Annotated in this window: 56 protein-coding genes, 1 tRNA gene and 2 pseudogenes (1 of these 59 running past the window's edge); 19 read left to right on the top strand and 40 right to left on the bottom strand. The window is 43.6% G+C overall.

Going from position 1 to position 57,671, the window contains the following annotated elements; translation table 11 throughout:
* Together J2Z20_RS08655 and J2Z20_RS08660 are read right to left on the bottom strand one after the other, a co-directional pair.
* The coding region (locus tag J2Z20_RS08655; RefSeq protein ID WP_245252176.1) for a Rid family hydrolase at positions 1-105 on the bottom strand (105 nt) is incomplete at its 3' end.
* Between the two features lie 86 nt (positions 106-191).
* Positions 192-1,364 carry an MFS transporter gene (locus J2Z20_RS08660; RefSeq protein ID WP_209848266.1) on the bottom strand — a complete coding sequence of 391 codons (1,173 nt, stop codon included), beginning with the start codon at positions 1,362-1,364 and terminating at the stop codon, positions 192-194.
* A gap of 292 nt (positions 1,365-1,656) precedes the next feature.
* Here J2Z20_RS08660 and J2Z20_RS08665 point away from each other — a divergent pair, with 292 nt between their 5' ends.
* Positions 1,657-3,135 carry a potassium/proton antiporter gene (locus tag J2Z20_RS08665; RefSeq protein ID WP_245252178.1) on the top strand — a complete coding sequence of 493 codons (1,479 nt, stop codon included), beginning with the start codon at positions 1,657-1,659 and terminating at the stop codon, positions 3,133-3,135.
* Positions 3,136-3,755: 620 nt separating this feature from the next.
* On the opposite strand, the gene J2Z20_RS08670 is transcribed toward J2Z20_RS08665, so the two are convergent.
* Together J2Z20_RS08670 and J2Z20_RS08675 are read right to left on the bottom strand one after the other, a co-directional pair.
* Positions 3,756-3,827: transfer RNA gene (locus J2Z20_RS08670), tRNA-Thr, on the bottom strand.
* A 70-nt stretch (positions 3,828-3,897) separates the two neighbouring features.
* Complete coding sequence (locus J2Z20_RS08675) at positions 3,898-4,200, bottom strand: MTH1187 family thiamine-binding protein (RefSeq protein ID WP_209848271.1); 303 nt, start codon at positions 4,198-4,200, stop codon at positions 3,898-3,900.
* A 428-nt stretch (positions 4,201-4,628) separates the two neighbouring features.
* Here J2Z20_RS08675 and J2Z20_RS08680 point away from each other — a divergent pair, with 428 nt between their 5' ends.
* Positions 4,629-6,962 (top strand): ribonucleoside-diphosphate reductase subunit alpha, encoded by a 2,334-nt coding sequence (locus tag J2Z20_RS08680; RefSeq protein WP_209848274.1) that lies wholly within the window; start codon positions 4,629-4,631, stop codon positions 6,960-6,962.
* A 22-nt stretch (positions 6,963-6,984) separates the two neighbouring features.
* The gene (locus J2Z20_RS08685) at positions 6,985-8,016 is read left to right on the top strand and encodes a ribonucleotide-diphosphate reductase subunit beta (protein ID WP_209848277.1); all 1,032 of its coding nucleotides are present in this window, start codon (positions 6,985-6,987) and stop codon (positions 8,014-8,016) included.
* A 149-nt stretch (positions 8,017-8,165) separates the two neighbouring features.
* Here J2Z20_RS08685 and J2Z20_RS08690 read toward each other — a convergent pair whose 3' ends face one another.
* Both J2Z20_RS08690 and ssuE read right to left on the bottom strand, forming a co-directional pair.
* Positions 8,166-9,137, bottom strand: coding sequence for an FTR1 family iron permease (locus J2Z20_RS08690; RefSeq protein ID WP_342454289.1), 972 nt, complete (start codon positions 9,135-9,137; stop codon positions 8,166-8,168).
* Positions 9,138-9,308: 171 nt separating this feature from the next.
* Positions 9,309-9,872, bottom strand: a complete 564-nt coding sequence (gene ssuE / locus J2Z20_RS08695) for an NADPH-dependent FMN reductase (protein ID WP_209848280.1) — start codon at positions 9,870-9,872, stop codon at positions 9,309-9,311.
* A 406-nt stretch (positions 9,873-10,278) separates the two neighbouring features.
* Between ssuE and serS the strand changes: the two genes are divergently transcribed.
* Positions 10,279-11,553: a serine--tRNA ligase gene (gene serS / locus J2Z20_RS08700; RefSeq protein WP_209848283.1), complete on the top strand. Its 1,275-nt coding sequence runs from the start codon at positions 10,279-10,281 to the stop codon at positions 11,551-11,553.
* Positions 11,554-11,647: 94 nt separating this feature from the next.
* Here the strand turns inward: serS and J2Z20_RS08705 are convergent, their stop codons facing one another.
* From J2Z20_RS08705 to J2Z20_RS08725, 5 genes are all read right to left on the bottom strand, one after another.
* Positions 11,648-12,211, bottom strand: coding sequence for a GNAT family N-acetyltransferase (locus tag J2Z20_RS08705; RefSeq protein ID WP_209848286.1), 564 nt, complete (start codon positions 12,209-12,211; stop codon positions 11,648-11,650).
* A gap of 103 nt (positions 12,212-12,314) precedes the next feature.
* A complete protein-coding gene (locus tag J2Z20_RS08710) occupies positions 12,315-13,406 on the bottom strand; it encodes a carbohydrate ABC transporter permease (protein WP_209848290.1) in 1,092 nt (363 codons plus the stop codon).
* Positions 13,406-14,491, bottom strand: coding sequence for a carbohydrate ABC transporter permease (locus tag J2Z20_RS08715; RefSeq protein WP_209848292.1), 1,086 nt, complete (start codon positions 14,489-14,491; stop codon positions 13,406-13,408). The genes J2Z20_RS08710 and J2Z20_RS08715 overlap by 1 nt, the downstream gene beginning before the upstream one ends.
* 95 nt (positions 14,492-14,586) lie before the next feature.
* Positions 14,587-15,999: an ABC transporter substrate-binding protein gene (locus J2Z20_RS08720; protein WP_209848296.1), complete on the bottom strand. Its 1,413-nt coding sequence runs from the start codon at positions 15,997-15,999 to the stop codon at positions 14,587-14,589.
* Positions 16,000-16,143: 144 nt separating this feature from the next.
* The gene (locus J2Z20_RS08725; RefSeq protein ID WP_209848299.1) at positions 16,144-17,169 is read right to left on the bottom strand and encodes a LacI family DNA-binding transcriptional regulator; all 1,026 of its coding nucleotides are present in this window, start codon (positions 17,167-17,169) and stop codon (positions 16,144-16,146) included.
* A gap of 320 nt (positions 17,170-17,489) precedes the next feature.
* Here J2Z20_RS08725 and J2Z20_RS08730 point away from each other — a divergent pair, with 320 nt between their 5' ends.
* Positions 17,490-17,957 carry a hypothetical protein gene (locus tag J2Z20_RS08730; protein WP_209848302.1) on the top strand — a complete coding sequence of 156 codons (468 nt, stop codon included), beginning with the start codon at positions 17,490-17,492 and terminating at the stop codon, positions 17,955-17,957.
* 7 nt (positions 17,958-17,964) lie between these two features.
* Here the strand turns inward: J2Z20_RS08730 and J2Z20_RS08735 are convergent, their stop codons facing one another.
* Positions 17,965-19,092 (bottom strand): phosphodiester glycosidase family protein, encoded by a 1,128-nt coding sequence (locus J2Z20_RS08735; RefSeq protein WP_209848305.1) that lies wholly within the window; start codon positions 19,090-19,092, stop codon positions 17,965-17,967.
* A gap of 213 nt (positions 19,093-19,305) precedes the next feature.
* On the opposite strand from J2Z20_RS08735, the gene J2Z20_RS08740 reads away from it, so the two are divergent.
* Both J2Z20_RS08740 and J2Z20_RS08745 read left to right on the top strand, forming a co-directional pair.
* Positions 19,306-19,620 (top strand): hypothetical protein, encoded by a 315-nt coding sequence (locus J2Z20_RS08740; RefSeq protein ID WP_209848308.1) that lies wholly within the window; start codon positions 19,306-19,308, stop codon positions 19,618-19,620.
* 79 nt (positions 19,621-19,699) lie between these two features.
* Entirely contained in the window at positions 19,700-20,530 is an 831-nt protein-coding gene (locus J2Z20_RS08745) for a hypothetical protein (protein WP_209848311.1), read from the top strand.
* Between the two features lie 109 nt (positions 20,531-20,639).
* On the opposite strand, the gene J2Z20_RS08750 is transcribed toward J2Z20_RS08745, so the two are convergent.
* The 4 genes from J2Z20_RS08750 to J2Z20_RS08765 all read right to left on the bottom strand — a co-directional run bounded on the left by J2Z20_RS08750 (position 20,640) and on the right by J2Z20_RS08765 (position 23,792).
* On the bottom strand, positions 20,640-20,864 hold the full coding sequence (locus J2Z20_RS08750; protein ID WP_209848314.1) for a DUF2292 domain-containing protein: 225 nt from the start codon (positions 20,862-20,864) through the stop codon (positions 20,640-20,642).
* Between the two features lie 104 nt (positions 20,865-20,968).
* Positions 20,969-21,829, bottom strand: a complete 861-nt coding sequence (gene cysW, locus J2Z20_RS08755; protein ID WP_209848317.1) for a sulfate ABC transporter permease subunit CysW — start codon at positions 21,827-21,829, stop codon at positions 20,969-20,971.
* A gap of 13 nt (positions 21,830-21,842) precedes the next feature.
* Positions 21,843-22,673, bottom strand: coding sequence for a sulfate ABC transporter permease subunit CysT (gene cysT, locus J2Z20_RS08760; RefSeq protein WP_209848321.1), 831 nt, complete (start codon positions 22,671-22,673; stop codon positions 21,843-21,845).
* A 48-nt stretch (positions 22,674-22,721) separates the two neighbouring features.
* Positions 22,722-23,792, bottom strand: a complete 1,071-nt coding sequence (locus J2Z20_RS08765) for a sulfate ABC transporter substrate-binding protein (RefSeq protein ID WP_209848324.1) — start codon at positions 23,790-23,792, stop codon at positions 22,722-22,724.
* A 328-nt stretch (positions 23,793-24,120) separates the two neighbouring features.
* Here J2Z20_RS08765 and J2Z20_RS08770 point away from each other — a divergent pair, with 328 nt between their 5' ends.
* Entirely contained in the window at positions 24,121-24,843 is a 723-nt protein-coding gene (locus tag J2Z20_RS08770) for an MBL fold metallo-hydrolase (RefSeq protein WP_209848327.1), read from the top strand.
* Positions 24,840-25,418 (top strand): TetR/AcrR family transcriptional regulator, encoded by a 579-nt coding sequence (locus J2Z20_RS08775; RefSeq protein ID WP_209848330.1) that lies wholly within the window; start codon positions 24,840-24,842, stop codon positions 25,416-25,418. Before J2Z20_RS08770 ends, J2Z20_RS08775 begins: the two co-directional genes overlap by 4 nt.
* Positions 25,419-25,486: 68 nt before the next feature.
* Here J2Z20_RS08775 and J2Z20_RS08780 read toward each other — a convergent pair whose 3' ends face one another.
* Both J2Z20_RS08780 and J2Z20_RS08785 read right to left on the bottom strand, forming a co-directional pair.
* Complete coding sequence (locus J2Z20_RS08780; RefSeq protein WP_209848333.1) at positions 25,487-26,113, bottom strand: nitroreductase family protein; 627 nt, start codon at positions 26,111-26,113, stop codon at positions 25,487-25,489.
* A gap of 317 nt (positions 26,114-26,430) precedes the next feature.
* Positions 26,431-26,868 (bottom strand): Rrf2 family transcriptional regulator, encoded by a 438-nt coding sequence (locus J2Z20_RS08785; protein WP_209848336.1) that lies wholly within the window; start codon positions 26,866-26,868, stop codon positions 26,431-26,433.
* A gap of 291 nt (positions 26,869-27,159) precedes the next feature.
* Here J2Z20_RS08785 and J2Z20_RS08790 point away from each other — a divergent pair, with 291 nt between their 5' ends.
* The 5 genes and pseudogenes from J2Z20_RS08790 to J2Z20_RS08810 all read left to right on the top strand — a co-directional run.
* Positions 27,160-27,468 (top strand): ArsR/SmtB family transcription factor, encoded by a 309-nt coding sequence (locus J2Z20_RS08790; RefSeq protein WP_209848339.1) that lies wholly within the window; start codon positions 27,160-27,162, stop codon positions 27,466-27,468.
* A gap of 13 nt (positions 27,469-27,481) precedes the next feature.
* Complete coding sequence (locus J2Z20_RS08795) at positions 27,482-28,441, top strand: cation diffusion facilitator family transporter (protein WP_209848342.1); 960 nt, start codon at positions 27,482-27,484, stop codon at positions 28,439-28,441.
* 175 nt (positions 28,442-28,616) lie between these two features.
* Positions 28,617-28,802, top strand: a pseudogene (locus tag J2Z20_RS08800) (nitroreductase family protein); the annotation flags it as partial.
* A 141-nt stretch (positions 28,803-28,943) separates the two neighbouring features.
* Complete coding sequence (locus J2Z20_RS08805; protein WP_209848348.1) at positions 28,944-29,420, top strand: CcdC family protein; 477 nt, start codon at positions 28,944-28,946, stop codon at positions 29,418-29,420.
* A 130-nt stretch (positions 29,421-29,550) separates the two neighbouring features.
* Positions 29,551-29,805, top strand: a pseudogene (locus tag J2Z20_RS08810) (VOC family protein); the annotation flags it as partial.
* Positions 29,806-29,969: 164 nt separating this feature from the next.
* Here J2Z20_RS08810 and J2Z20_RS08815 read toward each other — a convergent pair.
* From J2Z20_RS08815 to J2Z20_RS08825, 3 genes are read right to left on the bottom strand one after another with little or no spacing between them, the layout of a single operon-like run.
* Positions 29,970-31,127: an ABC transporter permease gene (locus tag J2Z20_RS08815; RefSeq protein ID WP_209848351.1), complete on the bottom strand. Its 1,158-nt coding sequence runs from the start codon at positions 31,125-31,127 to the stop codon at positions 29,970-29,972.
* On the bottom strand, positions 31,120-32,307 hold the full coding sequence (locus J2Z20_RS08820) for an ABC transporter permease (protein WP_209848354.1): 1,188 nt from the start codon (positions 32,305-32,307) through the stop codon (positions 31,120-31,122). The genes J2Z20_RS08815 and J2Z20_RS08820 overlap by 8 nt, the downstream gene beginning before the upstream one ends.
* 13 nt (positions 32,308-32,320) lie before the next feature.
* Positions 32,321-33,256 carry an ABC transporter ATP-binding protein gene (locus J2Z20_RS08825; protein WP_209848357.1) on the bottom strand — a complete coding sequence of 312 codons (936 nt, stop codon included), beginning with the start codon at positions 33,254-33,256 and terminating at the stop codon, positions 32,321-32,323.
* 180 nt (positions 33,257-33,436) lie between these two features.
* Between J2Z20_RS08825 and J2Z20_RS08830 the strand changes: the two genes are divergently transcribed.
* Both J2Z20_RS08830 and J2Z20_RS08835 read left to right on the top strand, forming a co-directional pair.
* Positions 33,437-34,588: a sensor histidine kinase gene (locus J2Z20_RS08830; RefSeq protein ID WP_209848360.1), complete on the top strand. Its 1,152-nt coding sequence runs from the start codon at positions 33,437-33,439 to the stop codon at positions 34,586-34,588.
* Between the two features lie 29 nt (positions 34,589-34,617).
* Entirely contained in the window at positions 34,618-35,259 is a 642-nt protein-coding gene (locus J2Z20_RS08835) for a response regulator (RefSeq protein WP_209848363.1), read from the top strand.
* Positions 35,260-35,270: 11 nt separating this feature from the next.
* Here J2Z20_RS08835 and J2Z20_RS08840 read toward each other — a convergent pair whose 3' ends face one another.
* Positions 35,271-37,181 (bottom strand): heavy metal translocating P-type ATPase, encoded by a 1,911-nt coding sequence (locus tag J2Z20_RS08840; protein ID WP_209848878.1) that lies wholly within the window; start codon positions 37,179-37,181, stop codon positions 35,271-35,273.
* Between the two features lie 386 nt (positions 37,182-37,567).
* On the opposite strand from J2Z20_RS08840, the gene J2Z20_RS08845 reads away from it, so the two are divergent.
* The gene (locus tag J2Z20_RS08845) at positions 37,568-38,926 is read left to right on the top strand and encodes an Nramp family divalent metal transporter (RefSeq protein ID WP_209848365.1); all 1,359 of its coding nucleotides are present in this window, start codon (positions 37,568-37,570) and stop codon (positions 38,924-38,926) included.
* Positions 38,927-39,132: 206 nt separating this feature from the next.
* Here the strand turns inward: J2Z20_RS08845 and J2Z20_RS08850 are convergent, their stop codons facing one another.
* The 18 genes from J2Z20_RS08850 to J2Z20_RS08935 all read right to left on the bottom strand — a co-directional run bounded on the left by J2Z20_RS08850 (position 39,133) and on the right by J2Z20_RS08935 (position 54,574).
* Positions 39,133-39,312 carry a hypothetical protein gene (locus J2Z20_RS08850; protein ID WP_209848368.1) on the bottom strand — a complete coding sequence of 60 codons (180 nt, stop codon included), beginning with the start codon at positions 39,310-39,312 and terminating at the stop codon, positions 39,133-39,135.
* A 284-nt stretch (positions 39,313-39,596) separates the two neighbouring features.
* Positions 39,597-40,286 (bottom strand): HAD family hydrolase, encoded by a 690-nt coding sequence (locus J2Z20_RS08855; protein ID WP_209848371.1) that lies wholly within the window; start codon positions 40,284-40,286, stop codon positions 39,597-39,599.
* A gap of 145 nt (positions 40,287-40,431) precedes the next feature.
* Complete coding sequence (locus J2Z20_RS08860) at positions 40,432-40,800, bottom strand: P-loop NTPase family protein (protein ID WP_245252158.1); 369 nt, start codon at positions 40,798-40,800, stop codon at positions 40,432-40,434.
* Complete coding sequence (locus tag J2Z20_RS08865; RefSeq protein ID WP_209848374.1) at positions 40,797-41,342, bottom strand: putative glycolipid-binding domain-containing protein; 546 nt, start codon at positions 41,340-41,342, stop codon at positions 40,797-40,799. Before J2Z20_RS08865 ends, J2Z20_RS08860 begins: the two co-directional genes overlap by 4 nt.
* A 17-nt stretch (positions 41,343-41,359) precedes the next feature.
* Positions 41,360-41,935, bottom strand: a complete 576-nt coding sequence (locus J2Z20_RS08870; protein WP_209848377.1) for a GNAT family N-acetyltransferase — start codon at positions 41,933-41,935, stop codon at positions 41,360-41,362.
* A 40-nt stretch (positions 41,936-41,975) separates the two neighbouring features.
* Positions 41,976-42,125 carry a GNAT family N-acetyltransferase gene (locus J2Z20_RS08875; protein ID WP_209848380.1) on the bottom strand — a complete coding sequence of 50 codons (150 nt, stop codon included), beginning with the start codon at positions 42,123-42,125 and terminating at the stop codon, positions 41,976-41,978.
* 133 nt (positions 42,126-42,258) lie between these two features.
* On the bottom strand, positions 42,259-43,440 hold the full coding sequence (locus J2Z20_RS08880; RefSeq protein WP_209848383.1) for an alanyl-tRNA editing protein: 1,182 nt from the start codon (positions 43,438-43,440) through the stop codon (positions 42,259-42,261).
* A 50-nt stretch (positions 43,441-43,490) separates the two neighbouring features.
* Complete coding sequence (locus tag J2Z20_RS08885; protein WP_342454290.1) at positions 43,491-44,927, bottom strand: FAD-dependent oxidoreductase; 1,437 nt, start codon at positions 44,925-44,927, stop codon at positions 43,491-43,493.
* Positions 44,928-45,543: 616 nt separating this feature from the next.
* Positions 45,544-46,107, bottom strand: coding sequence for a chloramphenicol phosphotransferase CPT family protein (locus J2Z20_RS08890; RefSeq protein WP_209848387.1), 564 nt, complete (start codon positions 46,105-46,107; stop codon positions 45,544-45,546).
* Positions 46,108-46,390: 283 nt separating this feature from the next.
* Entirely contained in the window at positions 46,391-46,978 is a 588-nt protein-coding gene (locus J2Z20_RS08895) for a hypothetical protein (protein WP_245252160.1), read from the bottom strand.
* Positions 46,979-47,246: 268 nt separating this feature from the next.
* Positions 47,247-48,503, bottom strand: coding sequence for a DUF6161 domain-containing protein (locus J2Z20_RS08900; RefSeq protein WP_209848390.1), 1,257 nt, complete (start codon positions 48,501-48,503; stop codon positions 47,247-47,249).
* A 460-nt stretch (positions 48,504-48,963) separates the two neighbouring features.
* Positions 48,964-49,155, bottom strand: coding sequence for a hypothetical protein (locus tag J2Z20_RS08905; protein WP_209848393.1), 192 nt, complete (start codon positions 49,153-49,155; stop codon positions 48,964-48,966).
* Between the two features lie 299 nt (positions 49,156-49,454).
* On the bottom strand, positions 49,455-49,745 hold the full coding sequence (locus tag J2Z20_RS08910) for an antibiotic biosynthesis monooxygenase family protein (RefSeq protein WP_209848408.1): 291 nt from the start codon (positions 49,743-49,745) through the stop codon (positions 49,455-49,457).
* A gap of 319 nt (positions 49,746-50,064) precedes the next feature.
* A complete protein-coding gene (locus tag J2Z20_RS08915) occupies positions 50,065-50,799 on the bottom strand; it encodes an ABC transporter permease (RefSeq protein WP_209848412.1) in 735 nt (244 codons plus the stop codon).
* 1 nt (position 50,800) lies between these two features.
* Complete coding sequence (locus tag J2Z20_RS08920) at positions 50,801-51,514, bottom strand: ABC transporter permease (RefSeq protein WP_209848415.1); 714 nt, start codon at positions 51,512-51,514, stop codon at positions 50,801-50,803.
* Positions 51,511-52,425 (bottom strand): ABC transporter ATP-binding protein, encoded by a 915-nt coding sequence (locus J2Z20_RS08925; RefSeq protein ID WP_209848418.1) that lies wholly within the window; start codon positions 52,423-52,425, stop codon positions 51,511-51,513. The genes J2Z20_RS08920 and J2Z20_RS08925 overlap by 4 nt, the downstream gene beginning before the upstream one ends.
* Positions 52,426-52,484: 59 nt before the next feature.
* Positions 52,485-53,900, bottom strand: coding sequence for a HAMP domain-containing sensor histidine kinase (locus tag J2Z20_RS08930; protein ID WP_209848421.1), 1,416 nt, complete (start codon positions 53,898-53,900; stop codon positions 52,485-52,487).
* The gene (locus J2Z20_RS08935) at positions 53,897-54,574 is read right to left on the bottom strand and encodes a response regulator transcription factor (RefSeq protein ID WP_209848424.1); all 678 of its coding nucleotides are present in this window, start codon (positions 54,572-54,574) and stop codon (positions 53,897-53,899) included. Before J2Z20_RS08935 ends, J2Z20_RS08930 begins: the two co-directional genes overlap by 4 nt.
* Before the next feature lie 233 nt (positions 54,575-54,807).
* On the opposite strand from J2Z20_RS08935, the gene J2Z20_RS08940 reads away from it, so the two are divergent.
* Together J2Z20_RS08940 and J2Z20_RS08945 are read left to right on the top strand one after the other, a co-directional pair.
* Positions 54,808-56,553, top strand: coding sequence for an alpha-glycosidase (locus tag J2Z20_RS08940; protein ID WP_209848427.1), 1,746 nt, complete (start codon positions 54,808-54,810; stop codon positions 56,551-56,553).
* A gap of 190 nt (positions 56,554-56,743) precedes the next feature.
* Positions 56,744-57,671, top strand: the 5' portion of a protein-coding gene (locus tag J2Z20_RS08945) for a methionine ABC transporter ATP-binding protein (protein WP_209848430.1). The gene runs 89 nt beyond the window's last position; only the first 928 of its 1,017 coding nucleotides appear in the window; it begins with the start codon at positions 56,744-56,746; its stop codon lies beyond the right edge, outside the window.

The raw sequence follows: 57,671 nt of genomic DNA on the forward strand, positions 1-57,671 counted from the left end.
CCCGAGCTGCCCTGAAGTATATACCAAATTGCCAATGCTTATGCCTTGCGAATACGGCCCAAGAGCGCCAGGAGCAGCAGATGTCGAAATCGCTTGTTTACTCATATGTATAACCCTTCCTTCTCCCTGTTTTTTCTTATTTTAAAACTGAATGTTTCAATTTGGCAAATGGCGGTTCACAAACCATTCTCTTAATCGCTAAGAACTCGTCGTCCCAAAGTGAATGCCATTACTAACATAATAACCCCTGCACTCGCCTGCAAGCCATAAATCTGCATCCATAGCGGCAAGTCTGTAATCCACTCATATACTTTACCGCCAATCATCGGTCCAATAAACGAAGCAAACCCGGTAACGGCTGAATAGACAGCGAAGAACATCGCACGTTCTGTCTTCGGTGTGTCTCCGATTACAAAATTGAAAGACAACTGGTTGAACCCGCCCACACCGACACCAAGCAGCGTATGTACAATGATAAGAACAAGCAGTGTTGGGAAGATTGACAGGAGACCCCACGATAAGCATGACACAGCGATGATCGGCAACGTCCAGTAGAGCAGCTTCTTGTTGCTGTACTTCGCGTTTAGATTGCCCCATATGTAGAAGCTGATCATCATCATTACCGTTTGAAGCACGGTAAGACCGGATACCGTCTGATAGTTAATTTTCAATAAATTAAGCATGACATAAGAGTACATAGGAACAACGAGCGTCTGCACGAGCAGCCACATCGCTAAGAAGAAAGCGGCTCTAATAAAAGATTTATCGCGAAGCGGCCTTGTGAACATCGGGAGAAACTTACTTTCCGTGGAACGCTCAAATGGTACTTCCGGATAAAATAAGAAAATCAATATATTTAATAAAGCACATGTCCAAATCATAAAATATAGAACAAGAAACCCTTCCCCGCCTGGAACGCGATCAAGAACAGTGCCCCCAGCGAACATCGCAATACTGCCAAGCGCATTCAAAATTGTGTTGCGAATGCCAAAATAGCGACCGCGAACACGGGCAGGCACAATATCACTAATGACTGAGGTCCAAAGCACACTGCCGGCAGTATTCGCTATAAAAGCAGCAGTATACATCACAATAAATGCGCTGACCCAATACTCTTTACTGAATATAAAAGGAATCAATCCCGTTGAACTCCATAAAATACGATGTAAGGCAACGAACAGGACGAGCATCCATTTGCGCCGCTTTAGCTTTTGCATCCAATAAGCAATTCCAATTTGCAGCACGTTTACAAATGTCGTAATCGCAAGTACGAATCCGATTTGCCCGGATGTCGCTCCTAAATAAAGTAAATATCCTGTAAGGAAGGGCTGTCCGAGCAGCACTCCGAATATCGTTGACGGCATTCCTTCTATTGTGCCGATCCACAGGTTTCTACGCTGTGCAGTAATTTTTCTTCTGAACGCTCTTTGTCTCCCCTTGGCTGTAACAAAAATGAGGGTTCACTCCTTCAATGTAAAAAATACTGACTGTTACCCATCATATTACGCTCAAGGGAAGTGCAGTCAATACAAAATAAAGGAGCAGGTGACATTGAAATACGGAACAAAATAAGCGCCTTTTCCTCTCGTTTGTGTCTGTTTTCTTTAATTCGTTATAATAAAAGAAATGCTAAATAATGGAGGTGACGCCGTGCATTTGACTTCGCTGAGCGATTCAATTATTTTCTTGCTTGCAATTCTTCTTCTTATCGGAGTATTAACGACTAAATTTTCAACTCGCTTCGGTCTCCCTGCACTTGTATTTTTTATTGCCGCAGGGATGATCTTGAACCGTTTTGTATTTTTTGACAATGCGTTTCTAACGCAGCTCGTAGGTATGCTGGCACTCATTGTTATTTTGTTTGAAGGCGGGATGCAAACTAAATTTAAAACGATCAAGCCGGTCATCCCGGCAGCTCTGTCGCTTGCAACTGTGGGCGTTCTGCTCACAACAATAATTGTAGGGGTATGTGCCAAATATATTTTACACGTGACATGGCCTGAAGCGTTTTTGTTTGGAAGTATAGTAGGCTCAACCGATGCAGCAGCTGTGTTCTCTGTCCTAGGCGGCAAAAATATTAAAGAACGCATCACTTCTACTCTTGAGGCAGAATCGGGAAGCAATGACCCGATGGCGGTCTTCTTGACAGTATCGTTAATCGAATGGATCAAACAACCCGAAGCGCATATATGGCATTTAATATTGTCTTTTTTCTGGGAAATGGGCTTCGGTCTCATCTTAGGACTTGTTTTCGGCTGGATTGGCGTACGAACGATTAACCGAATTAATTTCGATTCCTCTGGACTCTATCCTGTGATGGCAATCGGCTTTGCTATTCTTACATATAGCTCGGCGTCACTTATCGGCGTCAGCGGTTTGCTTGCAGTGTACATTATGGCAATGGTGCTCGGTAATTCGGATTTAACTTACAGCCGCTCTATTTTATCATTCAATTCGGGTTTTGCTTGGATGATGCAAATTGGGATGTTCGTCTTGCTCGGTCTGCTCGTCTTCCCTGATCAGCTGCCCAGTATTATATGGGAAGGCATTCTCCTCTCCCTCCTGCTTATGCTTGTGGCAAGACCAATCGGCGTGTTTATTAGCACGATGTTCATGAAATTTAGCTTTAACGAGAAGATATTGATCTCTTGGGCAGGACTACGCGGTGCGGTTCCCATTGTTCTGGCAACGTACCCGCTCATGGCTGGACTTGAGATTGGGCATCTATTCTTCAACGTTGTCTTTTTCGTCGTACTGACTTCAGCTGTCATTCAGGGATCAACCATCTCCCCTCTAGCCACTAAGCTTGGACTTGTAGGTGAGCAAGTAGCTCTGCCGCCTACGCTGTTAGAGCTTGTCGCCCTAGGCAAAACGAAATCGGAAATTAATCATTGCGAAGTTCGCGAAGGCATGGTGATTGCCGGCAAGGAGATTCAGCAGCTTAACCTGCCTGACGATGTACTGTTCACTGCCATTATCCGCGGCGAGCAAATTGTTACCCCGCGCGGCAACACGGTTATTGAGCCTGGCGATACGATCTACATACTGGCACCAAAGACGAAGAGAGATCAGATCAAGCGGCTTCTCTTCTCACAAAATAAGGTTCAGCAAGATACAGTAAGTAGCACTTCGTAATCACTAATCACTTGGCAACTTCAATTCTAAAATGTGAAGGGCTTATGGATCCATCTCTTAAGCCCTTCTTTTATGCTTTATTTGCAAAACACATCCAAATGCTGTATAATATTAACTTGTTGATTAACCCTCAATACGTTTCCTCTTTAAGAAATTCCTCTATAAGTACCATCTCATTTTTAAATTCCTATTTGATCAACCCTAAGAGTAAGAATTATTGAGCATTTCTGATTCACACTGGCGCGGTCACTGGAGCCGCAAGGACAAAAGAGAGGTAGGGCTTTTGTTGTTTTAGAAAATAGAATGTTGGTGTTACACACATCTGGAAGGAACCGTTCGCCTTGCTTCACCGCTGAAGGCATGGGTTAATAATATATATAGCTTAGATAAGCTTACTACAAAGAGGCATCTGCTATGGATCTTATCCATACAGGTGCCTCGCCTAATTTCAGCAGAAAATGCCCTCATTCTAACTGACTTTTTTTATAAGCTCCATTCATAGATGCGAAATCCGGACAACATTTTACTTCGATTATTTTAAAATTATAAACTTACGTTAATATGCAAAAACGCGGTCTCCGAAATAATCGGATTCCGCGCTTTATTTGTGCTTACAGCAATGCTGGTGAAGGGAATTGAACCCCCGACCTACGCATTACGAGTGCGTTGCTCTACCCCTGAGCTACACCAGCAAGTATTTCAAACAAAAAATATTATACCGCAGTTACACGTTTTTTCAACCCAATCTCGCCCTTTTGGATATTATTTCAATTTCTCTCTAACCGAATTCAGCTTCTGTTCACTAGAGGACGGTTTGTCGCGGCGGTCATCCATTTTCACCGATGTCGACACACGGCCTGCTCCTGATTGAAACGGCACTTCATGCAGCGCCGTAATGGCACGCCATACATCGTCAAGCGGTCCTTCAATAATCGTACTCATGGACGTCAATTGATACTTTACACCCTTCTGCCTTGCCAATACCTTCTGCATATCCGCTACGTAGCTGCTCAGACTCGTTGTAGCTGTCCCAACTGGAATGATCGTAACTTCTGCAATAGCCACTTTTTCACCTCCTCTTTTCTCCATATATATTGTAAGCAATAACGAGGTTCTGATGCAAAAAATAGTCCTTTTTGGATCTACAAACAGGAATTTATTTTCTATGAATTTCGACCTATTTTATTTTTTTCCACTACCAATTACCCTAGTGTTTTTCTCGAAATTTTGTTATACTGCTCCTTGCTGTCTATTAAATTTTCTGGTTTACAAACACTATATATTGATGTAAATTAAGATAACAACAACGAAATATAGTGTGAACGGCCATTTTCGTCATTTTACAAGCTGCAACTTAATAGGGAAGCACAGAGAGATTCTGTCAAAGTCCCGCCACAGTAACCGGCATCCGGTTAAACGACAAAAAACGAGCATTTCTGACTCGGTTAGAACATGCTTTTTTCAATCTGCTTCGAAAGTGAGGAGTTATCATCGTGCCACAAACTGTCATCAAACCAAACAACCGTCAACTTGCTTTTGACCCATCGAGAATTGAAGCATATGCTGATCGAATACTCGAAGGACTTGAGTCATTGGACAAAGAACGACTCATTCGCGGGGTTCATGCCAAGCTAAGAAGAAATGAGATTACAGGGGAAGAAATCAGCAACGCGTTTACCATGTCTGCCCTTGAACTCGTTACGAAAGAAGAACCTAACTGGAAATACGCTGCAGCGCGTTCCCTTCTTACCTCTCTTTACAAGAAAGCAGCTTTCAACCGCGGTTACAAAGCTTATTCCGATCGTCCTTACGGAGCGTTCTATCCTTTAATCTCCGATCTTGTTAAGCAAGGAATTTATCGTGAAGAGCTGCTTGAAGCATATACAAAAGAGCAAATCGAAGAACTTGGTGCACATATCGACTACACTCGTGATCTATTGTTCGATTACATAGGTTTGTTAACCTTGACTGAACGTTATCTAACAACAGATTTCGATGGCCGTGTTATGGAATTGCCGCAAGAGCGCTACATGGTTATCGCGATGTACCTCATGCATAAAGAACCAGCTGACAAGCGTCTTGAGCTCGTTAAAGAAGCTTACTGGGCAATGAGTAATCTATACATGACTGCTGCTACACCTACGATGTCTAATGCAGGCAAGAAGGTCGCTGGTCAGCTTTCAAGCTGCTTCATCGATACCGTAGATGACTCCCTTGAAGGTATTTTCGATTCCAATACAGATATTGCACGTTTGAGTAAAATGGGCGGCGGTATTGGCGTCTATCTTGGTAAAGTACGGGCACGCGGATCAGACATTCGCGGACATAAAAACACAAGCTCAGGCGTTATTCCATGGATTCGCCAGCTGAACAACACCGCTGTCAGCGTTGATCAGCTCGGTACTCGTAAAGGTGCAGTAGCTGTTTATCTCGACGTATTCCACAAGGACATTCTCGCGTTCCTTGATTTGAAACTGAACAACGGCGACGAACGGATGCGTGCGCACGATATTTTCCACGGAGTCGTTATTCCTGACTTGTTCATGGAAGCCGTTGAAGCACGCGGAGATTGGCACTTGTTCGATCCGCATGAAGTGAAGAAAACGATGGGCTGGAAAGATGCGCAAGGTCGTGCACTTGGACTTGAGGACTTCTACGATGAGAAATTCGGCGAAGGTTCCTTCCGCCAGAAATATGCTGAAGCTGTTGCAAATCCAGCATTGTCCCGTATTACAGTTCCGGCAATCGATATTATGAAACGGATTATGAAATCTCAGCTTGAGACAGGTACACCGTACATGTTCTACAAAGATACCGTTAACCGTGCGAACCCGAACCGTGCACATGGTATCATCTACTGCTCTAACCTTTGCACAGAAATTATGCAAAACCAATCGCCTACAGTGATTGAGCAGGAAGAACTCGTAACGAAAGACGGACAAACTCGTATTGTCATCTCCAAAATTCCAGGAGACTTCGTTGTCTGCAACTTGAACTCGATTCATTTGGCTCGTGCAGTACCTGCTGGCGTGCTCGAACGTCTCGTTCCGATTCAAACACGTATGCTGGACAACGTAATCGACATTAACAACATTGAAGTGCTTCAAGCACAATACACAAACAGTCAGTACCGTGCAATTGGTCTGGGCACTTTCGGCCTTCATCATTTGCTCGCGCTCGAAGGCATTCGCTGGGAATCTGACGAAGCTGTAGCATACAATGATGCACTCTATGAGAAAATTAACTACTTGCTCATCAAATCCAGCATGGAACTTGCTAAAGAAAAAGGATACTATCCTAAATTCAAAGGTTCTGATTGGGAAAATGGCAACTACTTCACGCTCCGCGGATACACTGACGGAGAGCATGAAGGTAAATTTGTAACGACCGAACAATGGCGTGAACTGCAAGCCGAAGTACAAAAACACGGCGTACGTAATGCTTGGATGTTCGCTATCGCTCCTAACGGATCGACTTCCATTATTGCCGGTTCAACAGCCAGCATTGATCCACTGTATGACTTGTTGTCTTATGAAGAGAAAACAACATACAAGATTGCTAACCCAGCTCCAGATCTATCTGAGAAAACAATCTGGTACTACAAAACAGCGTTCATGATTGATCAGAACTGGTCCATCAAGATGGCAGCCGCTCGTCAACGTCACGTTGACCAAGGCCAAAGCTTCAACCTGTATGTACGTCCTGACATCCATGCGAAGGACTTCCTAGCACTCCATCTGCACGCTTGGAGAGCTGGACTTAAATCTACGTATTATGTGCGCAGCAGAGCGCTTACGATCGAAGAATGTGAGTCTTGTGCATCATAATATTTAAGGAGAGGTGACAACATTGCAACTTCAAAAAATATTTAACACCGAAGCACCGAACCGTTCTAACCGTATTATCGAAGGCGAAACGTCTGGGATTCTGAACTGGGACGACATCCGTATGCCGCAAATGTACAAGCTGTACAAAGTACTTTTGCTAAATTACTGGATTGCCGACGAAATCCCAATGTCTAAAGATGCTCAGCAGTTTCCACTGCTGGATCCTGAAGAGCAACGCACTTTCAAAATCAACATCTCCCTGCTCGCTGTTCTAGATTCTATGCAGACGATGTTTGTAGGGGATGTGAAACGATATTTCACCGATTCATCGCTGGAAGCCATTTCTGCGATCATCGGACAGCAGGAAGTCGTGCATAACCAATCTTATTCTTACGTGCTCTCCTCCATCGTATCAGAACAAGAGCAGAAAGAAATTTTTGAATATTGGAAGCACGATCCGGTTCTGCTCGAACGCAACCGGTTTATCGCTGACATTTATCAAGATTTCCGCAATGAGCAAACGCCGCAAACGTTCTTCAAAGCGCTCGTGGCTGACCTCATTCTAGAAGGTGTATTCTTCTATAGTACGTTCGCCTTCTTCTATAATTTAGCTCGCGATCAGAAGATGATGGCTACAAGCCAAATGATCTCATACATTCAGCGCGACGAGAATCAGCACTGCTACTTCTTCGCAGAAGTGTTCAAGCAGCTTCTTCTCGACTTCCCAGAGCTGAACACGAAAGAGAATATCGATTACTTGTACCGCACGTTCGACCGCGCGGTTGAGCTTGAAACGAACTGGGCTCATTATACGCTTAAGAATGTAAAAGGTATTGATCTTAACGAGCTTGAGCATTATATCAAATATATTGCGAACAGACGCCTCACACTTATGGGCCTTGAAAAAGCCTACGAAGGCGTCGATGTGAACAGTATGCCTTGGATCAAACCATTCTCTGATGAAGCACTTAACTCGACGAAGACAGACTTCTTCGAAGCGAAATCCCGTAACTACGGTAAAGTAGGCGACGATAACGGCTTTGATGATCTGTAAAATAGAATAAACACAAATAAGACTGCCCAATAGGGGCAGTCTTATTTGTGTATCGTAAGGAAGTTGATTTTTATTTCACCGTCAGAACAGCATAAAAAAGAACATATAATCCTCTGTCTAGTGAATTACATGTTCTTGATTTTCATCTATTATACATCAATCAACTGCGCCTTCTTCTTCAATGCTTTTCTTTTCGTTAAATAATGAGCAGCTAAATAAGAACCTACAACATAGACGACTGCTAGAGCTTGAAAGGATAGTGTTTCAACCGTCGGGAATAGGCAGAACCATACTCCAGCCCAATTAGGGATATGGATTGGAAGATGCGTCGTGCTCATCCAACCAGCTAATTGCATTTCTTGTATCGTTTCTCCCACCATTACAGCAAGTACAACAACTAGTAACGCTCCTGTAAAGACTAACATTTTCTTATATGGCAGACGGCTGTGAGCTAAGAAGGTCAAAACCCCTACTATAAGAGTTAACGCTAATCCGATGATCGCACCCTGTAAAATAATTTCTGAACCGACTTTTAAACGTAAGTTCTGAAGAAATAGAACCACTTCAAATCCTTCACGATATACCGATGTAAGACCCAGTACAAAAAGTGACCAAAAAACATTTTTGCTGACTTCTTCACCATTGCTTCCTGTTAGCTTTTGTTTTTTTCGATTATGCAGGCCTATCCAGCCCTGCCAGTATATCTTGTGAAAGAACCAATTCATAATAATTAATAATACAATTACAGCCAATACTCCAGTGAATGCTTGAATTGCAAGTTCCGATGCATTGACCGAAGATATGATAGCAACAACGATAAACCACGTTACAATAGTCGCTAAAAACGAGACACCGGCTCCCGCGGAGATAGGCTTCCAAAAGTTATCTTGTTTCTTGCGAACCAAACCAGAAATAATGGCGGATAATACTAAAATGGCCTCTAAACCTTCTCGAAAAACCAAGATAGCAGTGTTTAATATAGCTGCACCAGGCGATAAATCTGTGCTTGACGGATCGGGATTGCCATGGTAATTGACCCCTTGCCAGATAATGATCCAAATCAAAACAAGCAAAGAAACTGCAATAAGCATGGACTTTAGGTTTAGCATTTTTCGAAGCACTTATAATACCTCCAGAACACTCTTAGTATGTAATGATAATGATAATGATAATCTTTATCATTTATTAACTGAACTTAGTTTATTTCTTTTCTTTTCTCAAGTCAACAATAAAAAAAACATATATTAACCATAATAGGTCAATATATGTTTTCACTCATAATCAACAAATAACTACTTCTGCTGTTCAGCAGACTGTATGACTAGCTTATAGTCCAGCTCGCGAATGAACTCTTCGGCCGCATCCTTAAGACGATCTTGAATGTCGTCCGCCAACTCGAATCCGCCTTGCTCCGTACGCGCAACTTGAGCATCTACCGCGTATACCCCGCCCAAAATGTGGCGAGCACCAAGAGCCGACAATACAGGCTTGAGCGCATAATCAATGGACAACAGATGAGCTAAGCTCCCACCAATGAAGAGTGGTAAAATGAGTTTCCCTGCAAGTCCTCTTTGCGGAATTAAGTCAAGAAATGTCTTCAGCACACCGGTATAAGACGCTTGGTACACAGGGCTTGCCACAATAATCGCATCTGCTTTCGCAACCCATTGATTCGCATTCACGATAGCTTCACTATTAAATTTAGTATGTATTAGATCTTCTGGTGGCAGTTCTGCTACATTTATCGTACGAACCTCAATATTTTGTTCCGAAAGCTTTGCTTCTACAAATTGAATCACTGCACTCAATCTTGAATTCAGTGAAGGATTTCCATTAATAATAGTTACTTTAGCCATTTCTAACTTCCTCCTTAGCATGAAGCATGGAACAAATGCTATATGAACAGCATAAATCATTATGCAAAAAATGTTAAGCCATATCGAATTGCGGTTTGTATCTTAACATATTGACCCATATTACTCATTTAAGATATACTGAAGTTTAAATATTCCATACGATTATTATGCCGATGAAGAGAATCCAACTCGGAGGCGTTTTCGACCAGAGCTAATATGTAAATTCACATACACTCCCTAAGTTAACCGGTTGTCGCCCGTTATCGCGATCCAAGAGGATCTAAGCTATGCTTGCTTTAATCGCAAATGCTTAGATCAATTTGGGTGGCACCGCGAGTCCTAAGCGCTCCTCGTCCCAATGTGATGAGGGCGCTTTTTGACTTTTTATGAAAAGGGAGTGCGGTGTATGTTAGACATCAAATTTATTCGGCAGCATGCCGAGACCGTTCAGCGAGTGGCTGATCAGAAAGGGATCTCGGTATCGATTTCTGATCTGCTTGACCTCGATCATCGGAGATTAAAACTGCTTAAAGAGACGGAAACATTAAGAGCAGCACGCAATGAGCGAACGAAGGAAATTGCTCTGCTTATGAGACAAGATGCTTCAAAGGAACCAGAAAGTCTTAAAAACGAAGTGAAGCAAATTAACGTTCAGTTAAATCATCTCGAAAGAGCACTGACAGAGGTTAATACAGCTTATCATCAGATGATGATGCTTGTGCCTAACATCGTCTCGCCTGATACGCCCGTAGGCAAATCCGATGCAGACAATGTAGAAATCAAACGAGTCGGTGTGCCTCCTGCCTTCAATTTCGAGCCCAAAGACCATGTGAAGCTCGGTGAGCTTCATGACATGATTGATATTCCGCGCGGGGTTAAGGTTGGCGGAAGCCGCAGCTATTTTCTAAAAGGGGCTGGCTTTCAGCTTCACCGAGCGGTACAGCAGCTGGCCATTGATCTACTCATAAGCCGTGGATTTATCCCTATGGATGTGCCAACCATGGTTCGGCAGGAAGCCTTATGGAACACGGGATTTTTCCCAACGGGTCAAGACCAGACATACAAATTCGAAGATGAACCTAACTGGCTTGTTGGCACTTCGGAAGTATCTTTAATGTCGTATTACAGCCAAGAAATCGTCGATGTCAGCGAGCCGATCAGACTTGCCGGTGTATCGTCATGCTTCCGCAGAGAAGTCGGTTCGGCGGGAAGAGATGTTCACGGATTATACCGTGTCCATCAATTTGCGAAGGTAGAGCAAGTCATTCTCTGTGAGAATAATGCGGATGTATCGGAGCAGATTCTGCAGCAGATTACCCAAAATGCGGAGGACATTCTGCAAATGCTCGAACTCCCTTACCGCGTCATGGCTGTCTGCACCGGAGATATGTCTCAGAAAACGTACAAGCAATATGATATTGAGACGTGGATGCCAAGCCGAAATGGATACGGCGAGACACATTCGTCGTCGAATTTGCACGACTTTCAAGCTCGCCGCTCGAACATTCGGTACCGTGGCGAGGACGGCAATCTGCATTACTGTCATACATTAAACAATACTGCCGTCGCAACTCCTCGAATACTCATTCCATTGCTTGAAAATCACCAGCAAGAGGACGGATCGATCTATATTCCGCAAGCTCTGCGCAAATATTTAGGCGGCGCAGAACGCCTAGGCTAGACCCGTTCGCGGAGCGCCATCACCAAATTCCGAAGTTGAAGAACAAAAGATAGGGTGTACCTTTGCCGAAATGGCTTTGGGACACCCTTTTTATTCACCTTTTAAACTCTTCTCTTAAGATCGAATACATTCGCAAATCTTGATGTGCCCCTTTGAGAAACATCGCTTTTCTAATGATGCCTTCGAAAGACATTCCTGACTTCTCCATGACTCTACTGGATCCGATGTTCTGGATAAAGCATCTCGCTTGAATACAAACCAAATCCATTTGCTCAAAACCAAATTGAATAATCGCTCTTGCCGCTTCCGTAGTCATCCCTTTCCCCCAATAATCTTTCGAGAGAACATATCCGATCTCCGCAATTTTGTGATCCGGTTTCCACCACACGAAATCAATCGTCCCGATCATTTTCCCGTTTTGCTTATATTCAATGGCCCATGGAGCTACGCTTTTGTTAGCATACTGCTGCAGTACATAGTTCATAAACTGCTCTGTGTCGGACATGGATTGATGAGTGTCCCAAGTTACATACTTGGTTAGTTCTTCATCCGAAGCATAGGAATACATATCTTCTAAATCTTCTAATCTTAGTTTTCTAAGAATGAGACGTTCTGTTTCCAATACTGGCAAATCGGTATAGATGTCCGCGATCTCCATATAAATCCCCATCCTCCACGATTGTTATATATAACCATTATATAAATAAAAGAAGTAGTATCCATTAAAAAAATAGAATACTACTCTTCTTTATGTGCTGCGATTAGCCTTTGACCGAACCGCCCATTAAGCCGCGGACAAAATATTTTTGCAGGGCGAAAAATACAGCGAGCGGCATCAGCATCGATACGAATGAGGCGGCGGTTAGCAAATGCCAATCGTTGCCGTACGAGCCGACCATTTCAGCAATTCGCATCGACAGCACCTGAACGTTCGGCTGGCTGCCAATAAAGACGAGTGCAACCAAATAGTCGTTCCATACCCATAGAAACTGAAAAATGCCAATCGACGCGAGCGCAGGAACGGACAGCGGCAAGATCAGTCTCGTAAATATCGTAAAGTTCGACGCGCCATCCATAAAGGCGGATTCGAACAAATCACGAGGCAGCTGACTGATATAACTGTAGAGAAAATAAGTAGCCAGCGGTAAACCAAAGCCAGTATGCGCAATCCATACCCCAAGGTAGTTACCATTTAGACCAAGAGCCGTAAAGTTTTTAAGCACTGGAATGAGTGCGACCTGCAGCGGTACGACGAGCAGTGCAACAACAATAATGAACATCGTTTTCCGTCCCGGAAACCTCATCCACGAGAAAGCGTAAGCCGCAAAGGATGCAATTAAGATCGGTATTACTGTAGAAGGAATCGATACGGTGAGCGTGTTAATGAAAGACCTAGACAAGTTGCTGCCCTTCTCTGTCTTTCTACTTCCGTCCGGCTGAGTTATCTCGTACTGCTTCCCGCCAAGCACGTTTTTATAGTTATCCAGTGTAAAGTTAAGATTCGCAGTCCACTCCTTCTTCTGCACATTCACAATGCGGTTACGTCGATTTTCCCAAATCAGTCTGCGTCCATCTGAAATGTTCACACCGGTCTTAAGCTGATCATCTGTATAATTCTGACCGAGTACGCCAATCAATTGCTTCAAATCTGTATCTTTAGGGAGTGTAACTTGATCCGCAGTCTTCCAGGCATGATGCGGGAATATCGTCCACCAGCCGCTTTGCAATATGTCGCTTGGCGTCCTTACGGAAGAAATGAATAAACCAAGTGTAGGTATAAGCCAGATGAGACAAATAAAGCCGAGGATCCCATTGACGAGCCATTTGGAGCCCTTTCTTTTGTGCCGCCTCATTAGAATCCTCCCCCTTGCTTACGGAATTGCCGCAAATTGAATATGAGCACTGGAATAATGGCAATAAGCAGCACGATTGCAAGTGTTGAACCGTAGCCGTTATTACGATACATGAAAAATTGACGATAAAACTGTGTCGCCACGACGTCCGTATCGTACTGGCCGCCTGTCATGACCATGACGACATCGAATATTTTGAGCGTAAATACTATAATCGTTGTCGTTACCGACAGAATCGTACCTGAAATGTAAGGAATCATAATATTGAAAAAGATTCGAATCTCGCCCGCTCCATCCACTCTCGCTGCTTCGAGCTGTTCTTCTGGAATCCCCTTAATAGCAGCAGACAACAATACCATAGCAAAGCCCGTTTGCATCCATATCAAAATAATAATAAGGAACAAGTTATTCCAAGGCTGAGCGAGTGTAGTCCACGCTTGCGGCTCGCCGCCGAGTGAGATGACAATAGCATTGAGCAGACCAATCTGCTGATTGCCCGGAGTATAGAAGTAAACGAACTTCCAAATGACACCCGAAGCGACCATCGATATCGCCATCGGCATGAAAATAATCGATTTCGCCAATTTCTCGTAGCTGCTGCGGTCCGCCAGAACAGCGATGACGAGTCCAATGGATACACAGGACAGTGTGCCGATAACGACCCATAACAGGTTATTACGGAGGGCAGAGAACAGCAGGCGATCGGTGAAAATAGCAACGTAATTGGCAAATCCGACAAAATCGACCGAACCTGCATCCATAAAGCTAAGAACAATAGTGCGAATGGCAGGAATGAGCAGCAGCCAAGCCAGCAATACAATAGCCGGAGCGATAAAGATAAACGGCTGTACACGCTGTCTCCACTTAACCGGATACTGTTCAACAACCCAGTTCAAGGACAAATAAATCGTATATACGCCCCCGACACCCCAAATAATCGCCAAAATCGCATACCATATTGGATTCAGCTGTGCATCACGTAAAAACAAGAAGATTTGAAAGTGTATCACCGCATTTATTGCAGGTACCAAAATGGTTGCAAGGCCAAGCCATAATCGATTCTGCTTCTGAATTGAGGTCTCCATGAGGTCCCTCCTCAATGAATCATTAAAGTCTATTATTCTAATAAAAGAGGGGGCAAAGGCCCCATCTCCTTAATCCCCCTCCATTTGGGTGTTACCTACTTCTTGAATCCCGATTGAATTTCATTTAACGCTCCGTCTAGGTCAACGGTACCGCTAACGTAATCGGTCATTCCTTTCCAGAACGTACCCGCTCCGACGGACCCTACCATCAGATCAGAACCGTCAAAACGAATCGTAGTTGCGGATTGCACCAACTCTGCCATTCGGCGGTCAACATCTGTAGAATACCAGTTAAGATCTGCGTCATTCATTGGCGCGATTACGCCGCCAGATTGAACCCAAGTTTTAATGGATTCCCCTGTTGAGAAGAACTCCATAACCGCACGCACTTCTGGGCGGTCATTGAACATCGAGTAAATGTCTCCAGCGACCAGTACAGGCTTGCCATATTTCGCATCGATTGGCGGCAAGTAGAACCAATCATAATCTTCTCCTGCTTTTGCTGTTGTCGGGAAGAAGCTTGTAATAAAGGAGGCTTGACGGTGCAGCCATGCTTTTGGCGGATTATCGAACAGTACTTTTGGCGCATCGCCAAACGAAGTTGTTACGATGGATTTCACACCGCCGTATACATAATCTTTGTTAAGCCAAATGTCGGACATAATTTTGAATGCATTTTTCACTTCATCAGAAGTAAACGGCAGCTCGCCTTTGACCCATTTATCGTAGTTTTCTGGTGTAGTGGTGCGAAGCATAATATCTTCGACCCAGTCCGTTCCCGGCCAGCCTGTAGCGGCGCCGCTTTCGATGCCGATTGCCCAAGCCGGATCGCCATCAGCAGCGATCTGCTTCGTCAGTTCCATCATTTGATCCCATGTTTCAGGAACTTTGTAGCCGGCGGCGTCAAATTGTTTCTTCGGATACCACACTAAGCTTTTTACACTTGAACGATTCCATACGCCAGCCATCACTTTGCCGCTTGGACCGTCCATGTTGGCCATATCAAGCCAGCTCTTGTTGTAATTTTTCTCTAGCTTCGCTTTATCCATAAACGTAGTGATATCGATCACTTTGCCTTGTTTGACAAACGTAGAAAGCAAACCTGGCTGCGGGAAGTCCGCTATATCTGGTGCATTACCGCCATCGACGCGAATGGCAATCGTCGCTTCGAATTCTTTTGAACCTTCGTATTGAATGTCGATGCCTGTTTTGTCTTCGAATTCTTTAATGGCTGCGTTAAATTTCTGTTCATCGACATCTGTAAACGGACCGAACATCGACACCTTCGTGCCTTTGAATTTCCCTGCGTATGCTTGGTCTAAGTAGGACCCTTCCGGAGCCGGCTCTGTCTTCGTATCCGTTTGGCCAGTCGTTGTTTCTGTCGTTTTCGCAGGTTCATTTGACGTCGGTTCAGCCGTCTTCTTACCGCCGCCGCATGCGCTTAAAATCATTGAGAATAAGAGCACCATGACGATTGCAGGCATCATTCTTTTCATTTGTTTACTCATAGATCCAACCCCTTTGCTTAATATCACTTCGGATAAGTCTCAGTTAAGCAGGTCGTCGTTGAATAATTTTGTTTATAAATCTTAAAACCGCGCTGGTTAATAAACACCCCCTTCATAGAATTCATATGATAAATAATTCATATCTTAAATAGTGGAATTGCCGGAAAGTATAGACCGAGTAGAATCTCGAACAATTAATTGGTGGGGTACTGATTCTCGCAGCACTTTAACGGAACCAGTCGTAATCAGTTCATGGAGCTTCTCGACAGCCATGTGCCCCATTTGATAGACGGGTTGGGCAATGGTTGTGAGCTTAGGAATAACGATGTGAGCCATTCGGATGTTGTCAAACCCAATAACAGACACTTGACCTGGAACGGAAATTCCTTGATCTGCTAAATAAGAAATGACACCCATAGCAAATTCATCTGAGGCGGTAAAAACGGCGGTTAAATCCGGATGCTTGGTGAACAGCTTAGCGGCAGCTTCATAAGCTTCTTCAAACCACTGATCCGCAAACTCCACACAAGTACTATACTGCTCAAGTCCATTCTCGCGAAGCGCTCGCACAAATCCTTCATAGCGCGGCGGCCCTGAGACGGAACCATCAAGCGGAAAACAAATCATACCGATGTTGCGATGTCCATACTCAATTAAGTGCCGGACCGCATCGTACCCTGCCTGTTCTTCATCAACCTGTACAGAAGGAATCTCAAAATCGGTGGAGGAGGTCGATACTAGCACCGCTGGAAATTGCAGTCTTTGTATCGCTTCATAGTAGCTACTACGCAAAAAATCACTCGCGAAAATAATTCCATCTACCTGCTTCACATAAAAGTTCTCTAAATAAGAAATGAGCCGCTCTTCATCACGGTCCGTATTGCAAATAAGCAAGCTGTAACCGAGCAACTTCGCTGCATCTTCCATCCCTCTAATGACATCCGAATAATATGGATTTCGTATATCAGGAATGAGAACACCAAGCGTATTAGACTTTTTCGATATTAATCCTTGCGCTAACGCATTGGGCTGGTATTGCAGCTCCTCAATGGCTTGCAGAACACGAGCCCGTTTAGACTCGGCGACCGTTTCTGGAGCATTCATAACACGGGAGACGGTACTGATTGATACTTTCGCCATCCTCGCTACATCTTTAATCGTCGGTTTCATCATACAACTTCCTTTTCTAAATAATATTGGAAGTTTTAGAGTTATTTTGAAAACCTTTTCAGGACTATTGTAAGCGGTTGCTAATGGGAATTCAATCCTTTTTTTTGAAAAATTATTTATGATTATTGATCTCGCATTCATTTATCGTTAACGCCGAATAACCCGCTTCGTCTCCAAAGCAGGTTGACAGCATATATTGAATTAGCTCATGTCTTTTCACTGTAAAAATATGTTGTCCTTGGGCATGCGCCTAGGTCCAACAGCTCTGCAACCGACTATGCTAAATATACACAAAATGAGTTGTAAGGGAGAGATTTCGTATGAGTATGCAGCGGCACGGACGAATGGCATGGCGTCTAGAAATCGGGCAATATGTGCTGCGTAAATTGGCAAGCGCCGGGCTCATTTACGGGTTGTTCAGCATGGCAGACAGCTTAGCGCCTGGCCTATTCTACTCATTTACACGAGAAGATGTCTCAATTGAACAGTCCGTTTATGCCTATGGGTTAATAGGAGCACTCATTGTAGATGCTTTGATTGTATTACTCCCAAAATTAAGAATCGATCAAGAGTGTGCATTATATGTCTCAGCCGGCTTTGTTCTGTTCGCCTGTGGCGGCACGAATGAGGCCGGAGAAATTTCGTGGCTGAACGGAATACTCGGCCTGATCATGTTAGCTTTATTTTATATCGGCAGACTGCGCTTTCGGCGAGAATCATTCATCTTATTAATATTTGCCTTTATCATTCCGCTTATTTTCATGGAGTGGTATAGCCTGTTTGTGTAGTGCATCTTCACTTTTTCTTGCCTGGATCGATTTCTTTCGGATCAAGTCCTTCCCAAATGTTCGGGATATCAGCCTGCTCTGGATGCTCAAACACAAGGAAGGCCGTCGGCAAATAACGTTCTCCATATTCAGAGGAAGGGCGGTTGATTATATTGTTATCTTTCACCAAAACAGTGGATGAGCCGCCGTCTAGATTCGCCGCGATGACAGCACCATGCTCCAGCATGATTTGCTGCACATCGTATAGACTTGCTCCAATGCTGTAGCCTGGTTGACGACCGTCGATAACGACGAAGATGATCGCGCCGTCTTCCCTTTGGCCCATAGCCGTTCTCGGCGCTATTCCCCAGCCTTCGCTTTCATTCTTAATCAATCCTTTCCCATTCACGATAATACGGGGCTGAAAGGTGACCGCTTCTTGTATGCCGAGATTTTTCAGCTCATTAAGCGTATAAGACCCTGCGATCATTTTCCCATTTTTATCAATGCCGACAATTTGGGTTGCGCTATTGTTACCGAGGCCGTTATAGTATACTTTCCCCTGAGAAATGACAACACCAATCGGTTTGAACCCGTTCCCTTTCCAATTGGGATCTGCAAACCCGCCTCCGTTCACGCCAGCGATGGCTCCGGTTCTTTTCACCATGCTGGACACGGTCTCACCTTTACCGCGTTTACTAGGAACGCCGAGTCTAATTTTGGTTGGATCGTTTACAGTCATCACGTATCCACGATAACCGCTGCCGGATATTTCTTCAACTTCTACGAGCGGGATTTCCTTCTTCTGTTCAACTGCTGGATCAGGAATTTGAATCGTATGCGTGTCTTTCTCAAGTCCCATTTCTTCAAACCGTTCGTTATATTCAGCTACTCGTTTGTCCAGTTCTTCTTGTCCGATAATATATTTGGCCATATAGCGGTGCTGTGTCGTAATCAGAGTATCCGCCATTAAGTAACGAAAATGATTGCCTGATGGCGTAAAGAGCAGCCATCCTGCCGTTAATGCTCCTAATATGATCAGTACCCAGAACAAACGGGCTGCAGCGCGCAGCAAACCGGTCTTCCGCTTCCTTCTTAATTGAGCCTTTTTCTTATTTCTAGCAGCCGATCGCTGAGGTAAAGAAGTCGGTTCCATGGTATCCGTTCCCCCAAATCTCTCACATTCCTTATATGAACAATAGACGCATCCTGCCCGTATAAAGTTTTATGATTTTGGAAATTTGTACTGATAAATAATTAACCCAAACTCGATTAAGAGTCATTCAATAGATGAAACCATTTCGCAGATAGCGCGTTATAACCATATAATAAGAAGCATAAACCATGATAAGAAAGTGGGGATAGCAACATGTCAAGCTTATCAAGAGGATTAAAATGGTTAACATTTGCATTCGAGGCTATGCTTGCAATTCCGGTTTTAGGCGGATCCATTGTACTAGCGTTTGGGTGGGCGCCGCTAGTTATCGCGTTTTTCCTGCATATCGCTGCAATTATTTCTTTAAGCAAAGACCGTGCGTCAGCAGCAGGTAACTACGTTGGGGTCATCACATCACTTATTGCTTGGATTCCATTCGTAGGTTGGATTATGCACTGCGTTACCGCAGTAATCCTCTTCATCGAAGCGATTTCAGGAGGGCGATCCAGTACACGTACGTATCGTTAATATTAATAATACTTGAATTGTGATCTAGTCCATGTAATATTGGTAATAGCCTGTGAATAAGGAGGGGTTGCATCTGAGTATGTTAGAGCTCCGATCTTGGATAGAGGTTCATCCTGCAGAATCTATTCTATGTGGACTGATCATTGTTATGTTCGTCTGGCTATATATTCATACGCGTCATCGAATGGATGCTAGCATTGAAGCACGGTTAAGCAAGGTGCATCAGACACTGGAACTGTACACATCCGCATCTGCCTTATTAGAGATAGCAATAAGCAAGCAGACCATCTCCGAGGATGAACAGGAAGCCGTTATTTCTGTGCTTGAAGGGTGCAAAGCTGCTCCGTATTTGACCGATGACCTGGTTGATCTAATCGCAATCTACTTCCGTGACCGCGATACTTCCCACCTGGCTCTTCTGCACAAAAGTGTACATCGCGAAATCCACAAAATGATATCGGAACAATTACGGCTATTACGAATTTTAGAGCAGCCTGGCTGGGGCCTCTTACTGTGGAAGACAATTAGACCGGCACTTCCTTTCTGTCTGTTAGTTAGTACCGTTCTGCTTCTATGGCAGCTTATTCTTGACCTGAATACGCCAGTACTAACCTTAAGTACATGGGAGACTGCCCTTATTTGGTGCCGGTTCTTATCGTCTATATCCAGCATCCTTGTTATTTATATGTTGTTATTAACGGATAGACGTACATTGTTCAGTCCAACAGCTTACCTTCTCATCGTCTTCATCGCGATATTAGGTGTGCTGAGTATTATGTTTTTAGAAGCCGCTGTCTATTTGTTTGCATTACAGCTTGTTGTCTATTTATTAGGCTTTTACATCGCTAGGCCAAAATCACGAAAAGCTCGACCTTACGTCATATCAGGGTCCATCCAAGATCAACAATAAACCCCGCTTCGGTCCGAATCGCTCATGTTACTTTTTGTCTGAGCGATTCCTTCGACACATGCGGGGTTTTCTTCTTCCCTTTTTCAATTCTCTCTAATTCACCTGCGTACTATTTTACTCCTGTTTGACGCAGTACCCGCTCTGTATGCTGCGGATTTTTGCTAGATTTGGCGGCGTTTGAAGCGTTGTTATCGTAACGCTTACGTTCCGTTCGATCCATCTGAACAATTTGACCTTCGTGAACAACGATATTTAATGAGCCGAACTCCATATCGTTAAGCAATGCTGCGATGCGTTCCAACCAAATTTGATCCACTTTTAACGGTTTTGCCACGCTGCCGCCTCCTTCTCCATAGCTTTACAAAAGCTGTTTTTCAATTCATTCTTTTCCAACCAATATACTTTGAATTATAGATTAACATCTACTTGAAACGAGTGTCAATGGACACTTTTCCGTGTAAACCAACTTTTTAGGACAAGCGTTATAACAGCGAGAAGCAGCAGTAGCGAAGCGACAGCAAACGATGCCGAAAACTGATACTCATTATATAAAATTTCAACGTGCAGAGGCAGCGTATTTGTCTCTCCACGAATATGCCCTGAGACGACAGACACTGCGCCGAATTCCCCCATCGCTCGCGCGTTGCACAGAACAATACCGTACAGAAGTCCCCACTTAATATTGGGGAGCGTCACTCGCCAGAACACCTGCCAGCCGCGAGCTCCTAACGTCACTGCAGCTTCTTCCTCCTGTGATCCTTGATCTTCCATCAGCGGAATGAGTTCACGAGCAACAAACGGAAAGGTGACAAATAAGGTAGCCAGCACAATTCCGGGCAACGCAAAAATGATGTGAATATCATGCTCCTTAAGCCAAGGTCCAAGCCAGCCGTGAGAGCCGAATACAAGTACATAAATAAGACCCGCAACAACTGGAGAAATGGAGAATGGCAAGTCAATCAATGTAATTAACAACTGTCTCCCCCGGAACTTAAATTTGGTGATCGCCCAAGCGGCAGCTATGCCAAAAATCGTATTTAGCGGAACTGTAATCGCTGCGACTAGTAAAGTGAGCTTGAGCGCCGACAAGGCATCCGGGTCTCTGAGCGCTGCGATGTAAACGTCCCAGCCCTTCTTCAGTGATTCTGTTAATACAACTGCGAGCGGCAGCACAATTAACCAGATAAGGACGAGGACCGCCGCCACAATAAGCACGTTCTTCACCCATCTTCTCTTGGGCACTGTAAGTTTCTCATTGCGCGGAGACGTCTGTCCTATCATCGGCACGCTTCCAGCCATCTGCGGCACCTCCTTATCTTGAAGTTCTCCTCATCCATTTCTGCAATGAATTGATCACGAGCAGCAGCACAAACGAAATGAGAAGAAGCATAATCGCTACAGCTACTGCCCCTGCATAGTCATACTGTTCCAGCTTCGACATGATGAGCAGCGGAGCAATCTCCGTTCGCATCGGCATATTGCCCGAAATAAAAATGACAGATCCATACTCTCCAATTCCGCGTGAGAAAGCGAGCGCAAACCCCGTTAGCAGCGGCGGAATAAGATACGGCAGCAAAACGGAACGAAAAGTGCGCCATCTCCCGGCACCGAGCGTCGCCGCCGCTTCCTCTACGTCTGCTTCAAGATCTTGAAGCACCGGTTGTACCGTTCGTACAACAAATGGAATGCCGATGAACATTAGTGCAATTGTAATGCCCACCGTTGTAAATGCAATTTTGATCCCTAAAGGTTCAAGCAAAGACCCGATCCATCCATGTTGTGAATAAATCGCTGTTAGTGCAACACCCGCAACGGCTGTTGGAAGTGCGAAAGGAAGATCAATCATTGCATCAAAAATTCGTTTGCCCGGAAATTCATAACGAACGAGCACCCATGCGATCAATAAACCAAATCCAGTATTGGCCACTGCCGCAGCCGCTGCTGTCGTCAAACTGACGCGGTACGAAGCGACAACTCTTGGGTCTGTAGCTACATCCCAAAACTTCGCCCACGTCAGTCCTGTAGAATTAAGTAGCAAAGCGGACAACGGCACGAGTACGATTAGACTGAGATAGAATACGGTGTAACCCATCGTTAGCCCAAAGCCTGGAAGCAAACGGCGCTGCGATGCCTGTGTATTCATGCTTAGATCCTTCCTTTCCATTCGAACAGTATAAGCGGAATTGATTACTTAGCCTTTTGGAACATAAATTTGGTCGAATATGCCGCCATCATTGAAATGTTTGTTCTGAGCTTGTGCCCAGTCGCCGAACAATTCATCGATCGTAAATAATTTAATATCTTTAAACTCATTAGCAAATTTCGTTTTAACACTTTCTAACGTTGGACGATAATAATTTTCTGCCGCAATCGTCTGTCCTTCTTCAGAGTAAAGGTATTTCAAATAGGCTTCGGCTACTTCTCTTGTTCCTCTTTTATCGACCACTTTATCTACAACTGCCACTGGCGGCTCTGCAAGAATACTTACCGATGGATAGACAACTTCGAATTTATCAGATCCCAGCTCTTTCAAGGACAGCAGCGCTTCATTCTCCCAAGCGATAAGCACATCGCCAATACCGCGTTCTGTGAACGTCGTCGTCGCACCTCTAGCGCCTGTATCCAGCACCGGCACATGGGCAAATAATTGTTTAACGAATTCTTGTGCCTTCGCTTCATCATTGTTATTTTGCTGCAGTGCGTATCCCCATGCCGCTAAGTAGTTCCAACGAGCTCCTCCGGATGTTTTCGGATTCGGCGTAATGACTTCTACCCCGTCTTTAATGAGATCGTTCCAGTCGTGAATTCCTTTTGGATTGCCTTTGCGTACTAAGAACACAATGGTTGAAGTATAAGGCGAGCTGTTATGCTCGTATTTCTTCTGCCAACCTTCGTTAATTAATCCTTCATGCTGAATGGCATCAATGTCATAGCCTAATGCGAGCGTTACAACATCCGCCTCGAGACCATCAATGACAGAACGACTCTGCTTGCCCGATCCGCCATGGGATTGTTTAATGGTCACTTTCTGTCCTTTCTCTTTAAGCCAGTAAGCGGCAAATGCCTTGTTATATTGTTCATAAAGCTCTCTAGTCGGATCATACGATACATTCAAAAGCTCGACTTCTTTTGCAGCTGCACCCTCTTTGGCCGCTCCTGCCGAAGCTGTATCCGAACCGGATTTATCGCCGCATGCCGCCAGCATCCCCGTTACCATAATGAATACTAATCCAACAATAAATTTTTGATTCAGCTTGCTCATGTTATCCCCTCCAGACATGACTTCGACTAAACAGAGCCCCCATTTTTAAAAAAAAGACGGAGAAATGCTTCCCTGCTTATGGTCAAACCAGTACTCGAAACTGTGTCTGCTAAGCGGGCTGCATTCCTCCGTATATACGGTGAGAACTATACTAAATATATTATTCCTACCTGTTTAGTATGTTATGTTCTATTTTATAGGCGCTTCTTTCTGCTGTCAAACATTTTTTCTATTTTTTTGAAAATATATTGATTTAACTAATATGATTAGTTATTATACTAATATAATTAGTTTTGTGGAAAATGTGAACCCTAAGGAGGATAAACCTATGAAAATGACTCAAGTAGAACAGGTGCACCAGCTTGCTTTTTTACCTCGATTATTTCCTGTTAATGTTTATTTTGTAGAAGAAAACGATGAACTTACGCTTATAGATGCTGGAATGCCTTTTAGTCTCAAAGGGATTCTGCAAGCAGCGAAGCATATCGGCAAACCGATCACACGTATCGTGATTACTCACGCACACGAGGATCATCTAGGAGCGCTTGACGGACTGAAACAAGCAATCCCTAATGCCAAAGTGTTCATCTCAAAGCGAGATGCTAAACTGCTTGCAGGAGACACTGGCTTAGAACCATCAGAACCTCAGACTCCGATTAAAGGAGGCGTACCTAAAAATATGACCACGCGTCCTGATATCCTTCTTGAAGATGGCGACCGAATCGAATCATTGGTGGCCATTCAAACCGCTGGACACACACCCGGACATATGGCATTTCTCGATACAAGAAGTGGAGTATTGATCGCAGGGGATGCGGTGCAAACACGCGGTGGTTTAGCTGTATCCGGAGATATGCGGCCGCTCTTCCCTTTTCCGGCTATAGCGACATGGAATTGTGAAGAAGCGCTAGCCAGCGCCAAACGGATTGTCACCCTCTCACCATCTTGGCTGGCTGTCGGCCACGGGAAAATGATTGAAAATCCTGTACCTCATTTAAGAGCCGCCATTAAGCGGTTCGAAACTAAGCTGACAAGGAGAAATCAAGAATGAGCCCTAGAACCGGGATAGATCTTCAAATGGTCATTCAAACTGCAGCAGAAATCGCAGATCAAGAAGGCTTTGAAGCGGTCACTTTATCAGCATTAGCCTATAAGCTTAATATCAAATCACCTTCGCTGTACAATCATGTCAAGGGACTGCCAGGACTGCGAAAACAGCTTGCACTATATAGCATAGGGGAATTCTATAACACATTATCCGAAGCGGCAATTGGACGATCAAATGATGAAGCGATTATCGCAATCGGCACAGCCTATATTCATTTTGCGCGGAAGCATCCCGGATTGTATGAAGCTACGTTTCGCGCACCGGATTTGATGGACCCAGAAGTTCGTACAGCTGGAGATCGGATTATTCATCTTATTCTTAAAATACTTCAAGCTTATGGCCTTGAAGGCTCTGCGGCGCTTCATATCGTCAGGGGATTTAGAAGCATGTTTCATGGCTTTGCCTCGCTTGAGCAAAAGGGCGGTTTGGGAATGAACTTGAACCGGGATGAAAGTCTGAATATCATGATCAGCACGTTTTTAGCTGGATTGCACAGTCGTTTAAATTCGGCAAAATAAACACAGAAAGGGCAATCTTTCGCATAGTATGCGGCGGATTACCCTTTTTAATAATCTATAAGTTCAGCTTAGAATTTACCTTTTACAACGATTTGGGAAAGCGGGAAGCGGCCAGATTCATGAGCTGGTTTCTTCGCTTTACCGATCGAAATTAGAAGAACTGGAATATAACGAGCAGGAACGTTGAATTGTTCAATGAATTTTTGTGCATTAAAGCCGCCCATAGGTACAGAATCGTAGCCTAGAGATTTCGCTGCAAGCATCAGCTGCATTGCCGCAAGCGATGCATTTCGAATCGCTTCATCGCGAGCGATTTGTGCATTTTGATAAGCACCTTCAATTTGAGATATCATAATATCTCTAACTTCTTGGGTCATTGCACCAGCTTTGACAGCCGCATCATATATGAGCGGTGCATTCAAGTTAGCTTCCAAATCGCCTAGAACAGCAATCGTTACTGAACTGTCTACAACTTGTTGTTGATTGTTGGCAATCGGAAGCAGTTCTTGTTTAAGAGCTGGGTCTTGAATCACCATGAACTTCCAGTGTTGCAAATTCCATGAGGATGGGGCTGTGCCTGCTGCTGTAAGAATTGCATTAAGATCTTCTTCAGGCATTTGAAATGATTCGTAAGCGCGAACAGAATGTCTTTCTTCCATTACTTTAATGGTTTCAGGTTTAAGATTTGTTGCCACTTGATCTCCATCTCCTTTTTTATTTAATACATTTTCAGCGGCAAAGATCTTTGTCTAGATTGCCTATTCTGAAAATAACGTCATCCTTGGTATGTCGAAAGTGTCTCCTCTTCATTCCTCGATACCAAAATATCACGTTATTTACAGAAAATGTACTGTCATAACAATCATTACAGTTACTCCAAAAAAAGAGCCAGTCCTCCACATCAAAAACGGTGAAGCCCAGGCCTTTTGATCCTAAGCATATTTTATTTTGCGACATTTTCGTTAATAGCACTCATGGAACTTTTAATGTCATTTGGCAAATTATAAACCTACTACGCTTCGCTTTTCAACAAATGTTCGCGTTCAATTTTCTCTTTCACATCCGAAACTTTGACGGTATCAAGATGATTTTCCAAGCTGCGCTCGGCATCACCATATACTTCATTCATCACATTTTGCATATGGGCGGAAACTTTGCAATTTTGTTCTGAATCGCCGGAGCACCAATGAGGCTGCAAAGAACCACGAGCTAGAAGTCGATACAGATCACCAAGGCTAACTTCATCGATATTGCAGCTCAGCATATATCCTCCGCCTGTACCTTCTTTGGTAACTACATATCCATTTTTACGCAAAATACTAAGCACCTTGCGTACTCTCGCTGGATGGGTTGCTACACTTTGCGCAATCGTATCACTGTTAGCCATCTGGTCTGTATGCATACTTAACCAGATAAGACAATGAATGGCTATAGTCAGTTCGCTGTTCATGAGAACCACCCTTCAAATTCACTGCAATTATATAAATAACAGTTGTTTGTGTCAACTTACACTTCTGTTCACTATTAGTTCTATTTTATCATACCTCCCTTTATTTTTCTTTATTTGTTTATAGGATGTTACATAATGGCGATTCTGCCAGAAAGAATTAATACTTCATTATTTCTGTACATCATTTCAGAATAATTTAGCTATAGGCTTACAACTATTGACATCTCTCGATTTCTTGTGGCAAAATTTAAATATGAACATATGCTCATGTTTAGGAAACGAGGTTTGTTTATGAACCAAGCTGAACATTTATTTTTATCTGCAGACACGGTAGAGAACGTATCCACCATTTTTAAAGCTTTATCAGATCCTACACGGGTTCGAATTCTTTATTTGTTATCCCAAGAGGAATGCACAGTGAGTCACATTACTGAAGTACTGGGCATGTCCCAATCTGCTGTTTCTCATCAATTAAGTACTCTGCGTAATTTAAAACTTGTGAAGAACAAACGTGAAGGGAACACGGTCATCTATTGCTGTGATGATGATCATGTCATCGCACTCTTGAATCAAGCCATTCACCACTCGGAGCATCGTTAAGGAGGAACGTGAAATGCATCTTCATGATCACCATCATCACTCTCACGACGGCCATTCCCATGGGCATCATCATACACATGGACACCACCATCACCATGAAGTGACAGAAGGCAATCGCAAAGGATTAACAACCGCCCTGATTATTACAGCTGGCATCATGATTTTGGAATTCCTCGGCGGATTGTTCACCGGCAGTCTAGCGCTGTTATCTGATTCCGGTCATATGCTTAGCGATACTGGAGCGATTGTGCTAAGTCTGATTGCGCTGCGTTTTGCCATGAAGCCGGCATCGCCGCAGAAGACATTTGGATTTTACCGGTTTGAAATCCTTGCCGCCCTGTTCAATGGTGTCACTCTCTTCGTCGTTGCGGCTTTTATTATTCGGGAAGCGTACTATAGGTTTCTGAACCCTCCGGTTGTAGCGAGCGGTACAATGATGCTCATTGCGATCGTTGGTCTTCTAGCCAACATGCTTAGCGCGTGGTCACTTATTCGTAAAAGCGACATAAAAAATAATGCGAATTTACGCAGCACTTATTTGCATATTATCGGTGACGCACTCGGTTCCGTAGGAGCCATTATTGCTGCTCTTCTTATGCATTGGTTTGGCTGGTATATCGCCGATCCAATCATTAGCGTTATCGTTGCACTGCTCATTCTCAAAGGCGCTTGGAGCGTCATCACACATGCTGTTCATATCTTAATGGAAGGCGTACCAAGCCGTATAGATCAAAGTGAAGTGAAGGCAACGCTCGAGGCCATTGAAGGCGTTCTGGAGGTTCATGATCTTCACATTTGGACGATTACTTCCGGTCTTGATTCATTAAGCTGCCATTTAATCGTTGAGGATCATCAAGATGGGCAGAACATATTGCAACAAGCGATTCGCCGTATTGAAGAAAAATTTCATATTGAACACACGACGATTCAAATTGAAACTTCGAGCATACATCATTGTGACTTACGAGTGTAGCTGCGTCATATCAGCTCTATCCTGCTAAACATTATTAAACATTAAACAGTAAAGCTAAAGCTTCCATAACGGAAGCTTTTTTTGTCATTTGCATATTTTGCCGAAATTGGCATTGTAGTCTTTGTGGAAATGTTATATACTTACGTTAAGTAATTAGCTTATATATAATAATTGATGTTTCATGATCGGCTTTGATCAAGAAAAGATGAGAAGCGTACTTGATATACCTAGTCGTTACGAGCCTGTGCTTCTCATTACAATTGGTAAAGAAGACGTATCTAAACCTAGACCGCGCGGTTATCGCAAACCAATTAACGAATTCGTCAATTACAATACATTTATCGCACAATCTGATATTTAACACGCACGAACAGCAGCTTATCTAATCATAAGCTGCTGTTTTTATATTTACATTTTGGGCAATATAGTTATATATGCCAGAGCGAATGTGATATAATGGGCAATGATAAATTTTCCTTAGAGAAAGAGAGGGCTTCTTCAAGTGGCACATATTAATCCCTCATATTTGCAAATCACGACGACATTCGGGGCGCTCATTATGGCTCTGTTAACGATTTTCATACGATTGAAGGCAAGCCATAGACCTGTTACAATTCGAAAAATTATTATTCCACCGCTAGGTATGGCGACGGGATTCGCTATGTTCTTCTTCCCTTTCATGCGCGTTCCAATCTTATGGGCAGTAATTGCTTTTCTCGTAGGATGGTTTATTTTCTCCATTCCGCTCATTCGAAGCACGAAATTCGAAAAAATGAACGGACAAATATTTGCCCAGCGCTCCAGAGGATTTGCCTTCATTCTGTTCGGACTGCTCGCCGTTCGATTTGCCTTGCACGAGGTCATCCAAGAGTATGTCTCTGTTCCGCAGACTGGCGCTCTCTTCTTTCTATTAGCGTTCGGCATGATCACACGTTGGCGTCTATTTATGTACCTTAAGTACAAGGAAATGACAAGATAAATCGACATATGAACCTAAGAGGCTCTCTTCACGTTGAAGAGGGCCTCTTTTATTGTTTTTCAACCATTTAAACACATTTAATCCTACTTGACAAGTTGGAATTAAGTGCTATCATTAGCCTAAATCAATACTGACATTTCTAGGATTTAACGGTACGGATGAGACTGAAATTGAACTGATTCAAGGATACAGCTACGATCTGCCATCTGAAGCGACTGTCCATCACTTTGCCATTAACGTAGAAGATATTAACGAGGAATACAACCGCCTTAAGGAACTCGGTGCGCCATTTCTTGACGAAGAAATTGTCACACTTCCGAACGGTTATAAATACTTTTTCATCACTGGACCGGATAAGGAATGGATTGAATTATTCCAAAGATAATCGTCACAAAAAAAAGATGCCCTTTCCGGACATTCGGAAAAAGGGCATGAAGAAAATTTTATCCGAAAGACACTATACCATCGTGGGTATACATATGTCACCCGGTAAATACCACCTTGAATCCGCTTATAATTCCATTTTGACGGGCGGGGCCCTCTATTATTTTATGCCCCTGATCCCGCTTCGCTAGGACGAAGGATCGTTGAACCGATCGCCAGTAGCGTAACTGCCATAAGCGCCAAGATCGATAGCGAAAGCCAAATATCTGTAATCGTCCCTCCTGATGCTACCGTATCAATCGCTTCTATTGCCCATTTTTGCGGGATGAAATTTGCTACCTTCTGCAAGTAATCCGGCATGATCGACAGCGGCCAGAAGCAGCCGCCTAGCATGCTGGTCGGTGTAATGATGATAGAGTTGAGCATACCCGCCTGTCTCGGATTTCGGACTAATCCAGCCACAGTGCTTGCAATTCCCATCGCGACCAGCATGAACGCTCCCAAAATAATAACATGTGTTCCGAATGGAATACCGTAATCATATCCAAGCACCCAGCGGCTAATGGCAATGACGAGAACGATTTGTACCAAACCAACAAGAAAGCTTCCCATAAAATTTCCTAACGCAATCTGATAAGAACGAATAGGAGCTGTAAACATACGGGCCATCGTCCGCTGTCTGCGGTCATTCACAATTAACGTAATGGAGCTTGTAATTAGTCCCATCATGAACATTAATGTGAATCCTGTAATATTACTGAGCCCTGGCTTCGGGTACAACTGCAAATCAACGATGTTCCCTTTCACTTGATGCTTCTCCACTTGTTCCAGCGTTTTATTCAGCAGCGCAGTCTGTGTGTCAGCATCCTTCGCTTGGGATAACGACAATTGAGCTGTGCTCGATAAATGTCCAATGATTCTGTCCAAAGACATTTGTAATGTTATAGATTCCTCACTAATCGATAAATCATAGAGCTGTACTTTAGGCACTGCTGCGCCCTTCAACTGTTCACTAAAGCCCGAAGGAATCGTCATTCCGACCTTCGCTTTTTGATGAATAATCGAAGCCTTCAACTGTTCCTCGCTATCCATCTCCTTCAGAACATAGCTATCGTTTCTCGACAATTCCGTAATCAAATGTGCACCCGCTGAACCTTTATCTAAATTCACGTATACAATGACAGCTGCTCTTGAATCTGATTTACCGAATAGAAATATAGATAGCGCAATGACTACGCACGGTAAAATAATAAATCCGACAAATTTCTTCTTCGTGCCGACCATCCGTTTCAATATATTCCAAGCGATCGTAAAACTATGCACGGTAACCTCCCACCTTTCTGTACGTAAACGTTGCTGCTCCTATGAATAGAACACATATCCCGCCCAGCATGAGAATGGTTTGCATGATTTGTGAGACATCTTCATGCAGCATCATTCGCAGCATGCCTTGCATTCCCCAATAATTCACCGATATTTGACCCATATTTTGAAAAATTCCTTCTGGAAGAGGGGAGAAGCCGCCGCTTATAAAAGTCATCGCAATCGTAACAATTTGCATAATGGAGTTCGCTGCAGTCCGAGATTTGACAGACAACGTGATCATGACCGCAAGTGTCATCGATGCTATAACGAGCAGGACACAAATGACACCTAGAAGAAGCGGATTGTTCCCCCAATTGACACCATATAAGAAATGCGTGAACGTTATAATGACAATAACTTGGGCAAAGGCTACGATACTCAGGCCTACAATTTTCCCTGCAAAAATTTGAAAAGATGAAATTGGCATAGCCTGAAGCCGAGATAACGTATTGTTCTCTTTCTCAAGATATAAGCTGCTGCTCGCCGTCATGCCGGAATATAGCAGGAACATTATTAGCATGGAAGCTGCGTAATACTGCGAAGCGGAGTAGGATGTACCTTGATTGCTCAGCTTACCTGTATCCACAAAGGATTCATGCTGCTGTGCGCCTTGACTCATCGCCGCCACTGCGGCATTTGGACCCATGACAACCGACGCAGCCTGCCTGTAATTCGTTTCATCTAGAAAGGAGTCAAACACGGTCTCCGCTACTAGATTTTTCGAGCTGTCTTTACCGCGAATTAAATCCCATGAAGCTCCCTTGCCTTGCGCTACGTTCGTATCAAAATCAGCAGGAATGACAACAGCGTAATCAATTTTCCCTGATCTCATTTCTGTCTCTGCGGATTCCCGTGATTCAGCTGTTTCTGGAAGAATCAACTTCTTAATCTCAGCACTCTGCAAAAAGGTACCCAGCCCTGAAGTGACAGCCCCCTTCTCTGCGCTCTCATACACGATTCCGACTTTTATCGTTTTAATAGCCGTATCCTTAGGTGTACTCGATTCCCATACCCCCGACAATGCCGCGCCTAATATGAAAATAAGAATTAGTGGCAATAAAAATAAATTGAGCAAAACCGATCGAATTCGAATTAATCTGAGCAGTTCAAAACGTGCAATCGTCCATATGTTATTCATCTTCATCCCTCCCTTAATCCCGAAGCGTCCGTCCGGTTAAGCTAAGGAACAACGTTTCAAGGTTCGGCTCTTCACATACCAGTGAATGAATAACGACTTGATGTTTGGCGCAAATAAACAGAATATCTTGAAGGTCAACCTGCGAGGAAGGCACTGACAACTCGATACTCTCATTATCCGCCGTGATGCTAGTAATCCGCGGATGAAGTCTTAGCTCTTGAATGACCTGGTCCGAAATATGTGAAGCTTTAATGATGATTTTCTCATCCTGTGAAGCCCTTTCTCTAAGCTCCTGCTGCGTACCTGAAGCAATGACGTGACCCTGATCCAAAATCGCTACCCGGTCACTGAGCGCTGCAACCTCCTCCATATAGTGGCTCGTATAGATGATCGTCGAACCCATCTTGTTCAGTGTACGAACCGATTCCAGAATATGATTGCGAGACTGTGGGTCGATCCCTACCGTCGGTTCATCCATAATGATGAGCTTCGGACGGTGCATAATCGCACATGCGATGTTCAGACGTCTCTTCATTCCACCTGAAAAAGTCTCCGGTTTATCTTTGGCGCGATCCTGAAGACCGACAAACTCCAGCGCTTCAGAGACACGATTCCTTAGCAGCTCACCGCGAAGACCGTACAGCTTACCGAAAAAAGCAACGTTCTCCGCTGCCGACATCGTCTCATAAAGTGCTAAGTCTTGCGGCACAAGGCCAATTCTTTTCTTTACTTCCAGTGAATCGTTTTTCACCGAGATTCGATCTACCTTGATGTCTCCCTGGTCCATTTTCAAGAGCCCTGTAATCATATGAATTGTCGTACTCTTTCCCGCTCCATTCGGCCCGAGTAATCCGAAAATTTCTCCTTCTTGTATCGTTAAGTCTAGATGATCGACAGACAATTTATTGCCATATCGTTTAACAACATCCTTCAGCTCTACAAATGCCATCTTACTCTCTCCCTATCGTTTCATTTGCTCTCATTGTACCGAGAATCTATGACTATAACAGGTACTTAAGGTCATCATATAAAATGACTTTAGTCACCTCTTAGCAGCAAGCGAAGATGTGATATAATATTTCCAAATTATGATAGGCTAAGAGCCTGTTGGAAAAGGATGTTATGTATCTTGCCGCCGAGACTAAACTATTTGCGTTATGGACTCATTATTATCCCTGCCCTATTATCTTCGTTCGTCTATCACTACGATGACAACGGCATATATACACTCCATGTTCTCATTCTATTATCATTGGTCGCCCTGCAGCGATTTCTGAAATCAGAACTATCCGAGCTCGCTGCCATCATTACCGAGATCTCTTTTGCCGCTTGGTTAGCGACTACATATGGAGAATTGATGCTGTTTATCCTTATATCACCTTTATGTAGATATTTGTTTCTTCCAAGGCTGGAAGTCCGTCTTATTCTGCTCATATTGAATGTCATTCAGCTAAATTGGGCCTATCATTCGGAACCCATTTCGTGGATCTCCATATGTAATATCATGTTACTCGCATTCGCTTCACTCATTCATTTGCTCAAACGATCCGCAGGACATCACTCCGAGGTCATCCATTTATATGACCAGCTGCGCAGAAAGCATTTTGAGCTTGATGAAGCGAGAAATCAGCTCATTCAGTATGCGAAGCAAGTCGAGGATGCAGCTGAGGCGGGTGAGCGCCAGCGAATCTCAAGACAGCTGCATGATGATATCGGTCATAGGTTGATTCGCGCCAAAATGATGATGGAGGCAGCCATTCAGACAATGCCAACCCAGCCTGAGCAGGGCATGGATATCATGTACCAAATTCGTGATCAGCTGTCCATCAGTATGGAAGAAATGCGTGCTACGGTTAAGAGGCTTTCACCAAAATCCAGTCCTTCTGATGCATACCGTCTCGATTCTCTTCTTGAGGAGGTCGGCAGAGAGACAGGAATCCATACACAGCTACTGACGGAAGGAATTCCATTCCCTCTCTATCCAAGCATGCTAGTCATTCTGTATAAAAACGCTCGCGAAGCCATAACAAATGCGCTCCGTCACGGCAATGCGACCTCTATTCAAATCAAATTAACGTATACCGATACAGAAATTATGATGGCTGTAAGCAATAATGGTGAGGTAATCCCTCAAGATAAACCGATTAGAGAGCAAGGGCTTGGCCTGCAGGGAATGCAGGAACGAGTAAATATGGTCAAAGGGCGCCTGGAAGTGATTTGGGAGGAACCCTTTACGGTCATTACAAGGCTGCCAGCCAAAAGAATTCAGGAAATTGTATAACATTACAAGACGAAGGGGACGGATATCCTATGATTTCATTGCTTATAGTAGATGATGATTCTTATATCCGCGAAAGTCTGAAGGTACTTGTTGGAATGGACCCAGATATTGAGGTTGTGGGTACGGCAAGCCACGGGGCTGAAGCATTGACGTTGATGGGTGAAGGATTACTGGTTGATGTAGTGCTGATGGATATTCGGATGCCCGTGATGGGCGGCGTGGAAGGTGCAGAGCGGATCAAAGCATTGTACCCGCAAACGCGGGTGCTCATGCTGACAACCTTCGATGACGATGACTATATTATTGAGGCACTGCAAAATGGAGCCAGCGGATATTTGCTGAAAAATATTCCGCCGGATCGCATTATTCAGGGGATTAAAACCGTTCATGAGGGGAACATGCTTATACATCCTGATATTGCGCGCAAGCTGACTACCTTTCTCCGACCTGCTGCTGCCCCAGTGTCTAAGGATCAGCTGCTATCCGACCATGGATTAACGAAGGCCGAACAGGCAGTAGTCGCTTATATCGCTCAAGGGCTGTCTAATAAAGAAATTGCCAGCCAGCTTTTTCTAAGTGAAGGCACCGTGAAGAACTACATTACCGAAATTTTAAGCAAGCTCGGCCTGCGCGACCGAACGCAAATCGCTATCTTTTACCTGAATCATTAATTACTGGGTCATTATCGGAGTAACCGCAATCCATTCAAAATAACAAGAATTGTGCTTCCTTCATGTCCGACCACTCCAAGCGGCAACGCGATACCTGTCATGAAATTCGCTGTTATTAAACAGGCAATGACCGCAGCTGCAAACAACATATTTTGTTTTATGATTGTTCTTGTTCGCTTGCCGAGTGCGATCGCCGCGGCGATACTCTCAATATCGTCATTCATAAGAACAAGATCCGCCGTTTCAAGCGCCGCATCACTGCCCGCTCCGCCCATCGCAATGCCTACTGTGGATGTTGCCAATGCGGGCGCGTCATTTATACCATCGCCTACCATAGCTATATGGCCGTACGTTTGCTTCAGCTCTCTAATGAGAGTAACTTTATCCTCCGGTAATAATTCAGCAAACACCAAATCGATGCCCGCTTCTCGTGCAATTTTATGAGCTGTCTTCTTCTGATCCCCAGTTAGCATCGCCACCTCGATGCCAAGCCTCTTAATCTCAGCGATCGCTTGTTTTGCCTGCTCACGAATACTATCCTGCAGCGCAATCACGCCCACAACAGCGCGTGTGTTGTGTATAATCGTTACTGTTTTTCCTTGCTCCTCTAACCGATCAATTACAGACTCTAGTTCTTCCGTTAATAATTCGTGTTCGAGCATGATCGGCTTCCCGATTCTCCATGTGTCCCCTCTCCATTCTGCCTGCACTCCCCAGCCTGACAGAGATTGGAGTTCACTCGGCCAATCCAGCCTTATTCCTCGCTCTTTCGCTTCTTGCACAATGGCTTTGGCAAGCGGGTGTTCGGATAAGCTCTCGATAGAGGCCGCGGCTTGAAGCATATCCTTCTCGCTGTAACCGTCTAACGGAATGAGGTCCGTCACGATGGGCTGGCCGTTTGTCAGCGTTCCTGTCTTATCAAATGCAACAACTTTAATACGGGCGAGGTTCTCCAGATGTGCTCCGCCTTTGAAGAGTACCCCTTTTCTCGCACTGTTGGAGATGGCAGACAGCATCGCTGGCATAATCGAGGCAACAAGCGCACACGGAGAAGCGACAACGAGGAACACCATCGCTTTATATAGCGTCTCATTCCACGTCCTGCCAAGAAGAAAAGGCGGAGCAACAATCAGCAAAATCGTTATCACAATGATGCTTCTCGCATAAATACGTTCAAAACGCTCGATGAACATTTGCGAAACAGGCTTCTCACTCTGTGCCTCTTGAACCAAGCGGATAATCTTCGCAAATAAAGTCGATTCGCTGCGCTTTGTTACTTCGATGAATAGTGCCCCTTGACCGTTCAGTGTGCCCGCATATACATCATCTCCAGCCGCTTTATCCACTGGAATGGATTCTCCCGTTATGGAAGACTGATTAATAGAAGATGCTCCTTCTCTTACAACACCGTCAGCAGGAATCCGTTCACCTGGTTTCACTAATACAATATCTCCGATCTCGAGCTGTTCAATCGAAATTTCCGTTTCTGTGCCATTATAGTAGCGGATAGCCGTCTCCGGCTTTAAATCCATCAGAGATGAAATATCCCGTTTACTGCGCTCCGTCGTATAGCTTTCTAGTGCACCGCTTAATGAAAAAATAAAAATCAACACTGCACCTTCCGTCCAATACCCGATACTGGCCGCACCAACAGCAGCCACAATCATAAGCAAATTAACATCCAAATCTCGCTCATTGATAAGTGTGTGCAGCCCTTCCCTTCCTTTCACAAATCCGCCAATGACGAAAGCAAGCAAATAAATAATGACAGACCCCGCCTCGGTAAAGTGGCCGATTCCCCATGCGATGGCAATGAGAACTCCGCTTGCCAGTGCAGCAATACCCTCGGCATATCGTTTGAAGAAGCCATATACACTTTGCTTACTTGAAGGAGCATGAACAGATGAACTCTTGTCTTTCATGCGAGCTTCCACAGTGTTTAATGAAGATGTTTTCAACACAATCCCGCCTCTCCTTGATTGATATTAATTTCCATTCTCAATGCCCTTAAAATGACACATGCTGCTCCAAATAAGGAGCAGCATGCAGAAACTAGAATGATTCTCGTTTTTGCTCTATTCAATTATTTTGCATTAAGGAAACTTTCTAATAATGATTTTAAATAACAAAACTGGAAAAGTAAACAATTATTTTTGCCCTAAGTAAAATTTTTGTTGTACACGCAACTATTTTGGAATAAGATAATAAAGTAGGTATCAGGGTAATACATATGCAATCAGCTCATTTTTTTTAGACTAATTGTTGCCTTGAGTCAAAACTATTGAATAATGGAAAGAAGGATGAGAAAATGGAGTCTGCAGTTCAAGAAGTACGAACCTCCTCCCCCCCTTCTTCGGGATGGAGAAGAAAAAGAACCGAACCCAGTTTGCCAGAGGTATACAAATCACTGCCAGTCCCGACAAAGGGGAGCTTTATACGGAAACTGCTTGCATTTGCGGGTCCGGGATATTTAGTGGCCGTAGGCTACATGGATCCAGGAAACTGGGCGACCGATTTAGCCGGAGGAGCGCTTTTTAACTACACCTTGTTGTCTGTTATCCTCATCTCTAATTTAATGGCCATATTGCTTCAATCGCTTACAGCTCGCCTTGGCATTGCTACTGGCAGAGATCTTGCGCAGGCATGCCGTGATCATTACAGCAAACCCGTCAATTTCGGGCTATGGTTTTTATGCGAACTCGCCATTGCGGCTTGCGACCTCGCTGAAGTGATCGGTTCAGCCATTGCTTTAAACTTATTATTTGGCATACCGCTGCTTTACGGTGTCTTGATTACATCCTTAGACGTCATTCTCGTATTACTGCTGCAAAATAAAGGATTTCGTTACATCGAAGCCATTGTTATTTCCTTGATCATGACCATCTTTGTCTGTTTCGGTATCGAAATGTTTCTCTCGAAACCGGATGTCGGTGGCATACTTGGCGGCTTTGTACCTAGTGCGGAAATCGTCAAAAATCCTGAAATGCTGTACATTGCACTAGGGATACTCGGAGCCACCGTCATGCCTCACAATCTGTATCTTCACTCCTCCATCGTACAAACTAGAAAATACGAGGAAACATCACTAGGTAAACGTTCTGCTATCAAATTCGCTACCATTGACTCCACGGTAGCTCTCATGCTGGCACTCTTCGTCAATGCGGCCATTCTCATCTTATCCGCAGCGGCATTTCACTCCACAGGACATACCGAAGTGGCCGAAATTCAAGATGCTTATCAATTGCTTAATCCTTTGCTTGGTTCAAGTATAGCCGGCGTGCTTTTTGCAGTCGCATTACTGGCATCCGGGCAAAACTCGACGTTAACCGGGACACTCGCTGGACAGATTGTTATGGAAGGCTTTCTGAATATTAGGCTTAAACCGTGGCTGAGAAGATTGATCACTCGTCTTATTGCCATCATTCCTGCCGTCTTAGTCATTGGCATTTACGGAGAGAAAGGTACCGGGGATTTGTTAATCTTAAGCCAGGTCATCCTTTCCTTACAGCTATCGTTCGCCGTTATTCCACTGGTCATGTTTACTGCGGATAAGAAGAAAATGGGCGAATTTGTTGCTCCAAAATGGTTATCTTCACTTTCATGGATCGTGGCAATCATCATTGCCGGACTTAATGCATATCTGCTATATGGCACGATTGCCGGTTAAAGTCGCTTATGATTCTATTTCTTGCTGTCATGATTATAATCTATGCTCTCCTTTCTTAGGTGATTGTGCTATTACCCGTTATTCATCTTACAGTGAGACGTAAGACTAAACTTGCATCAGAGCGTTCCATTCAAACTTAACAAAAGAACGCACCTGTTCCTTCAAGGAAAGGTGCGTTCTTCATTATAGAGACATATGTACAAAACTTAGGAAGTCAATGCTTTTAGATTACTGATCAGCTCGGTAAGTTCGCCGATGCTCTCTACTATTTCGCCAACTCGTCTGTTTTGCTCTTCAGTACTCGCCAACACTTCCTCAACGGAAGCCGCAGATTGTTCGGTAATCGATGCCACATAAGTCATTTCGTCCATAACGGTCTGTTGCACGCCTCATCCGTGCAAGGACAGAACAGATGACCGCTACAGGCAAGCCATAAATCAACAGTGTAATAATGGTGTCCATACTGCTGTAAGATGCCCCGATGCCCAGCACCAAACAGCCCCAAAGCAATTTGACCATGAGTTTGTTCCTTTTAAACAACTCTAAACTTTGTTCGGTCATAGTGTCGAACTTCCTTCCTGATTTGAATATGGTATTCAGAACATTCGACACTAATTTACAGAATCCTTTTAATTCCAATTTATTGTTTTTGACTTGCTGAATAGATATGTCACTTAAATAAACTCTTAATCTCGAGCAGATCTTTAACTACATATTTAGGACTTTCTTGTCCTTCGAGTCGCTGGTCATTTCGATTGTAGAAGCAGAAGTCGATACCCGCATTTACCGCTCCTCTGTAATCATCCGTTAAAGAGTCTCCAATAAATAGAACCTCATTGGAATCTACTTTCAATTCATTCAGTGCCAGCTCGAATATCGCCGGGTCCGGTTTCGCATAACCGACTTCATCAGAAATGACTAATGAATCGAAGTAATGATGCAAGTTGCCCACTTCAAGACGTTTTCTCTGCGCCTCTCCGATCCCATTCGTAATAACACCTAAAGAATAATCTCTATGAAGATGCTCCAAAATCGTCTCCGCATTCGGCTCTAAGTCGCACGTATTACAAAATAAGTTCCAATAGGTCTGCGCGATCTCTTTAGACACGCTAGTATCTCTATTCAACTTCTTAAAAGTATCTGTGAAAGAGTACTCGAGGATCTGATAAATGTTATGTTTATTCGCATCTTTGTTCATCCAATAATTAAAATTGATAGGTCCAAAGGTACCCCAAAACTCTTCCCATACTAGATCAGGATGCAGCTCATGAATTGTAAGTGCTTGCTTCATCGAATGATGCTCACTGAAGCTATAATTTAACAGCGTGTTATCGATATCGAAAATGATTGCTTTGTACATCAACTCAGCTCCAATCCCTAGAGAGATGAAATGTATTTCAAAATATGTTGGCTGTTCTTTAGAACAATCCGCTTATTTGCATATTTCTCAGTAATTTCAAACACTTTATCGATTTCGTACTTATGATTCAGTTCAATAAGCCTGATTAAATTGGATAGCGTCTGCTTATAATTTGATTCTTCCAACCCACTCTTGTTTTAATGAATCTCTTAACCATTCTCCAATCACGGATGAATACATATGGATTCAAAATAAAGATCACGTCAGCTTGTTCGAAGCTTTCAAATCCCCACTGATAATGAGCGCCTTCAATAATCCATGCGTCTTCTAATCTCGCCTTTATTAAGATCTCATCTCTCACATGGGCAGGATATTTCTTATTAAATTCACTTCGATCCCATACAAAATTATCTGTCTGATACAGCGGGATTTGTGTTCTTGATGAAATCTTCTTCGCAATCGTTGTTTTACCACTGCCCATTGAGCCGATAATACAAATTTTTTTCTCATTCAAGCCCATACCCATTCCCCTTCATAATCTACAACGATACCGTTCAAATCGACTTTGACCCGAGCTGTATAGCCGCTCTCAATCGAGTTATAAATGTATGTATCTTCGCTAATTCGTTCATATTTTTGCTTAAGTGGCTGAACTGTTAACTGCGGGAACCTTACCCAAGCTGTCGTAAAGATTTGCGAATCTCCTACATCTAGATTTAAACGTCTGATGGGCAACATGTTCGTCGAAGGCGTTACGCCGATATCAATATCTTTTATTCCTGCTAAATCACTCATTGGAATCCCGTTCAAGACCCACTGATCATCGCTATCCCGCAAGATTCGAAGAGTTCCACTATTATTTTCACTTTGAAAAATAACATATACTTCACGGGTGTTCCCCACTTCATCACATTGGACTTTGTAGTTAACAAAAAATTTGTCATTTTCTTCTGCACCAATCACTTTACCTTCTATGGTTGTTGACTGAGCGAAAGATATGTTACAGTACTCCAAACCCAAATCATTTACCCGTTTCCATACGATTGTATGATGCATGTGAAGGTCCTCCAACTCTAATTCGATAAGAAACCTTTTAGACGTTCTTTTACCCCAGCCCATTCTTTATCAAGAATGCTATAAAAAACGGAATCACGTACATACCCATCCGGTAAAATCATGTGATTCCGTAAAACTCCTTCTTTGACAGCTCCTAATCTCTCAATGGCTCGCTGTGATCTCATATTTCTTAAGTCCGTTTTAATCTGAACACGAATCGTTCCTAATGTTTCAAAGCAATGCTCCAACAAAAGATATTTACACTCCGTATTGATCCTCGTTCTCCATACATTTGGAGTTAACCATGTCGAACCAATCTCTAAACTTCGATTTTGGTCAGATATTTCATAAAATCTTGTACTGCCAACAACTCGATTAGAATCTTGATCGATAATGACAAAAGGTAACGTCACTTCGCTGTTTAAAGCTTTTTCGATATAAAGGACCGCATCATCGTAGGTTTGTATATTGCCCTGAGTAAACTCCCAAATTTCCGGGTAGTTTCCCGCTTCAAACAGTCCCTGAGCGTGCTTTAGTTCCATCGGTACTAATTTAGCCCTCGCTCCAACTAACTCTACTGGCCTCACATTCATAGCAATCCCTCCACTCTGCGAAAATATGATCTGTCACTTTTCAGTTAACCATCTTAAACATCATAATATCATCAACGAACTGGTCATTAATATAGAATTCTTCTACTAAACGTCCTTGTATTTCAAAGCCGCATTTTAAATAAAAGTTGATCGCTGCGGTGTTAGAAGACAGCACTAACACGCTCCCCACTGAAAGTGGAGATCTCCAGTATCAGAAGAAAGTCCGCCTACCCTGCTACTGCAGGCCTAAGGTGGACTTTCTACAATGCATTATATACCAGTGAGGTAGGTTCCCATCTATGAACAAACATTATTTTGTTGGATCAGAGTGGTGCAGCCGTTTTTCTTGCAAACTCGTAAAAAATCTCAGCCTTATCCCTGCTGCTGAAGCCGGCCTGTGCCATTTTGTCGCTGCCGCCGCCTTTCCCGTTAAACTCGGCCAGGTGGGCTTTAAAGAATGCACCGCAGGCCAAATCCCCATCCCCATTATAAGCAAGCATAACTTTGTTGTCTCCGCCTGTCAGGAACAGGACCGGAAGCCCGCTGTCCGCGGCGAGCTTCACCGCCAGGTTCTGTGTGTCTTTCAATGATTTTTCCTCAAAGATTTGGGCGATCATGCCTTCTTTGGCCTGAGCAAGAAGCTCCCTTGCCACATATTGATCGTTTTTTTCCTTTAGCGCAGCCAGCTCTGACTTAAGACCCTGCTGTTCGGTTTCCCATTTTCCGATACGGTCCAGAATTTCATCCTTACCGGTATTGAACTTGGCTGCCAACGCGTTCAAAATCACCAGACTGTCGTTAAACTCCTTCAGCGCCCGAGTTCCGCATTTGAAATAGATCCGTGTATGCCCTTTCTGCTTCTCCACTTTAAGCAGCTTGATCATGCCGATTTCACCTGTAAAAGAGACATGGGTTCCCCCGCAGGCATTGTATTCTATTCCTTCAATTTCCACGATCCTGATGTTGCTCGTTACCTTCGGCTGTTTAACAAGCGGCAGCGAAGCCGCTTCCTCTTGGCTCACGAAATAGCTGGTGATTCTCCGGTTAGCGTAAATTTGCCGGTTTACCTCCCGCTCCAGAGCATCAAGTTGGATCGTCGTCAATTCCGGTGTGTCCACGTCGATGGTGTTGTGATCATCCCCCATATGGAAGCTTAAGGTCGTAGCTCCGTGCAGACTCAGGCAAACGGCGGAAAGCAAATGCTGACCGCTGTGCTGCTGCATATGATCAAATCGGCGTTCCCAGTCGATGACACAGTTCACTTCCATTTCCGCAGGCAGCTTTTCTACCTTGTGCCAAACTTCCCCTTCTTCTTCGTTAACCTCCACCTCAAGCACCGGGATACCGCTGATCCACCCGGTGTCATAAGGCTGTCCGCCCCCTTCCGGATAAAAAGCCGTTTCCTCCAGCTTGACGTAATAATTTCCTTCCCTCTCCATCTCCCCGGCAATGGTGGTCTTCCATTCCTTTAGCCCGGCGTTATCGTAATAAAGTCTTGTCGTCATGTAGGGTTGTCCTTTCCGCTTCGTTCCCGTTTTCTCCTATTTATTTTAGCCTAATCCAAATCGATATGATAATCTTTGTTCAAATACTGGTGAATCCGTCTAAAATCGGCTGAAGTTAGTTCGCGAAGCGGCTTCTGATTCAATTCATGGCCCAGGATGATACCGATCGTTTCCGCCGCAAGCGCGGTTGTCGGCGTAATTCGGGCGCTGCCGTAAGCTTTGATGGAAGCTCCGATATTTTTACCTGCTACGAGTACATTGTCATACCCTTTCAGTTCAAAAGAACGCAGCGGTATACCGTATTGATCCGGTTTGCCGTAGCCTTTGCCGTTCGGAATCTTTTTGGTTCCCTGAATGTCTATCGCATATCCGCCGATGCTGACGTTATCCCAAAACATTTTACCGCCCATCAAGTCCTCATATTGAAGCACATAGTCGGTTTCGTAACGGTTGTAGTCGCGGATATACAAATAATCCGGAAATCCGTTAAGCTGAGCATGCTTGTACCCTGGAATATTTTTCTGTAAAAATTTCAAAATCTTCGGAGCTTCCGCTCGGGCTTTCTTGATAGCAGAGTTTACAGACTTCTCATTGGCAGGATCAACATCATAGATCAGCAGGGCATTCATGATGACTTCCCCATTTTTCTGATAGGTGGAGTTAATCCCGCGCAGCCTTAGCTGAGCATCCGAAGGTTTGTATTTGTTAGTGATATTGCTGAATCCTGTCCCGAAGTCATAATCGACGTAAGTATTGGAGCCGTATTTTTGTTCCAGCTTCGTCAGCGGATAATCCTTCAGCGTAGCATTATGAAGTTCCAGCCAGTTAACATTTTTAAACTTAAGCATGTAAGTGGCTGCCATATACTCCGGCTGTTTACCGCCAAAGATCGATTCCACGCCCGGAATCCGTTTAACGCCCAGCTGTGAAGTTAATGCTCCAAAATCGGTATTCTCCACCCAATATTTCGCGTCAATCGTATACGTGATTTTGTTTTTCTTTTGATAGGTCAGGGATTGGATAGAGTTACCGGAGCCTTCCTTATTCTCCTTGTTTATTTTTACAATATGTATGCCGCTCGCCAAAGGAATGCCTTTGATTAAACTATTATAATAACGCTCGAAATCCGCATCCTTGCGAATCGTTCCCGCATTATAACTATCATAAAGACGTTTCATTTCCCCTTGTACTAGACTCTTTTTCTTGTTCGTGTTCGGCTCGTCGAGGACCAGCATTTTCCCCTGAATCATTTGACCGCCTGGTTTCTCTCTAGGATCGAGAATGAGCACTTTCAATCCAAGATTATGCGTTGCTTTGGCAAGTAAGGCGCCTTCAACTTCACTTCCGATAACCACTACATCATAGTGGCTCGTGTTATTTCCGGATGAGGCTGCTCCAGCTTGATTTTGCGGTTCAACCGAAAATAGCAGCAGGCTCACCAGCAGCAAGCCTACCCAAATCCGAATTCTACGTCCCCTCTTTATCACGATTGTGACCACCATTCTATGTATTTTTTTGTCAGCATAATTTGCGAAACAGATTAGAAATCCTTGAAAGTAAACAAGTTTTTTCTGTGTCAGCGGCCTTGTTAGCTCTTCCTTCGTCTTTCCATACCCATTTACAGACAGCATTGCCTGAACAATCATATGTTTTTTTGTGGAAAATTTTCAATTGTAGCTTCGACAAAAAGCTCATCATTCTATTCAAAACTGTTTGAAGCATTTCTTTGCGTTTCTTTGAACCATGCAAGTCGCAGCCTGATAGTAATAAATCGTTCTCATATCCATTTATTATTATTTGATAATTTCTTAATCTATTAACGTATTGATGTGAGTTCATTCAATCACATCCTTTAGTTCATAAATCTTATAGAGTTTTGGTGGTTTCAGCTAACGTTCTCAGTATTCACGAACCCGAGAGCCTTAAGGCGACCAACGGGAGCCGGGTCGAAGACTTAGCCTCGCAGGAGTTGTCTGGCTGAATCCGCTTCCCCGAAATCCCTCGGTCCAGACCAAGGGCGAATGCCCACCGCGTGAATACGGTGTTATAGGATGTAGCAGCCTTCTTCGAATAACTTACAATTACGATTTTTACAATATTCATTCAGTTGCATACTCTTTGCTTCAATTCTTTGAAGGCATTAAAATGAGGACTTCCAAGCAAACACCTTTTGATTTGTAGTGCACATTCTTGAGTCTTATTGTATTCTGTATCTATTTCCAAGTCGTAAATACCATGTGTATGAACTAGATTATACTGATAATTTGCAAGACCAATATTCCGATCTCCTCTTTCTCTTTCCCTTCGTTGGAGTTCTTCTAGTGAACAAGTTACTGAAACAAACAACACTTTATAATCCGCTAATAACGTAACGCATTCTTCTAACCACTGTCTTTCTTCGAGTACATGGTCAACAATTATGTTATTTCCAGTAGCAACTAATGCAGGAAGTGCATGATGCATTCCCTTTATAACTTTAAACATTACTTCTTTAGTTGCCTCCCATGGCTTACCTCCATTAATGTAGTCAACCGGCAGCATATATAAAAACTTGTCTACTGATATGTGTAAGTACGGTTCGTCTAAAATTTGTTGTAATTCTAATGAAATACTGGTTTTCCCAGAACTCGAAGTTCCATTTAAAAATATAACTGTCCCATTTGGCATTAAACATGTCCTCTTTTCGTTAATTAATGTTATTTCTTTATAACTAAGTTTACTTCTATGTATTTGATGCTACTATTTCGGTTGTGGGGCTTTATGTTCTTGCGGCTATTTCTTATAACTGTTCTGTGTTCACGACGTTCATCTCCCTTAGATAGCTCTTATCTTAGGGAGATGAACGTGTCCGCAGCCTATACTTCCCCGATTCACTTCTGCGGACCGAGGGCGGATGCCCGATGCGTGAACACTTTGTTATAAGATGTTGGCGCCTTCTTTGAATCCACTTTCATTTCTTTGAGGTAAAATTATTAATTATTGGTTCTGTATAGTCCCAACTTATCAGTTTAATATTGCATTTTTCTAACAATTCATTAGCTTGAATAATACCATTCGCGCCACTTCCATCTTGATATTGTTCTTTGAACGATGCATTTGGAAATTCATGTGTATAACCATTGCCGTCTCCCATGTAATACCAAGCTGGCCCTGGGTCGTAATAAATTACTTGATTTAAGGTCTTAATTCTACTAAAAACGATTCCTATAGGCTTCTCGACATTCAATAAAACTAGTTTCTCATTTTCGCTTGCTAAATGAGCCTTCCATTTACGATACTTCCCGTGTCCTTCATTTGCACCAATACCGTCATATTCACAAATTAATGTATCTTTGATTTCCTTTCGTTGTCCATCTATTTCATAAACCAAATGAATAGGGAATTCACCATATTTGACTTGTGGACTTGGTGGATTAGGTGAAAACTGAATTCCTGTAAATATTAATAACCATGGCAAAGATATAAACATTAATATTACAAAGATAAGAAGGACAGGTATTCCTATTAATATAAAGATCTTAGTCTTCAGTTGGATCATCCCTCCTAAAATGTGTTTAATGGATATTTTTAAATTCCTTGCGCCAATTTCTTATAACGTTGTTGTATTCACGACGTCCCTCCACCTTAAGCCCGAAGGGCGGCCGCGATGCGGTTAAGTGGAGGGATGTATCCGGCTGATTCCGCTTCCATGCTACTGAAATCCCTCGTCGAATCCACATCGGACTTCTGCCGGACCGAGGGGCGAATGCCCCGAAGCGTGAATATGGTGTTATATGATGGGGATCCCTCTTCGAGTTACTATTAAATTAATTGGTAAGTTTGATTTTATTTATTAAGCTTCCAAAATCCTGTGGCATAGCAGGGCTTGAATCCCCTTTTAATAATCCTGTATCTGATCTGCTAAATAAAGCTTGCAGAACAATAGCTCTATCAGAATCAGCTACTCCTTTTTCTCTTACCAATGAAAGATAAACATATGTAAGCTGTTCTCTCTCTTTTGCATCAGTTGCAAGATGATATGAACTGGTAGTGAGTTTTACAAACAAACGAATAAAATATACAAATATTGAAGTAATCATTGTTATCAGAATTGCATCTTTGACAGCATTGATATTTAAAGTATTATTACTAACAAAATATAAATTTGACCCACTAAGTAATAAGGCCGTTAAAAAAATCAAAAAGATAATAGATGTGGCTATCGACCATTTTCTCCACTTATCACCTTTTATTGAATACTCATTTGAGTAGTCTGCCCAATATTGCGCAGGAGCTGATAATTTAATATTCTCCCGATATTCCTTATCAAGTTCTGAAAAATGATTTTCTTGAGATATATACATTGATTCTAGTTTTTCTTTATGCGTGTCATGAAGTTTATTTAGTGTATTTTCTTGTTCTGATTTCAAAGTATTTAACTCGAGATTCCGTGTATCTATCTCAGATATTAGTTCTTCCTTTTTGTTAGTATAGGTAGAAATAATATTATCAACTTCTGTTGTCAGATTAGATTTAAGAGCTTCAATTGAAGCAGCTTCGCTATCTACAAATTGATTAGTGTCTCGTTTTAATTGTTTCTTTACATCTCTAAAAAAATATGCATCAATAATGCCTTGAATATTTAATATATTTTGTATTCGATTTGAATTAGGATCAAATAAATACGAAGCAGCCGTCTCAGATCTTTCTGGGTTGCCTAAATTATAAAGAAATTGACCTTCTTTCGTTGAAGAGTGAACAGCAGGAAAATAGTTAATGCTTGCTTGTGTAATTGCATTCAGAAGGCAAGAAGATGCATGGTTTTGATTGCTCGCAGCATAACTTCTTACTTGATTTAGATTATTATTAATACCACTATAATGATTCCATATTCTATATAAAGTATTATATGATGAAGAATTACCCGACAATTTAGACCAATAATCATTTTCACTCTGAATCAATGCTTCAAATTCTTCAAATGAATGTATTTTCTTTTTTATTTCTGAAGGAAAGAGTGTAATAACTACTTCCTTTGTTTCAAATTCTGCTTTAAGCCAATCTTGAGTTAAAACTTCCGACATTAAAACACCCCTTAGAAAATATTGTTATTTCTTAAAATACGACAAATACCTTCAAGAACCTTCCTATCCAAAAAATAACAATAGGGGACATCACTGTTCCCTATTGTTATAAGAGTTTCATTTAATTGCATCCCTTTCATATAACGTTCTTGTGTTCACGACGTCCCACCACCTTAAGCCCGAAGGGACGGCCGCGATGCGGTTAGGTGGTGCGGGTGTGTTCGCCTGAATTAACCTGCGGCACTTTCTACTTCGGGCGAACCGAGGCAGCTAGTCTGCCGAAGCGTGAATATTATGTTATCTGCTGTTCGTGTCTTCCTCGATCTTCTTACAAACTCGCTCTTATTTGTTCTACCTTGGTACTCTAATATGTTCTTCAGGTTTATCCTTACGGTCTTTTTTTACGGTATCTAAAGTTGCTATCAATTTCATTAATTTAATTAATTCCATACCCGTGTCCTTACAATTCATTGGATATTGCAACTACGGCAATACACCAAACGATAAGACCAAATAGAAGGCCACTCCAAAATACTTCTGTTGTATATGATTTGTCTTTGACAATTTTTTTTATTGCTCTTAATAATGCTACAACGAACAAGAAGCCTAATATTGGAATTAGATAAATAGAAATAAATGCAAAGATAATCAAGATTTTGAGCCTCCTATTAGAGAAAACGTATTTTAATAATGAACTTGAACTCACCAATTGCAGATAACGTTCTTGTATTCACGAGCCCGAGAGGCTTAAGTGACCGAAGGGAACGGGTCGCCAGACTTAGCCTCGCAGGGTTGTCCGACTGAATTACCCACGGCACTTCTGCATCGGTCGGACCAAGGAACGTCAGCGATGCAGCGTGAATACGGTGTTATCTGCTGTTCCTGCCTTCTTCGAGTCTTCTTGAACAATATCACTTGAATGCCTTACTTTCCTTTTGACTTTAAATGTGTCTAGACAATCCCTTCAAAATGTTCAACTGTCGGAAATGGATCATAAAAATGATGTAACAATTGCTTCCATTCTTGATATTCTTCAGATCCTCTAAAGCCAACGGTATGATCCTCAAGTGTTTCCCAACGCACTAATAAAATATATTTGTTTCTGTCTTCCACGCACTTTTGTAATTCATGATTAATATAGCCCTTCATTTTGGAAATGATTTGAGAGGCCTGTTTAAAATTAATTTCAAATTCATCTGTCAATCCAGCTCTAACTTGTAGAATTGCAACTTCTAGTATCATAGTCATTTACCTCTTTTGGCTTAGTTTAATGCTCGAAGGGGGTCACAGAACTGCTCGCATTCAAAAATGACAAACTTTGATCTTAGATCTTGTAAAAGACTGATTTAACTAGCTTCTGAGTGATCGAAGTGTATCAATTGTTTTAATTGCCTTGCAGGAATTGCAGATCTTATAATCTACGAATTCCTTCGTATAATCATTCCTTATCTTAAAATATTCGCGAACGCTCTCTTACTTCCCTCCTGTTTCGACAATTTAGTTACTTCCATACTGAAACACAAAACAGACCACCTCTCGGCAGCCTGTTTAATCCAACCCTCTAAACCTCTTTCCTCCCAATCAACACCAACCCCGCTACAAAAAACACCACAAAACTACTAACCACAATCGTCATAATTTGACTTAGCGGAAGATTAAATGCGCCGAAGTCTTCGCTGCTTGCCGAGAGCATCGTTAGCATCGGCTGTACCCAAGGGTAGTAAGGCGCGAATCTCTCCGAGTTCGCGACGAGCATGTTCGGCAGCGTGAAGATCACGTTGAGCGCGAGCGGTGCGGCGAAACTGGTCCATACTAGTGAAGCGGTGAGTTGTAGGGCAGCTAATGGCAGCGTTGCTATCCATCCGCCAAGGATGCTGGTCGCAATCAGTTCCCATGGGATTGGAGCTGTGAACCCCCGCATAAATCCGATTCCCAAATATACGGCTGTGAACAGAAGCTGCGAGACCGCAAGCATTCCTGCTACTACCGTAAATTTAGCGATATACAAGCTGCTCCGCTTCACAGGAAGTGCGAGGATTTGCTTCCAGCCTCCGCCTACATGCTCGTACCGGCATATGAAAGCAGCGAATACGCCCGGCAATATCGGCAGGAACAGCATCGCATGCACACTCGCCATATACATTAAGAGCACACCCCACGATTTGTGATCTTCTGGAATGTTGGACAAAATGCCAACTAACGAAGATACGATTGGGCTCATAATGACGAGGATCCACATATTCGTCTTGGACATCTTCAATCGTTCGGAAGATAACACCTTTGCAAATGAAGCCATCTTAGTCCACATCCTTTCTCGCAAAATGCACTACTCCGGCGAGCAGGACAGCGATTCCGCAGATGAGACCGATCATGACGAATTGAAGCGGATTGTCTCCTTCATAGGCAAGTATAGGCCACTTTAAGGGCATCCAATCTTGCGCTTTCCAAGTAAATGAAGAGAATACAGAACAGAGAATGCCGATAGATACGCCAAGCCCTTGATTACGAAATGAAATGGACAACCACAGCTGAAGTGCGAGCATCGGCAGCGCTGCTAGAAATGGATAGAATCCCAGCTTCGCAATGTCCATATACGGAATGGGAGCGTCAAACTTTAACGCGAGCCCAAGTCCAATCGTTCCAAGGGTCAGCAGTACACATGACATGAGCAGTACAATAACGGTAAGGGCAAATTTTGAACTGAATACCGCAGTTCGGGATATCGGCAGTGCTAATAACTGCTTCCAAGAACTCGTCTGGTACTCGACATTTGCAATCAGGGAGCATACGAGCGTGAACCCTAGAAATAACGTCAGCGGTACAAAACCAGCAATATTCTCGAGTAACCCGCCCCATAAGTCCTTGGCATACAACTTCGTTAAATAGTCATAGCGGATACCGAAGTTTATTGCCTGCAGCGCAATAATTCCGAGCGGACCAATAATGGCGAGTAGCCAAATGCCTCTCCCGCGGATTTTCAGAAAGTCGGCCGAGAGTGCTCGAACCATCATGAAGCAGCCCCCTCCCCGACAATCCGCATAAAAATCTCTTCCAGTGACTTCTTCTGTTCTTCTACACGGTAAATGTCGTGGTGATTTTCCACCAAATGTCTGACCAACACGGCGACGTCTTTATTGTGAAGCTTCGTGAAATTGAGGAACGCACCGTCTATAACTCCATCGTAACCCTTCTCCTGAGCTGCAGCTAACGCTTGCTCCGGTGCAGATACAGAGAGTCTAATGCCTGTCTCTGCTTGACGGCGAAGCCGCTCGATCGTGTCTTGGAACACCATTCTGCCTTCACGAATAATACCTACCTTAGTTGCCATCAACTCCACTTCACTCAGCAAGTGGCTGGATACGAGTACCGTAATGCCATGCTGCTCTGGCATCGTTTTAATTAATTCCCGAATCTCTTGAATTCCTGATGGATCCAGCCCATTCGTCGGTTCGTCGAGAATTAACAGCTCCGGGTTGCCTAATAAGGCACTTGCGATCCCAAGACGCTGTTTCATCCCTAGCGAAAATCCTTTGACCGGACGCTTCGCTTCCTTCGTTAGTGAGACGATGTCCAGCACCTCAGCAATCCGCGACTTGGGAGCATCTAAAATACGCCGAATCGCTTCTAAATTCTCAGTCGCATTTAAATGTCCGTAATAGGATGGATACTCTACTAGAGAGCCCACCTTACCTAGAATGCTCAACTTCTCCTTCTGCAGGTCTTTGCCTAGTATTCGGATCGCGCCTTTCGTAGGCTTCACTAATCCTAGCAGCATCCGAATCGTCGTCGTCTTCCCGGCTCCGTTAGGACCGAGAAACCCGTAAATTTCACCATGCTTGATCTCTAAATTCAGTTGATCGACTGCCTTCCGGCCACGGTATTCTTTTACTAATCCTCTGGTTTGAATGACAAATTCACTCACGATTAATCACCTCAGAGTTAATTTACCCTCCGAAGTTTAAAACGAAGAGGACTGCAAGTTTAAATTTTGTTTAAATTTTCATGGTAAAGGATAACCGTCGTGCCTTTCTCCGAGCTATCGACTTCCCAGCAAAGCCGCATTTCTTTCACAAGAAAATCAACGATCGCAAGGCCGATGCCCGCTCCTTTACTTTGAGAAGCTGCGTCCATCCCTTGTCCATGATCAGCAATCAGAATGGCCGCACCGCCCTCTCTCTTCTCGGTCCATATCCCTATATAGCGTCCAGTCTTCGCATGGCGAACAATGTTCTGAAATAGATTGTCTAAAATCCGTCGAAACCACTGTTCATCAACCGACCACATAAGCGGGTCATCTTCCAGATTGATGTCCACTTCAAAATGCTCCTTCTCCCACACAGGATACCAAGCCGCGGCGCCTTCTCGAACAATCCTTAACACATCTCGTGTCTCGAGAGAAAGTGTATACCGACCGCTGGTCAGCAAATTATAAGAAAGCAAGTTATCAATCAAAGTAGCTAAATCGCTAATTTTCATCTCCATAAGTGCTAACGAGCTTGTCCCTTGCTCGGTAAGCTGTTCCTTCTGCAGGGAATACAAATGGCTGCGAATGACCGTCAGCGGCGTGCGTAAATCATGCGATAGACTGGCAATCAATTGCTTCCTTAACTGCTCCTCCTCTTGCTCCCGCTGCCTGCTCTCTTCAAGCTGCTCGATCATATGGTTGAAGGCAGCTTCCAGCTGACCAATCTCATCCCTCTTCTTCAGCTCGATTGGAGCCGGAATACCGTTATCTCTCGGCGCAGTCATGGCGGACTCCAGCCGCAGTAATCTTCGGCGAATACGCGAGAAGAACAGCCACGAAATGGCGATAAACAAGACGAACATCACAGACATTGCTATACCGTAAAAGGCCGTATTATTGCCCGCTACTGAGCTTCCCTTCATCAATTCCCTTGGGAGCTGGAACACCATAAAGCCTTGGCCCTTGTTCTCCTGATCTCCAATGAACGCAACGACAGTGAAAGGATCGGCATCGGTATACTTTTTCATAAAAGAAATGATATCGGCAGTATTCCACACCTCAGGAATATCGCCCTGATCCGGCATACGCAGCTGTGTCTTATTATTTCGATCTACCCAGAACACTTTCGAATGAGGATAAGTCTGCCAAAGCCTTAATAGACTTTCATTGATCTGCTCTCCTAACCTGCCATCCAGATTCTTCGCCTCTTGGTGCCACATCTTCTCCAACGCTAATGCATCTGGATACGGCTTGCCTTGTACAGACTCACTCGATTTAGTCAAATTCTCATAGAAAAAATAGATCAGCGCCGTAAACGGCAATGATATTTGTAAAAATAGTAGAGCAATCATAATGATCATCAGATATCGTGACGTTAACGAATTGCGGAATTTGCGGGATTTTCTGAACTTCACTAACTCGTTTATTTTCATTTTCTCACCCTGTAGCCTACACCGCGAACCGTCTCAATAATTTCAGGCGAAGCCGGGTCTTGTTCTAATTTCTCTCGCAAATAACGGATGTGCACCATCAATGTTTTGTCGCCTTCCAAATATGTCTCGCCCCATACCGATTCATAGATTTGCTCTTTCGTAAGTATTTGCCCCAAGTTGCGGATGAGATAAGAGAAGATTTGAAACTGCTTGCCGGTCAAAATAATTTCTTCACCCGAGAGCCGGTTCACAATCCGATTCTCATTCTCGTAAACTAGCAAGTGCTTCAGCTCGGTAGGCTCGCTCACATGCGCGAAGAAACGCCGCAGCAACACCTCTACCCTAGCCGCTAATTCATCAGGGTGAAACGGCTTCGTCAAATAATCATCAGCAAACTGAAGTCCTTGCAGCTTATCATCAATTGACGTTCTAGCCGACAGCATCAATATTGGCATCGATGGATATGCTTTCTTGAGCCGCTGCCCGATCGTGAATCCATCCAGCCCAGGGAGCATAACGTCCAGAATGGCCAACTGACTGCCCGCCGCCTTGTCGACGGCTTCCTCGCCGCTTGTTAACCAGACGACTTCATAGCCTCTCTCCGCTAAATCCTTCGTCACCCAGCTTCCAATTTCGTGATCATCTTCGATATATAGTATTGTCGTTATATTCATTGATTTTCGAAATCCTTTCACCAAATATTGGGTGTATGAATTTATTATAGCATGATTAAAACTTAGGCTTCTGCTTAAAAAGATACCTTGTGTACTTTGACACATCGTGGTATATTTTCAGTAATAACTTCAAAATTTGAAGGCACTGTTATCTTTCATAAGGTACAACCTCGGCTCATGCGTCATTAGCCTAAGGTTGTACCTTTTTTATTTGAAAAGAGGAGGAATCGACGATGTTACTTGAAGCGATTTATCATCGTAATAAACAAATTTGGGCGTACGCCTACGACGGACAAACGATCCATTTGCGCTTGCGTGCGAAAAAAGGCGATTTGACCAAAGTAGAAGCTATGGTTGGCGACAAATATGCATGGGATAAAACGATGGAATTGATCCCAATGACGGTGTTTGCGTCTGACGAACTGTTCGACTACTGGGAATGTGAAGTCAAACCTCCATTCCGCAGACTGAGATACGGCTTCGTATTGCAAGACGGCAAAGAAAAAATTTGGATGACCGAAAGTGACTTCATGAAGGAACCTCCTGCAAATCCAGACCGTCTATTTGATTTCCCATTCATCAATCCAGTCGACGTCTTCAAAACACCGGCTTGGGTGAAAGATGCGATCTTTTATCAAATCTTCCCTGAACGTTTCGCGAACGGCGATAAGAGCAATGACCCTAAAGGCGTAGAACCATGGGGCGGCAAACCGCGTCCAGATAACTTCTTCGGCGGAGACCTGCAAGGGGTTATTGATCACCTCGATCACCTGACGACACTCGGCGTGAACGCTATTTATTTCACACCGATCTTTAAAGCGACAACGAATCATAAATATGATACGGAAGATTACATGCAAGTTGACCCGCACTTCGGCGATGTGGAGACACTCAAGAAGCTCGTAAAACTGGCTCATGACCGCGGCATTCGCATTGTGCTCGATGCAGTGTTTAACCACTCCGGCAGAACGTTCGCACCGTTCGTTGACGTACTGAAAAATGGCGAGAAATCCAAATATAAAGATTGGTTCCACGTTCGCAAGTTCCCGCTTGAAGTCATTGACGGCATCCCAACTTACGATACGTTCGCATTCGAACCGATGATGCCTAAGCTCAATACAGAGCATCCTGAAGTGAAAGCATACTTGCTCAAAGTAGCTGAATTCTGGATCAAAGAAGTGGGCATAGACGGCTGGCGTCTTGACGTGGCGAATGAAGTGGATCATGAGTTCTGGCGCGAATTCCGCCGAGTTGTCAAAAATGCAAATCCTGACGCATATATCCTCGGTGAAATTTGGCACGAATCATCAGCTTGGCTGCAAGGCGATCAATTCGATGCGGTCATGAACTATCCATTTACGAATGCGGTGCTTGACTTCTTCATTGAGCAAAAGATCGATGCAGAAAGCTTCTCCAACTATATTGGCAAGCAATTAGGCAGATATCCGCGTCAAGCGAACGAAGTTGCATTCAACCTGCTCGACAGCCATGACACAGCTCGTCTGCTCACACTGGCTAAAGGCAATAAGGATAAAATGAAGCTCGCTGCATTGTTCCAATTTACGTTCACAGGCACTCCATGTATCTATTACGGTGACGAAGTCGGTCTTGATGGCGGTCCAGACCCAGATTGCCGTAAATGTATGGAATGGGATCCGAAGAAACAGGACCTTGGCCTGTTCTCCTTCTATCAACAGCTCATTAGTCTTCGTAAGAACCACAGCGCAATGCGCGGAGGAACGATTACATTCCTAGACGCAAAAGCGAACAGCACGAAGCTTGCTTATGTGCGTGAAGATGAGAATGAGAAGCTTGTTATTTTCGCCAATAACGACAGCAAAGCGCAAACGATCGATGTCAAAGTGGCAGAGAAAACATTGCAAAACATCGTGACAGGCGAAACGGTTCAGACGCAAAATGGTAGGCTTAAAGTACAATTGCCTGCTTACGGATACGCTCTGTTTAAAGCAATGAAATAATGGGAATTTTTCATTGACAATATCCGAGTGGAATTATATGATTTAGTTCATACATCAATCGCATATAACCTGCCGGAGAGTAAAGTGGATTGAAATAGAACTAATTTTAAGTAATATAACGTTTATGAATTGAGCCTTCTCCTGCGGGAGAGGGCTTTTTGTAATTGCAAATACATAAGGAGGCGCAAAGTTGATTGAACTGAAACATCTAAATAAGGAATACAAGACGAAAAAAGGAACCATTTACGGTGTCCGAGATGTGAATTTGTCCATCCGTAAAGGTGAAATTTTCGGGATCGTAGGTTACAGCGGTGCGGGGAAAAGCTCGCTATTGCGATGCATCAATTTGCTTGAAAAGCCTACTTCGGGGGAAGTCATTGTAGACGGGGTTAACCTAACCACTCTATCTAAACCACAGCTTCGAAATGCTCGTCAGAAGATCGGAATGATCTTTCAGCATTTCCACCTCATCAGCAGCAAAACTGTATTCGACAATGTTGCTTTTGCGCTAAAAGCAGCTGAGAAATCGGCTGAAGAAATTAAAAAGCGTGTTCCTGAATTGCTTCAGCTCGTTGGACTTGCGGACAAAGCCGATCAATATCCAGCTCAGTTAAGCGGCGGGCAAAAGCAGCGGGTAGCCATCGCGCGTGCGCTCGCCAATGACCCTCAAGTACTGCTGTGCGACGAGCCAACCTCTGCGCTTGATCCGATGACGACGAAATCAATTCTTGCTCTGCTGCGTGACATTAATCAATCTCTGGGCATTACGATTGTGCTGATCACGCATGAGATGGAAGTTGTCAAAGATCTGTGCGATAACGTTGCAATTATGCAGGGCGGTGTCGTCATTGAACAAGGTGCTGTGTATGATATTTTCGCAAATCCAGTTCAGCCTCTAACGAGGGAATTTATTCAGCATGCGCTTGATTTCAAGCTGCCTGATCCTTTATGGGACAAGCTTGATTCTGGCAGCAAAGTGGTCAAAATATTGTTCCGTGGACACGCTGCCGAGCAGGCGATCATTAATCAGATGCTGAAGGTGACGAACGTTCAGGGCAATATTTTGCATGGAAAGATTGAATACATTAAGGACAAACCGCTCGGCACATTCATCATGG

Source organism: Paenibacillus sediminis, assembly GCF_017873765.1.
Lineage (GTDB): Bacteria > Bacillota > Bacilli > Paenibacillales > Paenibacillaceae > Paenibacillus_AG > Paenibacillus_AG sediminis.

What these genes read in the sequence shown, in the direction of transcription:
- J2Z20_RS08900 (WP_209848390.1), bottom strand. Translation starts at nt 48,503, where the DNA reads ATGTCGGAAGTTTTAACTCAAGATTGGCTTAAAGCAGAATTTGAAACA.
- J2Z20_RS08880 (WP_209848383.1), bottom strand. Translation starts at nt 43,440, where the DNA reads ATGACGACAAGACTTTATTACGATAACGCCGGGCTAAAGGAATGGAAG.
- J2Z20_RS08865 (WP_209848374.1), bottom strand. Translation starts at nt 41,342, where the DNA reads ATGCATCATACAATCGTATGGAAACGGGTAAATGATTTGGGTTTGGAG.
- J2Z20_RS08940 (WP_209848427.1), top strand. Translation starts at nt 54,808, where the DNA reads ATGTTACTTGAAGCGATTTATCATCGTAATAAACAAATTTGGGCGTAC.
- J2Z20_RS08770 (WP_209848327.1), top strand. Translation starts at nt 24,121, where the DNA reads ATGAAAATGACTCAAGTAGAACAGGTGCACCAGCTTGCTTTTTTACCT.
- J2Z20_RS08895 (WP_245252160.1), bottom strand. Translation starts at nt 46,978, where the DNA reads ATGATCCAACTGAAGACTAAGATCTTTATATTAATAGGAATACCTGTC.
- J2Z20_RS08715 (WP_209848292.1), bottom strand. Translation starts at nt 14,491, where the DNA reads ATGGAGACCTCAATTCAGAAGCAGAATCGATTATGGCTTGGCCTTGCA.
- ssuE (WP_209848280.1), bottom strand. Translation starts at nt 9,872, where the DNA reads ATGGCTAAAGTAACTATTATTAATGGAAATCCTTCACTGAATTCAAGA.
- J2Z20_RS08705 (WP_209848286.1), bottom strand. Translation starts at nt 12,211, where the DNA reads ATGGAGATCGCGGACATCTATACCGATTTGCCAGTATTGGAAACAGAA.
- serS (WP_209848283.1), top strand. Translation starts at nt 10,279, where the DNA reads ATGTTAGACATCAAATTTATTCGGCAGCATGCCGAGACCGTTCAGCGA.
- J2Z20_RS08840 (WP_209848878.1), bottom strand. Translation starts at nt 37,181, where the DNA reads ATGAAAGACAAGAGTTCATCTGTTCATGCTCCTTCAAGTAAGCAAAGT.
- J2Z20_RS08775 (WP_209848330.1), top strand. Translation starts at nt 24,840, where the DNA reads ATGAGCCCTAGAACCGGGATAGATCTTCAAATGGTCATTCAAACTGCA.
- J2Z20_RS08785 (WP_209848336.1), bottom strand. Translation starts at nt 26,868, where the DNA reads ATGAACAGCGAACTGACTATAGCCATTCATTGTCTTATCTGGTTAAGT.
- J2Z20_RS08845 (WP_209848365.1), top strand. Translation starts at nt 37,568, where the DNA reads ATGGAGTCTGCAGTTCAAGAAGTACGAACCTCCTCCCCCCCTTCTTCG.
- J2Z20_RS08890 (WP_209848387.1), bottom strand. Translation starts at nt 46,107, where the DNA reads ATGCCAAATGGGACAGTTATATTTTTAAATGGAACTTCGAGTTCTGGG.
- J2Z20_RS08735 (WP_209848305.1), bottom strand. Translation starts at nt 19,092, where the DNA reads ATGGAACCGACTTCTTTACCTCAGCGATCGGCTGCTAGAAATAAGAAA.
- J2Z20_RS08825 (WP_209848357.1), bottom strand. Translation starts at nt 33,256, where the DNA reads ATGGCATTTGTAGAGCTGAAGGATGTTGTTAAACGATATGGCAATAAA.
- J2Z20_RS08920 (WP_209848415.1), bottom strand. Translation starts at nt 51,514, where the DNA reads ATGATGGTTCGAGCACTCTCGGCCGACTTTCTGAAAATCCGCGGGAGA.
- J2Z20_RS08725 (WP_209848299.1), bottom strand. Translation starts at nt 17,169, where the DNA reads ATGAAACCGACGATTAAAGATGTAGCGAGGATGGCGAAAGTATCAATC.
- J2Z20_RS08930 (WP_209848421.1), bottom strand. Translation starts at nt 53,900, where the DNA reads ATGAAAATAAACGAGTTAGTGAAGTTCAGAAAATCCCGCAAATTCCGC.
- J2Z20_RS08730 (WP_209848302.1), top strand. Translation starts at nt 17,490, where the DNA reads ATGAGTATGCAGCGGCACGGACGAATGGCATGGCGTCTAGAAATCGGG.
- J2Z20_RS08790 (WP_209848339.1), top strand. Translation starts at nt 27,160, where the DNA reads ATGAACCAAGCTGAACATTTATTTTTATCTGCAGACACGGTAGAGAAC.
- J2Z20_RS08870 (WP_209848377.1), bottom strand. Translation starts at nt 41,935, where the DNA reads ATGAATGTGAGGCCAGTAGAGTTAGTTGGAGCGAGGGCTAAATTAGTA.
- J2Z20_RS08740 (WP_209848308.1), top strand. Translation starts at nt 19,306, where the DNA reads ATGTCAAGCTTATCAAGAGGATTAAAATGGTTAACATTTGCATTCGAG.
- J2Z20_RS08915 (WP_209848412.1), bottom strand. Translation starts at nt 50,799, where the DNA reads ATGGCTTCATTTGCAAAGGTGTTATCTTCCGAACGATTGAAGATGTCC.
- J2Z20_RS08855 (WP_209848371.1), bottom strand. Translation starts at nt 40,286, where the DNA reads ATGTACAAAGCAATCATTTTCGATATCGATAACACGCTGTTAAATTAT.
- J2Z20_RS08835 (WP_209848363.1), top strand. Translation starts at nt 34,618, where the DNA reads ATGATTTCATTGCTTATAGTAGATGATGATTCTTATATCCGCGAAAGT.
- J2Z20_RS08910 (WP_209848408.1), bottom strand. Translation starts at nt 49,745, where the DNA reads ATGATACTAGAAGTTGCAATTCTACAAGTTAGAGCTGGATTGACAGAT.
- J2Z20_RS08720 (WP_209848296.1), bottom strand. Translation starts at nt 15,999, where the DNA reads ATGAGTAAACAAATGAAAAGAATGATGCCTGCAATCGTCATGGTGCTC.
- J2Z20_RS08795 (WP_209848342.1), top strand. Translation starts at nt 27,482, where the DNA reads ATGCATCTTCATGATCACCATCATCACTCTCACGACGGCCATTCCCAT.
- J2Z20_RS08745 (WP_209848311.1), top strand. Translation starts at nt 19,700, where the DNA reads ATGTTAGAGCTCCGATCTTGGATAGAGGTTCATCCTGCAGAATCTATT.
- J2Z20_RS08820 (WP_209848354.1), bottom strand. Translation starts at nt 32,307, where the DNA reads ATGAATAACATATGGACGATTGCACGTTTTGAACTGCTCAGATTAATT.
- J2Z20_RS08710 (WP_209848290.1), bottom strand. Translation starts at nt 13,406, where the DNA reads ATGAGGCGGCACAAAAGAAAGGGCTCCAAATGGCTCGTCAATGGGATC.
- J2Z20_RS08660 (WP_209848266.1), bottom strand. Translation starts at nt 1,364, where the DNA reads ATGCCGTCAACGATATTCGGAGTGCTGCTCGGACAGCCCTTCCTTACA.
- cysW (WP_209848317.1), bottom strand. Translation starts at nt 21,829, where the DNA reads ATGGCTGGAAGCGTGCCGATGATAGGACAGACGTCTCCGCGCAATGAG.
- J2Z20_RS08935 (WP_209848424.1), bottom strand. Translation starts at nt 54,574, where the DNA reads ATGAATATAACGACAATACTATATATCGAAGATGATCACGAAATTGGA.
- J2Z20_RS08765 (WP_209848324.1), bottom strand. Translation starts at nt 23,792, where the DNA reads ATGAGCAAGCTGAATCAAAAATTTATTGTTGGATTAGTATTCATTATG.
- cysT (WP_209848321.1), bottom strand. Translation starts at nt 22,673, where the DNA reads ATGAATACACAGGCATCGCAGCGCCGTTTGCTTCCAGGCTTTGGGCTA.